This is a genomic window from Paenibacillus sp. MSJ-34 (assembly GCF_018918005.1).
Classification (GTDB): Bacteria; Bacillota; Bacilli; order Paenibacillales; family Paenibacillaceae; genus MSJ-34.
In genome coordinates this window covers 1-57,671 of sequence record NZ_JAHLPR010000047.1, presented here as the reverse complement: position 1 = coordinate 57,671, position 57,671 = coordinate 1, and the positions used below count along the sequence as shown (strand labels likewise).

At 53.0% G+C, this 57,671-nt stretch carries 37 protein-coding genes and 2 pseudogenes (1 of these 39 running past the window's edge); 34 read left to right on the top strand and 5 right to left on the bottom strand.

From position 1 onward, the window contains the following. The 25 genes and pseudogenes from KQI79_RS21790 to KQI79_RS21680 form a co-directional block, all read left to right on the top strand. A pseudogene (locus KQI79_RS21790) lies at positions 1 to 508 on the top strand (family 8 glycosyl hydrolase); its annotated part reaches 725 nt to the left of the window's first position; the annotation flags it as partial. A 33-nt stretch (positions 509 to 541) separates the two neighbouring features. After that, positions 542 to 1,105 carry a discoidin domain-containing protein gene (locus KQI79_RS27770; RefSeq protein WP_230191491.1) on the top strand — a complete coding sequence of 188 codons (564 nt, stop codon included), beginning with the start codon at positions 542 to 544 and terminating at the stop codon, positions 1,103 to 1,105. A 174-nt stretch (positions 1,106 to 1,279) separates the two neighbouring features. Further along, positions 1,280 to 3,592 (top strand): ATP-dependent DNA helicase, encoded by a 2,313-nt coding sequence (locus KQI79_RS21785; protein WP_253298325.1) that lies wholly within the window; start codon positions 1,280 to 1,282, stop codon positions 3,590 to 3,592. Then, a complete protein-coding gene (locus KQI79_RS21780; protein ID WP_216540412.1) occupies positions 3,589 to 4,566 on the top strand; it encodes a sugar ABC transporter substrate-binding protein in 978 nt (325 codons plus the stop codon). The genes KQI79_RS21785 and KQI79_RS21780 overlap by 4 nt, the downstream gene beginning before the upstream one ends. Beyond that, positions 4,563 to 6,008, top strand: a complete 1,446-nt coding sequence (locus tag KQI79_RS21775) for a sensor histidine kinase (protein ID WP_216540411.1) — start codon at positions 4,563 to 4,565, stop codon at positions 6,006 to 6,008. Before KQI79_RS21780 ends, KQI79_RS21775 begins: the two co-directional genes overlap by 4 nt. Next, positions 6,001 to 7,569 carry a response regulator gene (locus KQI79_RS21770; RefSeq protein WP_216540410.1) on the top strand — a complete coding sequence of 523 codons (1,569 nt, stop codon included), beginning with the start codon at positions 6,001 to 6,003 and terminating at the stop codon, positions 7,567 to 7,569. The genes KQI79_RS21775 and KQI79_RS21770 overlap by 8 nt, the downstream gene beginning before the upstream one ends. A gap of 112 nt (positions 7,570 to 7,681) precedes the next feature. Then, a complete protein-coding gene (xylF, locus tag KQI79_RS21765; protein WP_216540409.1) occupies positions 7,682 to 8,782 on the top strand; it encodes a D-xylose ABC transporter substrate-binding protein in 1,101 nt (366 codons plus the stop codon). Positions 8,783 to 8,804: 22 nt separating this feature from the next. Next, entirely contained in the window at positions 8,805 to 10,322 is a 1,518-nt protein-coding gene (locus tag KQI79_RS21760) for a xylose ABC transporter ATP-binding protein (protein ID WP_216540408.1), read from the top strand. A gap of 4 nt (positions 10,323 to 10,326) precedes the next feature. Then, on the top strand, positions 10,327 to 11,511 hold the full coding sequence (locus KQI79_RS21755; RefSeq protein ID WP_216540407.1) for a sugar ABC transporter permease: 1,185 nt from the start codon (positions 10,327 to 10,329) through the stop codon (positions 11,509 to 11,511). Between the two features lie 7 nt (positions 11,512 to 11,518). After that, complete coding sequence (locus KQI79_RS28360; RefSeq protein WP_216540406.1) at positions 11,519 to 12,883, top strand: M24 family metallopeptidase; 1,365 nt, start codon at positions 11,519 to 11,521, stop codon at positions 12,881 to 12,883. Between the two features lie 78 nt (positions 12,884 to 12,961). Beyond that, entirely contained in the window at positions 12,962 to 18,400 is a 5,439-nt protein-coding gene (locus tag KQI79_RS21745; RefSeq protein ID WP_216540405.1) for an S-layer homology domain-containing protein, read from the top strand. A 596-nt stretch (positions 18,401 to 18,996) separates the two neighbouring features. After that, positions 18,997 to 20,370 (top strand): MATE family efflux transporter, encoded by a 1,374-nt coding sequence (locus KQI79_RS21740; protein WP_216540418.1) that lies wholly within the window; start codon positions 18,997 to 18,999, stop codon positions 20,368 to 20,370. A gap of 144 nt (positions 20,371 to 20,514) precedes the next feature. Then, a complete protein-coding gene (locus KQI79_RS21735; protein WP_216540404.1) occupies positions 20,515 to 21,687 on the top strand; it encodes a cation:proton antiporter in 1,173 nt (390 codons plus the stop codon). 103 nt (positions 21,688 to 21,790) lie between these two features. Then, positions 21,791 to 22,543, top strand: a pseudogene (locus KQI79_RS21730) (glycerate kinase); the annotation flags it as partial. Continuing rightward, the gene (locus KQI79_RS28355; protein WP_367398226.1) at positions 22,533 to 22,886 is read left to right on the top strand and encodes a glycerate kinase; all 354 of its coding nucleotides are present in this window, start codon (positions 22,533 to 22,535) and stop codon (positions 22,884 to 22,886) included. The pseudogene KQI79_RS21730 and the gene KQI79_RS28355, both read left to right, overlap by 11 nt. A 261-nt stretch (positions 22,887 to 23,147) precedes the next feature. Next, positions 23,148 to 25,937 carry a TerB N- and C- terminal domain-containing protein gene (locus tag KQI79_RS21725; protein WP_216540403.1) on the top strand — a complete coding sequence of 930 codons (2,790 nt, stop codon included), beginning with the start codon at positions 23,148 to 23,150 and terminating at the stop codon, positions 25,935 to 25,937. 8 nt (positions 25,938 to 25,945) lie between these two features. After that, a complete protein-coding gene (locus KQI79_RS21720; RefSeq protein ID WP_216540417.1) occupies positions 25,946 to 27,295 on the top strand; it encodes an ATP-binding protein in 1,350 nt (449 codons plus the stop codon). Beyond that, positions 27,292 to 29,475, top strand: coding sequence for a DEAD/DEAH box helicase (locus KQI79_RS21715; protein ID WP_216540402.1), 2,184 nt, complete (start codon positions 27,292 to 27,294; stop codon positions 29,473 to 29,475). Before KQI79_RS21720 ends, KQI79_RS21715 begins: the two co-directional genes overlap by 4 nt. Positions 29,476 to 30,309: 834 nt before the next feature. Then, positions 30,310 to 31,722, top strand: coding sequence for an ABC transporter substrate-binding protein (locus tag KQI79_RS21710; protein ID WP_216540401.1), 1,413 nt, complete (start codon positions 30,310 to 30,312; stop codon positions 31,720 to 31,722). Positions 31,723 to 31,785: 63 nt separating this feature from the next. After that, positions 31,786 to 32,682, top strand: a complete 897-nt coding sequence (locus KQI79_RS21705; RefSeq protein ID WP_216540400.1) for a carbohydrate ABC transporter permease — start codon at positions 31,786 to 31,788, stop codon at positions 32,680 to 32,682. Then, a complete protein-coding gene (locus tag KQI79_RS21700; RefSeq protein WP_216540399.1) occupies positions 32,679 to 33,494 on the top strand; it encodes a carbohydrate ABC transporter permease in 816 nt (271 codons plus the stop codon). The genes KQI79_RS21705 and KQI79_RS21700 overlap by 4 nt, the downstream gene beginning before the upstream one ends. 32 nt (positions 33,495 to 33,526) lie before the next feature. After that, the gene (locus KQI79_RS21695) at positions 33,527 to 34,543 is read left to right on the top strand and encodes a zinc-dependent alcohol dehydrogenase family protein (RefSeq protein ID WP_253298323.1); all 1,017 of its coding nucleotides are present in this window, start codon (positions 33,527 to 33,529) and stop codon (positions 34,541 to 34,543) included. A gap of 86 nt (positions 34,544 to 34,629) precedes the next feature. After that, positions 34,630 to 36,723 carry a BglG family transcription antiterminator gene (locus KQI79_RS21690; protein ID WP_216540398.1) on the top strand — a complete coding sequence of 698 codons (2,094 nt, stop codon included), beginning with the start codon at positions 34,630 to 34,632 and terminating at the stop codon, positions 36,721 to 36,723. A 5-nt stretch (positions 36,724 to 36,728) separates the two neighbouring features. Beyond that, entirely contained in the window at positions 36,729 to 38,612 is a 1,884-nt protein-coding gene (locus KQI79_RS21685) for a PTS sugar transporter subunit IIA (protein WP_216540397.1), read from the top strand. A gap of 19 nt (positions 38,613 to 38,631) precedes the next feature. Then, positions 38,632 to 38,886, top strand: a complete 255-nt coding sequence (locus KQI79_RS21680; RefSeq protein ID WP_216540396.1) for an HPr family phosphocarrier protein — start codon at positions 38,632 to 38,634, stop codon at positions 38,884 to 38,886. 20 nt (positions 38,887 to 38,906) lie between these two features. Here the strand turns inward: KQI79_RS21680 and KQI79_RS21675 are convergent, their stop codons facing one another. Beyond that, positions 38,907 to 39,515 carry a TVP38/TMEM64 family protein gene (locus tag KQI79_RS21675; RefSeq protein WP_216540395.1) on the bottom strand — a complete coding sequence of 203 codons (609 nt, stop codon included), beginning with the start codon at positions 39,513 to 39,515 and terminating at the stop codon, positions 38,907 to 38,909. A gap of 233 nt (positions 39,516 to 39,748) precedes the next feature. On the opposite strand from KQI79_RS21675, the gene KQI79_RS21670 reads away from it, so the two are divergent. From KQI79_RS21670 to KQI79_RS21640, 7 genes are all read left to right on the top strand, one after another. Then, entirely contained in the window at positions 39,749 to 40,960 is a 1,212-nt protein-coding gene (locus KQI79_RS21670) for an MFS transporter (RefSeq protein ID WP_216540394.1), read from the top strand. An 88-nt stretch (positions 40,961 to 41,048) separates the two neighbouring features. Further along, a complete protein-coding gene (gene sleB / locus KQI79_RS21665) occupies positions 41,049 to 41,684 on the top strand; it encodes a spore cortex-lytic enzyme (protein ID WP_216540393.1) in 636 nt (211 codons plus the stop codon). 191 nt (positions 41,685 to 41,875) lie between these two features. After that, entirely contained in the window at positions 41,876 to 42,952 is a 1,077-nt protein-coding gene (locus KQI79_RS21660) for a hypothetical protein (protein ID WP_216540392.1), read from the top strand. Further along, entirely contained in the window at positions 42,945 to 43,559 is a 615-nt protein-coding gene (locus tag KQI79_RS21655; protein ID WP_216540391.1) for a DUF4129 domain-containing protein, read from the top strand. Before KQI79_RS21660 ends, KQI79_RS21655 begins: the two co-directional genes overlap by 8 nt. Positions 43,560 to 43,570: 11 nt before the next feature. After that, positions 43,571 to 44,698, top strand: a complete 1,128-nt coding sequence (locus KQI79_RS21650) for a DUF4350 domain-containing protein (RefSeq protein ID WP_216540390.1) — start codon at positions 43,571 to 43,573, stop codon at positions 44,696 to 44,698. 5 nt (positions 44,699 to 44,703) lie between these two features. Further along, a complete protein-coding gene (locus tag KQI79_RS21645; protein WP_216540389.1) occupies positions 44,704 to 45,624 on the top strand; it encodes an AAA family ATPase in 921 nt (306 codons plus the stop codon). Beyond that, the gene (locus tag KQI79_RS21640) at positions 45,575 to 46,948 is read left to right on the top strand and encodes a DUF58 domain-containing protein (protein ID WP_367398225.1); all 1,374 of its coding nucleotides are present in this window, start codon (positions 45,575 to 45,577) and stop codon (positions 46,946 to 46,948) included. Before KQI79_RS21645 ends, KQI79_RS21640 begins: the two co-directional genes overlap by 50 nt. On the opposite strand, the gene KQI79_RS21635 is transcribed toward KQI79_RS21640, so the two are convergent. Next, positions 46,943 to 47,929, bottom strand: a complete 987-nt coding sequence (locus KQI79_RS21635) for a stage II sporulation protein M (protein ID WP_216540388.1) — start codon at positions 47,927 to 47,929, stop codon at positions 46,943 to 46,945. The genes KQI79_RS21640 and KQI79_RS21635 overlap by 6 nt on opposite strands. A 68-nt stretch (positions 47,930 to 47,997) precedes the next feature. On the opposite strand from KQI79_RS21635, the gene KQI79_RS21630 reads away from it, so the two are divergent. Beyond that, positions 47,998 to 48,801, top strand: a complete 804-nt coding sequence (locus KQI79_RS21630) for an RDD family protein (protein ID WP_216540387.1) — start codon at positions 47,998 to 48,000, stop codon at positions 48,799 to 48,801. 74 nt (positions 48,802 to 48,875) lie between these two features. Here KQI79_RS21630 and KQI79_RS21625 read toward each other — a convergent pair whose 3' ends face one another. From KQI79_RS21625 to KQI79_RS21615, 3 genes are all read right to left on the bottom strand, one after another. Beyond that, positions 48,876 to 51,977, bottom strand: coding sequence for an efflux RND transporter permease subunit (locus tag KQI79_RS21625; protein ID WP_216540386.1), 3,102 nt, complete (start codon positions 51,975 to 51,977; stop codon positions 48,876 to 48,878). A 1-nt stretch (position 51,978) separates the two neighbouring features. After that, complete coding sequence (locus KQI79_RS21620) at positions 51,979 to 53,013, bottom strand: efflux RND transporter periplasmic adaptor subunit (RefSeq protein ID WP_216540385.1); 1,035 nt, start codon at positions 53,011 to 53,013, stop codon at positions 51,979 to 51,981. A gap of 390 nt (positions 53,014 to 53,403) precedes the next feature. After that, positions 53,404 to 54,312 carry a serine hydrolase domain-containing protein gene (locus KQI79_RS21615; RefSeq protein ID WP_253298322.1) on the bottom strand — a complete coding sequence of 303 codons (909 nt, stop codon included), beginning with the start codon at positions 54,310 to 54,312 and terminating at the stop codon, positions 53,404 to 53,406. Between the two features lie 584 nt (positions 54,313 to 54,896). Here KQI79_RS21615 and KQI79_RS21610 point away from each other — a divergent pair. Continuing rightward, a complete protein-coding gene (locus tag KQI79_RS21610; protein WP_216540384.1) occupies positions 54,897 to 55,562 on the top strand; it encodes a hypothetical protein in 666 nt (221 codons plus the stop codon). Positions 55,563 to 57,671 lie beyond the last annotated feature (2,109 nt).

Here is a 57,671-nt window from a genome sequence, read left to right as displayed (position 1 = left end):
AACCTGGCTCAATGTCATTAATAATCTCTATTCCGTCTACAATCAGTTCAGCGGCTCTTATTCCTCGACGACAGGTCTGATCTCGGACTTTGTCGTTGACAATCCGCCGAAGCCGGCGCCCGAATGGTATCTTAACGAATTTAAAGAAACGAACCAATACTATTACAACGCCAGCCGCGTTCCGCTTCGAATCGTGATGGATTATGCGATGTACGGGGATACGAGAGGCAAGACGATTTCCGATAAAATAGCGACATGGATTAAAGGGAAGACAGGCGGAACGCCAGCCAATATTAAAAACGGATATAAAATGGACGGCACCGCGATTGGAAATTACGCCACCGCCGTATTCGTTTCGCCGTTTATATCGGCAGGCACCGCCAGCAGCGGAAATCAGGCTTGGGTCAATGCCGGCTGGGACTGGATGAAGAATAAAAAAGAAGATTACTTCAGCGACAGCTACAATCTATTGAATATGTTATATCTTTCCGGCAACTGGTGGAAACCGGGCAGCGGCGGAGGAACGCCCGGCGGCGGAAATCTGGCGCTTGGCAAACCGGCCTATGCCAGTTCGATCGAAGGCACCGGATTTGAAGCGTCCAAAGCCGTCGACGGCAACGCCGCGACGAGATGGGCGAGCGCCGAAGGAAGCGACCCGCAATGGATCTATGTCGATCTCGGTTCGGTACGGAGCGTGAACAAGGTGAAACTGAACTGGGAAGCCGCTTACGCCAAAAATTACAAAATTCAAGTCTCGACGGACAGCGGCACGCCGGCGAATTGGACGGACGTCTATTCCACGACAAGCGGCGACGGAGGAATCGATGACATCAACTTTGCCGCCCGATCGGCCAGATACGTAAGAATGTACGGCACCGCCCGAGGAACGCCGTACGGCTATTCGCTCTATGAATTCGAAGTGTACGGTTCGGGCGGCGGCACGGCCGGGATGGATTCCGAACGGACGGAATTCCCGGATGTATCCGAATTCGTCGGAGAGCCCGGCGATATGACGGAAGAGGCGCCGGACAATAGTGCCGAGGATGCAACATCGGATTCCCAACCGGATGAACTTCCTATGGAAACTAACACAGGCGAAGAATAACATATTGATCGCTGCAAGCTCCGGTTTGCCGGGCGGCGTCTTCGTTCAAGAGAGTGTCCCGCTACGCATGGTCATGCGCGGGGCGCTCTCTTTACTAGCGAACATTCGTTTGGTATATTGGGGGATATGATCTCGACCATGTTATGCCGGTCGATGGCAGGAGGAGAACGGAGATTGGATACATGCAAAATACCTGTACGATCGCTGGTCGAATACGCGTACCGGAGCGGGGATATCGATTCGCGGTTTCGCACGGCCGGTTCGTTGACGGAGGGCACGAAGGCCCATCAGAAAATACAGGAGCAATACGGCGAACAAGACCGGAAAGAAGTATATCTTTCCGCGGAAATCCCTTATGGCGAGCATCTTCTGTTCGTTATCGACGGACGATGCGACGGGCTTCTTATCGAGGGCGACCGGATTGTCGTCGACGAAATCAAATCGACTTCCTCCGATATCCGTTCCATTAAGGAGGACTCCTATCCCGTCCACTGGGCGCAGGCCAATTGCTACGCCTACATGTACGCCAAGGAGCACCGTGCCGTAAGGATGACGGTCCAACTGACCTATGTACATATCGCGACGGAAGAAACGGTTCGATATTCGCGCGAAGCGGAATTTGCGGAACTGGAGCGGTTCGTGAGCGGTCTCGTTGCCCGCTATGCGCCCTATGCCGAGATGATGCAGCGCCACGAACGCGCCAAAATCGCCAGCATTGCGGAACTGGCTTTTCCGTTCGAATCGTATCGGAAAGGACAGCGCAAGCTTGCCGGGGCGGTATACACGGCGGTCGAACGCGGCTGCCAACTGTTCGCGAAAGCGCCGACCGGCATCGGCAAAACGATATCCACCCTGTTTCCCGCGGTCAAAGCGATCGGAAACGGGTTGCTGAATCGTCTGTTTTATTTGACGGCGAAGACGATGACGAGGACCGCCGCAGAAGAGGCGTTTTCCTTGATGCAGACGCAAGGGCTGCATATGCATGTTGTTACGATTACGGCCAAGGAGAAGATATGCTTCCAGGAGGAAATAAGATGCACGAAGGAAGATTGCGAGTATGCCGACGGCTATTACGACCGGATCAACGGCGCGTTATTGGATTTGCTGGCGCAAGAAACTTCCATCGGCCGGGAAACGATCGAACGTTACGCGCGCAAACATCGGGTTTGCCCGTTTGAATTTTCGCTGGATGCGGCCTATGCTTCTGATGCGGTCATCTGCGATTACAATTATATATTCGATCCGCGCGTATCCTTGAAGCGGTTGTTTGCGGAGCAGAAGAAACAGACGCTGCTTCTGATCGACGAAGCGCATAACTTGGTAGACCGGGCAAGAGACATGTTCTCCGCCCATTTGGACAAATCTGCGTTTCTATCGATTCAAAGGGAGTTTCAAACGGACAAAACGCCGCTCTATTACGCCGCCAAAGCGGTGAACGATCATTTTATCCTTTTGAGAAAACAAAGCGGCGGCGCATTTCAAACGGCGAAGGAAGCGCCGTCGGAGCTGCTCGCGCTGCTCGAGAACTTTGCCGTAGCAGCCGAAGGAGTGCTTATGTCCGCGTCCGCGCCGCCGAATCGGCAGTTGCTCGATCTATATTTTGCCGCCCAAGATTTTATAAGGATCGGGAAGCTGTACGAACAGTACAAGGAGCATTATATCACTTGGTTGTCATGCACAAGGAGCGAAGTATCGCTGCGGATGTATTGCCTGAATCCGGCCTTGCTGCTGCGGCAAACGGCCAAGAAATACCGCTCCGGCGTTTATTTCTCCGCGACGCTTGCGCCGCTGTCCTATTATATGGATATTCTCGGAGCCGCGCCGGACGATTACTCGATTTCCGTGCCTACGCCGTTCTCCCAAGAACAACTGGATGTCCGCATTATGCCGCTTTCTACGCGGTATCGCGACCGGGGGCGGTCGATCGGACCGCTTGTCCGGCTGCTGCAAGACTTGACATCGCGGCGTCCCGGCAATTACCTCGCGTTTTTCCCGTCTTATGCGTATATGAACGAAGTGTATGAAGCGTTTGCCGCACAGGGGAGCGAGGGAAGCGGTGTCCGTACGCTGCTGCAGCAAGACAAGATGGGGGAGGAGGAGCGGGAACGTTATTTATTTTCATTCAATGCGGAGAATGAAGATACGTTGATCGGGTTCGCCGTGATGGGCGGCATTTTTGCCGAAGGCGTCGATTTGGCCGGCGACCGTTTGAACGGAGTCGTTGTCGTCGGCGTCGGGCTGCCGCAGATCGGCCCGGAGCGGGATATCGTGATGGAATACAATAACGAAACGGGCCGGAACGGATACGATTACGCCTATGTCTATCCCGGCATGAATAAAGTGCTGCAAGCCGGCGGCAGATTGATCCGTTCCGAGCGCGACCGCGGCTTACTCGTCCTGGTTGACGACCGTTACTTGCAGCCGCGCTACCAGCGGCTGTTGCCGGAGGAGTGGAGGCATTACCGAATGATTGGGGGGAACGCATGAAAAAACTTTTTGTCGGTTCGCTGTATGCAGGCGGGTTGGCTGCCTTGCTCACGCTGGTCTATTTTACGATCAAAGTCGTGCAGAGCAGTCCCGAAATTTCTTTCGATTCCCGGCCGATCGATCCCGATATTTACCGAATCGTATTTATCTCGGGAGATTCGGGCAGCCCGTTTTGGAAAAGAGTAAAGGAAGGGGCGAGTTCCGCTGCGGACGAGAACGTTGCGGCGATCGAGTTTAAAGAAACATTCCAGGACGACGCAGGCGAATATTTGAAAAATATCGAAATGGCCATTTCTTCCCGAGTGGACGGCATTATCGTCCAAGGAACGGACGATCCGGAGTTTATTCGGATCGTGAATAAAGCGTTGCAGAAAGGGATCGCGGTCGTTACCGTCTTTACCGATGCTCCCGATAGTTTGCGCAAAACGTATGTCGGACCGAATCATTACGAGGAAGGTATCGTCATTGGGGAGCGTATAGCCTCCCGTATGGCGGGACAAGGGCAAATCGGGATCGTCTACGGCGTTGCCCCGACAAGCCATATTTCCTTGCGCAAAGATGGCCTCGAACAAGCGTTGGCCGGATACCCCGGCATTCGAATATTGGAAATTCCTCCTTCGGCTGCCGACAGCCGCCGCAGCTCCGCGGAGGAAACGAACGAACTGCTGAACCGATACCCGGAATGCAAAGTATTTATCGGATTGACCGCGGAGGCGGCAGGGGGAATCGTACAAGTGATCAAAGCAAGAGACAGAATCCGGAATTATTCGATTTATACCTTTGATGAAAATGCTGAAATTTTAGATTGGATCGACAAGGGAATCCTATCCGCCACGCTGCTCCAGCATCCCGAAGAAATCGGCTTCAAAAGCACGACGCTGATCCTTCGATGGTTGGAAGGCAAAGACAATCCGCTTGAGCGAAATTATTATACGCCCGTAGAAATGATAGAGCGAAAAGGTGCGGCTCCATGAAAACGATTCGCAAAAAGATCATGTTTTTGTCCGTTGTCATATGGCTCATCATTACCCTCGTGTGGCTGCTAATGATTTATTCCAACCAAAAGACAATCGAAAAATATAACGAAATATTGCAAAGATATATGTTGATTGAGCATGTCTCGCAATCGAGCCAAGCCTCCATCAATGCTCTCAACGAATACTTCGTCAACTCGGCCGAAGACTCCAAAAACCGTTATGCCGGCTTCAGCCGGGAATTGAAAGATGCGCAGAACAAACTGCTCGGATTAAGAAATCCGAATAACTACCTCTCCCTTATGAATTACGACCGCATGATCGCAAGCCAACTGGAATCGATGGATCTTGCCGTTTCTTTTTTTCATCACAAAACCGATGCAAAGGCTTCGTTCCACTTCGATGAGGCGGCGAAAACTTCCAAATATATATCGGAAACGACGCTTTCGTTAATCAGCGGGGAATTGACGACGTATGCCGATATTTACCCGCAAATGATTCAACAAAGCAATGATGTCAAAATGTTAAGTTTTGCGACGCTAGCGGCGACGACGTTTATCATTTTGTTGTTTTTTTATAAATTTTCCAACGATATCACGGAACCGATTCTAACGTTAACGGTGGCCGCCAGGGAGATTTCCCGCGGCAATTTCGAACGCAGCGTCGATATCCGCACCGACGACGAATTTCAGTTTCTTGCGAACACCTTTGACCGTATGAGGATCAATTTGAAAAATTTAATTGCTGAGATGCGGATTAAGGCGCAGGTGGAGCATGATTTGCAGGAACATAAATTGCTGCTGAAGGAAAGCGAACTGAGAAGCTTGCAAAGCCAAATCAATCCCCACTTTTTATTCAACACGCTAAACACGCTGGCGAAAAAGGCTTATTTGGAACAGGCGAGGGAAACGAGCGACTTGATCGTTTCGGTGTCGGACTTGCTTCGGTATCATTTGAAAAGTTTAGGTTCCCCGGCAACGCTCCGCCATGAGATCAAAGGGCTGGAAGATTATTTTGCCATTCAAAAAGCGCGGTTCGAAGAGAGGGTTCAATATTCGATCCAAGTCGATGAAGAATGCCTCTCTTTTCAAGTGCCGAGCCTTACGCTGCAGCCTTTTGTCGAAAATGCGTTCATTCATGCGATCGAGCCGTACGAAGAAGGAGGATCTATCGCCATTCGTATTCGAGACGAGGGGGCCAACATCCGCATTGAAATCGCCGATAACGGTCCGGGCATCCCCGACGATACCGTGCGATCGATCCTTGACGGCAACCGGCAAACGGAATATAAAGGGCATTCGACAGGCATCGGGATCGATAATGTCATCCGCCGTTTGCGATTATTTTACGGAATGAGCGACGTCATCCGAATCGGAAGCGATCACCGGGGGACGCGCATCCTATTGACATTGCCAAAAGAAGGGGGACATTCATTTGGTTAAAATTCTCATTGTCGACGACGAACGCGTGGAAAGAGAAGCGCTGAAAGATATATTGGAGCGGGGGATCGAAAATATCGACATCGTGGGAGAAGCGGATCATGGAAGGAAAGCCGTGCAATTGGCCGCAGAGCTTCAGCCGGACCTTATCTTAATGGATATTCAAATGCCGGGCACGGACGGATTGGCCGCCATCCGGGAGATTAGCGAGAACGATCCTTCCGTCCAGTTTATTATCGTCTCGGCTTACGATACGTTCGATTACGCCAGAACGGCTCTGCGAATGGGGGTCAAAGATTATTTGCTCAAGCCGAGCAAAACGGAAACGATTATCGAGACGGTCGGGCAAGCGATCGGGCGCATTAAGCGCGAAAAGGACGAGCAGCTCGCTCGGAGCAGGGAAAAGCTGCAATTGCAGAAGCTATTGCCTGTGGTTGAGGCGGATTTTGTCGCACAGGCGCTATTCGATCATGTCCACGAGGTTCATTTGGAAGAAATGATGCAATATTTCGGCATGCAAACTTTCCGGAAGATGTTCGTGATGGTATTGTTTCTAACCCCGCATCAACCGACGGAAGAAACGCGCCGCGAAAGCGAAAGGGCATATCGGCAGGTGAAGCTGTCCTTTCACCAATGCGCGAACGGTTGGATCGGGGCGATGTCGGGCCGACAAATTCCCATCATCGTCTGCTCTGATCAGAAACGGTCCTACCGGGCCCAAGCCGCATCGGTTGTTAGAAGCCTGCTCAATCTTTGTTCGCGCTTCGACCATGCCTTTGCCGCTTTTATCGGAGTCGGCGGCGAGTATTCTACTTTGCACGAACTCCCTCATTCGTATCGCGAGGCGATGCTTGCCTCCATTGATCTTGCGTTGCCTTCGCGGCACTGTTTCTATGAGCAACTGTCGCGTGACGGCTTCGCAGGGAGCGAAGCGCCGCTCGACACGGAGCAAACGATGCTGGAACAGTTGCAAGAGGGAAACGGGGAAGCGATTCAGCGAACCGTCGTCTCCTTCATCGACCGTTGCGAAGCTGCGGGCAAACCGATTGCCGAGACGCAGCAAAGGGCGCTCGGAATGCTGCTGTTCATTTCGCGGATGATGGTGGAGATGGGCGTTCCGGCCGCAACCCCTTTGTTTTCCTATCAGTCGGCCAATTACACGCAATTAAAAGCGGAAGCCCGTCTCGCCGCAGCCCAAATGCTCAAACCGTATATGGATATGAAAACGGACATGCCCCCCGATTTATTCCAAACGATCAAAGCGTATATCGTCGCAAATTCCCACAAACATATCACGCTGGAAGACGTCGCCGCGCATGTCCGTTTAAGCCCTTACTACGTAAGCAAATTATTCAAGGAGCAAAGCGGCGTCAATTACATCGATTTTATAACGGAATGCCGCATGAAGCATGCGAAACGGCTGATGGCCGATCCGGACAGAAACGTCAAAGAGATCGCCTTCGAGGTAGGGTATCACGACCCGAATTATTTCAGCAGAGTGTTTAAAAGAACGTTTCGGCTTTCTCCTACCGATTACAGAAAAAGTTTGTTTCCAAATCTCTAAAAAATGCTATTGATTGCAAAAAAGTGCTGCTCATTGTTTGTTGAAAGCGCTTAAATCTTTGCTACATTCATCTTGGAAGCAATGACTACCAAAAAGGAAGAGGGTTGAAAGCATGAAAAAAACTTGGAGACGGTTTGCGCCATTGTTTCTCGCGTTGGCGTTCGCGCTCGTCTTCTCCGCCTGCACGACCGGCACGAGCCAAACGAATGGCGGCAATGCCGAGGCGGGCGAAACGGTTGATCACAAGACGGAGAGCAGCGGCGGCAAAGACTCGAAAAAAATGAAAATCGGTTTTTCCATGGATACGCTGCAGGAGGAAAGATGGCAGCGCGACCGCGACTATTTAGTGGCGAAAGGGGAGGAGCTCGGGGCGGAAGTGCTGGTGCAGTCGGCCAACAGCGACGACGCCAAGCAGATCGCTCAAGCGGAAAACTTAATTAGCCAAGGCGTCGACATTTTGATTGTCGTTCCCCATAATGCGGACGCGGCGGCGGCGATCGTCGAGAAAGCGCATGCGGCCGGCATCAAGGTGATCGCATACGACCGCTTGATTACGAATTCCGATGTCGATCTGTATGTTTCGTTCGACAGCGTTCTGATTGGGGAACTGCAAGCGAAAACGGTGGTGGAGAAAGCTCCAAAAGGCAAATATGTCCTGATCGGAGGCGCGGACACCGATTATGCGGCCCATTTATACAAAAAGGGACAGATGAACATTCTGCAGCCGCTCGTCGATAAGGGAGATATTCAAATCGTATACGACCAATGGACGAAAGATTGGAATCCGGCCGTCGCTCTCGCCAATATGGAAAATGCGCTGACGGCTAACAACAATCAAATCGATGCGGTCATCGCCACCAACGACGGGACGGCGGGCGCCGTCATTCAGGCGCTGGCGGCGCAAAACCTTGCGGGCAAAATTCCGGTAAGCGGTCTGGACGCCGAACTGGCCGCCTGCCAAAGAGTCGTGGAAGGCACGCAATTGATGACCGTGTACACGTCGATTAAGGATATGGCGGAGACGGCTGCCGAAGTGGCGGTCAAGATGGCGCGCGGGGAACAAGTCGAAACCAATGCTACGGAAAACAACGGCAAAATCGACGTTCCTACCATCTTGCTCGAACCCGTTGCCGCGACCAAGGAAACGATGGACGCTACCGTGATCGCCGAAGGCTTTCATAAGCGGGAAGACGTATACAAGAACGTAAAATAAGTTCCCCGGGAGGTAGGGCGCGATGGCGATTGCCTTGGAGATGAAGCAAATTACGAAACAATTTCCCGGCGTGAAGGCGCTCAACCGCGTCTCGTTTCAGGTCGAGCAGGGCGAGATCCACGCTCTTGTCGGCGAGAACGGCGCGGGCAAGTCGACGCTGATGAAAGTGCTAAGCGGCTTGCACCCGGCCGGGACTTACGACGGGACGATCCGGATCCACGGCGAAGAGCGGCAGTTTCTTACCGTCAAAGACGCGGAGCAAGCGGGCATAGCGATTATATACCAGGAGCTTGCGCTCGCGAAGAACATGACCGTGGCGGAAAATATATTTCTCGGCAACGAACCGAAACGGTTCGGGATGGTGCATTGGGATCGCATCTATCAGGAGAGCGAACGCTGGCTGGAACAGGTCGGGCTTACGGGCGTAAAACCGGACGTCTTGACCGGCACGCTGGGGGTGGGCCAGCAGCAGCTTGTGGAAATCGCCAAAGCGCTGGCAAAGAAGGCGAATATTCTTATCCTGGACGAACCGACGGCCGCCTTAACCGAACATGAAGTGGACATTTTATTGAATATTTTGCGGGAGTTCAAAAAAAACGGCGTGACCTGCATCTACATATCCCACAAGTTGAACGAGGTATTCGGGATTGCCGACACGATCACCGTGCTGAGAGACGGGGAAACGGTGGCGACCCGTCCCGCCGGAGAACTGGACGAAAACAAGGTCATTTCGCTCATGGTCGGCAGGGAATTGAAGGAACGGTATGCATATGCCGCAACGGAGCCGGGCGAAACCGTATTATCCGTGCGCAATTACACCGTATGGAATCCGGAACAGCCCGGCAAGAAAGTGATCGATAACATCTCGTTCGATGTCAGGCGGGGAGAGATCGTCGGCATCGCCGGACTGATGGGGGCGGGCCGAACGGAGCTTGTCATGAGCTTGTTCGGCGCCTACGGCGCGAGAGCGGAAGGCACCGTGGAGATTGAGGGCAAGCAGGTCGATATTCGCGATACCGGGCAGGCGATCCGGGCGGGACTGTCGCTCGTTTCCGAAGACCGCAGAAAATACGGTTTGATCCTCGACATGGACATTCAGAACAATATCAGTCTGCCCAGTTTGCAGACGGTATCGTCGCTCGGCATCATCGATCACAACCGAGCGATCCGCAGCGCGGAGCATTACCGCCGTTCTTTGAAGATCAAAGCGGGTTCCGTTGAAACCGTTGTCGGCACGTTAAGCGGCGGCAACCAGCAGAAGGTGGTGCTCGGCAAATGGCTGATGACGAAGCCCAAACTGTTAATTCTGGACGAACCGACCCGGGGCATCGACGTCGGCGCGAAATATGAGATCTATCAGATTATGAACGAACTGGCGAGCGAAGGAGTGGGGATTTTGATGATTTCCTCCGAACTGCCGGAGGTGCTTGGCATGAGCCATCGCATCCTGGTGCTCTGCGAAGGGAAATGTACGGCCGAATTTACCCACGATCAAGCGACGCAGGAGAAAATCATGGAAGCCGCAACAGGAGGGAAGTGAGCAAATGAGTCTGCATGTGGAAACGGGAGAGCGGATCGGAACGGCGGAGAAACGCCGCTTGCAATGGTTCAAAATGGACGTCAGAGCGTATACGATGATCGGCGCATTGCTGGTGATTTGGATTTTGTTCACGCTTCTGAACGACAACTTTATTACGGCGCGCAATCTATCGAATTTATTTTTGCAGATGTCCGTGACATCGATTCTGGCGATCGGCATGGTACTGGTCATCGTATCGGGCAATATCGATCTGTCGGTCGGATCGATCGTCGGCTTTACCGGCGGCGTGGCGGCCATTCTCAATGTTTGGTACGGCTGGAATACGGTCCCCGTTCTTCTTGCCGTCATCGCGCTGGGAGCGGCGATCGGGTTGTTTCAAGGATGGTGGGTAGCTTTTCGCGGGGTTCCCGCCTTCATTGTCACGCTCGGGGGGATGCTGGTCTTTCGCGGGATGCTGCTCGGCATCAGCGGCAGCCAGACGGTCTCGCCTCTATCCCCCGGATTTAAAGCGATCGGCACGGCTTATGTCATGCCAGGCGTCGGCCTGGCGCTCGGCTTCATTGCGCTGGCGGTCGTCGTCTTCGCGATGCTTCGGCGCCGCAGTTCCCGGCAAAAGTACGGTTTTGAAGTAGAACCGGTGTCGTTGAACGCTGCCAAGATGTTGTTCTACGCTTTATTGATTCTCGGATTCGTTCTGCTGATGAATCGGTACCAAGGCATTCCGGTTCCTTTCGTGCTCGTCATATGCCTGGCGATCGTGTTTACGCTGATTACGAAAAATACGGTGTTCGGCAGACATGTATACGCGATCGGAGGCAATAAGGAAGCGGCCAGATTGTCGGGAATCAATATTAAAAGACGGGTGCTGCTTGTCTTTGTCCTGTGCAACACGCTTGCGGCGGTTTCCGGTTTGGTATTGACCGCGAGATTGAACGCGGCGACGATGAATGCCGGCACGATGTACGAATTGGACGCGATCGCCGCTTGCGTGATCGGCGGAACGAGCCTCGTTGGCGGAACGGGAACGATTGTAGGCGCCTTGATCGGCGCCTTGGTGATGGCGAGTCTGGACAACGGCATGAGCATTATGAATCTGGATTCCTATTGGCAGTTCATCGTGAAGGGCGGCATTCTGGTGCTTGCCGTATGGGTCGATTATTACAGCCGTCAACGCAAGAAGACGGAGTAGCGGAAGGGTGATTCGCACTATGTTCCAACTATCGAATTGGAAGAGAGAAGCGGAGATTGTGGCCGAGGTATTAAAAGAGGCGCCGAGTTTCGATAAAGAATACCGGATTCCCAGGGAGGAATTCCGGGCCCGTCAGCGGAAAGTCGCCGATGCGCTGGCGGAAGCGGGTTTGGATTGCGCGATTGTCTATTCCGATGAGCATTACAACGGCGACGTCCCCTATTTGGGAGGCAATACGAATATTTCGATCGAACCGGTAGCCGGCGTGATCGGACCGAACGGGTTTACTATTTTGGCGGGACTCGAGGGCGGATATGTCGCCGAACAGCTTGCGCCGAAATCGGGCAGCGAGGTGCATAAAGTCGAAATGTTGAAATTGGCGGACGAAGACTATCCGATTGACGCGGTGCGGGTGGAAGACGTGATCGAGATGGCGGCGGGACGCAAGCCGGATCGTATCGGCTTGCTCACGCCGCGGGCCGTCCTTCCGGCCAGCATGTTTGAGTTCCTGCGGGATTATGTCGGCGGGGAGGAACGTATCGTCGATGTGCAGGAATTGTATTACAAAATCAAATACGAAAAATCCGACAACGAAATGCGGTTGATTCGCGAAGCGAGCCGGATCGCCAGCGTCATGATCAAAGGCATGTTGTCCGTGCTTCGGCCGGGCATGTACGAGACGCAAGTCGCGCAGTGGGGTTATGCGATTGCCTGCGAACTGGGCGTCGAAGAGATGGGCTTCGACATTATGGTCACTTCGAACGAAGCCAACCGGACGTTGATCGGCAAGGCGCTCAACCGCAAAATAAGCGAAGGCGATATCGTGCATATCGGCGTTGCGCCGAAGCGGGACGGACTGGCGGCTTGCGAAAGGGTATCGGTCGTATGCGTGAAGGACGAAGCCGCGATTCCGGCGGAACAACGATATTGGTTCGATTTTGTGGAGGAAGCGTTCCAGGTGGGCTATGAAGCCTATCGGAAGGTCGCCCGGGAAGGCCTGCCCGCCAAACTGCAAGAACAGGCGCTGGTCGACTATTTCCGCTCGAGATCCGCCGAAGTATCAAGGAACATCGGCAGAACGATCGATCTCGCCAAGCAGAAGCCTTATACCGGGACGCATAATGCGGGGTATACGGAATGCCAGGAATTTTACGGGGCGATCACGCTCAATTCGCATGAACCGCTTGGCAATCAAATCGTGACAATGCTGGATGTGGCCGTACGCGGGGTGGGCAACCGGTGGGACGAGATCGTTATTCCCGGCCTCGATTTCCTGGTGGTCGAGAAGACGCTCGGCAAGTTCGGAGGGCATGTGGAAATTTTGAACGATTTGCCGATCCGGGTGCAGCATTTGGTCGGAAAAAATTTTTAAATCGGCAATTTGGAAGCGTTTCATTCTAGCGTCATAAGGTGATCTGGTTTTCCACAATCGGAAGGAGGGGGAAAAAGGGTGTTGGTGACAAACAGGACGTTCAAAAGAGTTTACTGTTTTGCGATGGCGCTATGGATTGCCGTGGCCGGCAGTTTATCTTTCGGAGCCGGCTCGCCGGCTCATGCCGATTCGGAAAGCGCCGGCAATATGGAAATAGAGGGCAGTCAAGCTTCGTCGTTATATTCATTGAGCGACAATTGGCGGATTCAATCGTCAGCCGTAGCGACGGAGGACGGATCGGCCGTTTCCGCGAGCGGGTATAACACGGACGGATGGTTTGCAACGAAGGTTCCCAATACGGTACTGGGAGCCTTGATCGAAGCGGGCGATATCGAGGATCCGTTCATCCGCGACCGGATCGCATATATTGACGAAGACAGATTTCGAGTTCCGTGGTGGTATCGTACCGAATTTACTTTGCCCGCATCGGAGCAGGGGAAGACGATTTTGCTTAATTTCGAGGGAATCGGCTATAAAGCCGACATTTGGGTGAACGGGCGCAAAATCGCGGATAAACAAGATATTGTCGGTTCCTTTCGAGCCTATGAGTTGGATATTACCGACGAAGTCGTTTGCGACGGGACAACCGTGAATACGATTGCCGTCGAAGTGACGAGATCCGATTACGGCAAAGATTTTTCGATTTATTGGGTGGATTGGGTGCCGAGACCGCCCGACAACAATATGGGATTATGGCGCGATGTGTTTATTAGAACGAACGGGCCGGTGACGACGCGCAATCCGTTTGTCACTTCCAAGGTGGACGCGGACCTGGCGGCCGCGCATTTGAACGCTTATGCGGAACTAAGCAATTACAGCGACGCTCCCGTCTCGGGAACGGTGACGGCAACGGTCATAGACCCTTCCGGCGCGGTAGCGGCAACGCTATCTCAGGCCGTTACCCTGGAAGCGGGGGTCAGGAACCAGGAGGTCGCTTTTCGGGCGGACGAATATCCCGAACTCCGTATGAATCATCCGCAATTGTGGTGGCCTAAGGAGATGGGCGGCCAGCCGATGTACACGATCGAATTCCGCTTCGCGGACGGAAACGATGCGGTGAGCGACAGCGTGACGCAAAGGTTCGGCATTCGCGAAGTAACGACCGAGATGAACGTATCGCCTTCGACGAAAACAAAACCGCCGCTGAAAGATATGGTACAGTTCTATGTGAACCATAAGCCGGTTCTGATCAAGGCGGGAGGCTATTCTCCCACGGATTTGTTCTTGCGCCGAAATATGGAGACGAACCGCGCGATTGTTCAATACCTCGAAGAAATGGGCTTGAACGCGATCCGGGATGAGGGCATTTTCTTCGACGACCGCTTGATCGATCTGCTGGACGAAGCCGGCGTGATGTATATGGGCGGATGGACTTGCTGCAGCAGATGGCAGCAGCCGGCCGCATACAGCGACGAGGAATTGCGCATCGCAAGCGATTCTTTGGATTCGCAGTTGCGCGCTTTGCGGGCTCATCCCAGCATCATCGCCTGGATGAACGGCAGCGACAATCCCCCGTCGTACAAAGACGATATGCCATCAGGGGGAACGTTGGAACGCGGCAAACTGGTGGAACAGACTTTCTTCGATCTGGAGCATCGCATGCATTGGGACGAATACGGCGCCATTATTTCCAGCGGTTCCGCCAAGGTGGCGGAATTGACCGGAACGGTCAGCGGCATGCATATGGACGCTTCTTACGATTATGCGCCTCCGGCCATGTTTTTTGAAGATATGGATTTGGGCGGCGCGTTCGGATTTACGTCCGAAGCGGGTCCCGGACCGAGCATCCCGATTGTGGAGACGATGAAGAAAATATTGCCCGAGAACGCGCTCTGGCCGTATAATGTCGGCGGCGACAATTACCAGCAATGGAATTATCATAATGCCAGAAGCAGCTTCCGCGATCTTTCGAAATTCAATTTGGCGCTGGATAACCATTACGGCGAATCGCATCATCTGGAAGAATACAATATTAAGGCTCAGGTGCAGCAGTACGATGCGCAACGCGCGCAGTTCGAAGCGGTAAGCGCGAACAAATATACGAAAGCGACCGGTTGGGTTCAGTGGATGCTGAATAACGCCTGGCCGAGCATGTTCTGGAATATGTTCGATTTCTATCTGAACCCGAACGGTTCGTATTTCGGCGCGAAGAAAGCGAACGAACCGCTTCATATTATGTTCGACTATGCGTCCAAGGAAGTCAAAATTATTAACGGCACGCAGCGCGATTATTCGGGCTTGCAAGCGAAAGTGCAAATATACAATCTCGACGGAAGCAACGTATATGACCGGGAATTCGACCATGTGGCCGTCTCCCCGGACGGAGCAAGCCCGACTGCGGGCGGGGAGCCGAGGACGATCGGTTACCAAACGATCCGTTTCAACGGCAAGATCGAAGACGCGTACGGGATTACGGTTCTCGACCGAATTCGGGAAGAGGAACTGGCGGTATCGCCCGTTTATTTCCTCCGGTTGGAATTAAGGGATGCGGACGGCGGTTTGGTCAGCATTAACTCTTATGCGCAATCGACGAAAAAGGATGTGATGCGATATCAAAATCACGGATGGAACTATACGCCGCAAGATCAGTTTGCCGACTTTACGCATTTGCAAGAACTCGATCCGGTCGAATTGCAAATCGTCGGCGCTCCCGCGGCGGTGACGGAGGGACAAGAGCAAGTCCTTACCTACACCGTGAAGAACAACGGCGCTTCCATCGCTTACGCCGTATTCGCGCGAATCAAGAAGGGAGAGGGCGGCGATCCGATCGCTCCGGTCAGAATGGAAGACAATTACTTTATGCTGCTGCCGGGAGAAGAGCGAACGCTTACGGCCAGATATAACGTATCGGATCTGGGGACAGCGGCGCCCGTTATTGAGGTGGATTGCTACAACAATCTGACGACTAAACAAAGGCCGACCCCGACGACCGCCAATCTTGCCCTAGGCAAGACGGCGACGGCATCGACGACGCAAGGCTCGAATTCGGCGGAGAAAGCATTGGACAGCTCCGTGTATACGAAATGGCAAAGCTCGACGAATGCCTCCGGCGGAGCCGACCCGCAATGGTTCAAGGTCGATCTTGGCGAACCGGCAAGCTTTGATACGGCAATCGTTAGATGGGATTATGCGAACTACGCTCGAGATTTGACCGTCGAAGTATCCGACAACGACGCCGATTGGGAAACGGTATATACAGGAACCAACAGCAACGGGTCCGCCGTCAGCGATATCCGGTTCGCGCCTGTTACGAAACGATATATCAAGCTGACGATGTCCGGCAAGCGCCCGGCAGGCCCGCAGATCGGTTCGGGAGGAACAGGCCAAGGGGTGACCGGATTGGGTGCGACTCCCGCGTCTACCAGCTTTAACATTGCCTCGTTTGAAGTATACGGCCCGGTACTTGGCAAAGACGCTTCGCTCAGCATGATTACCGTTAACGGAGAGCGGCTCGTCGGATTCGAACCGACTCGATTGCGGTACGGGTTGGCGCTTCCGGAGGATACGACGGAGGTGCCGATCGTGGATGCGACAGCTTCCGACCCGAAGGCGAAGGTTGAGATCGTACCGGCGGCAAGCGTGCCTGGCGTGACGTATATCGCGGTGACGGCGGAAGACGCGCTGACGATGCAAACGTACGAGCTTCATTTCACGTTCGATTCGGGGACGCCGGGCAACGATGACGCGACATTGAGCGGCATTCAAGTGAACGGCGCAGAACTCGCCGGGTTTGAGCCCGGGAAGCTTGAATACGAAGTGGAATTGCCGCCGGGAACAACGGATGTGCCTAGCGTCACCGCGACCGTCTACGATCCGAAGGCGTCCGCTCAAATCATCGACGCGACCGGGCTGCCGGGCATGACGCAGATCGTGGTGACGGCTGAGGATAACGAGACGGTACAAACGTATAAGATTCATTTTACGGTGAACTCGGACGTTCCGAAGAGCGACGACGCGACGCTGAGCGGGATTCTAGTAAACGGCGCGCCGCTTGCCGGCTTTCATCGCGACATACTGGATTATGCAGTAAAGCTCCCTGCGGGAACCAAGGACGCGCCGCTTGTCGCTGCGACAAGCACCGACCCGAAAGCGAAGGTTGAACTTACTCAAGCGGCGGGAGCGACGGGCAAAGCAGTCATTGCCGTTACGGCGGAAGATGGCGTAACCAAACGGACTTATACCGTCTCTTTTACCGTGAAAAGCGCCGATTCGGGACCGGGCGGCGGATCGAGTTCAGGAGGCGGTTCGGCAACGAAGCCGAATCCAAGTCCCGGACCTGCGCCGGATAAGGACATCGATCCCAAGGCGCCGGGAACAACGGCCAAATTAACGGAAGAGCAGTTGAAGCAAGGCAAGGGCGGGAAGGTGACCGTCGAAGTCGAACCAACCGTTAAGGAGGTTCAATTGCCGCCAAATGCCGGCGAACTGCTGGGGCGTAACGCGCTGGAAGTGAAGAAGGGCAGCCTGACCGTAGGGATTCCGGCCGACCTGTTCCAACAATTGGCCCGGGGGTTGTCCGCGGACGAACTGAAGGAAGCGGCGATCTCGTTGCAACTGATTGCGCTCGGCCAGGCTGAGGCGAGAAAGTTGATCTCCGCAAGCGGGCAAGCGGCCAACGCGGATATTCGCCTGGCGGGCGACGTGTATGAACTAGCGCTTACGATGAAACGGTCTTCCGGCCAAACATCCGAACTGTCCGCGTTCGCCAAACCGGTCTCCATTCGTATCAAAATCGAGACGGCGATCGATCCGAAGCGGGCCGGAATATTTCGCATCGATGAAGACGGAACGTTGGAATATGTCGGCGGCGAGTATGCCGACGGAACGATGGTTGCCGAGATCGGCCGCTTCGGCAAGTACGCCGTGCTGGAAGTGAATAAGCATTTCGCCGATGTCGCTTCCACCCACTGGGCCGGCGGCGCCATTAAGGAATTGGCGGCGAAGCAAATCCTTAACGGCACAAGCGCAGCGCTGTTCGAACCGAACCGTTCGATTACCCGGGCCGAATTCGCGTCGCTGTTGGTCAAGGCGCTCAAGCTTACGAAGAAAGGCGGCATCGCATTTGCGGACGTATCTGCGGAAGCTTGGTATGCCGATGCCGTATCCATTGCGAAGGAAGCGGGGATCGTCAAAGGCAGAGACGCGGAGCGGTTCGACCCGAACGGCCTGATCACGCGGGAGGAAATGACGGCGATGCTGACAAGAGCGTATGAGATACGGTACGGCAAGATCGGTTCCGGGCAGTCCGGGCAGTCTGGGCAGCCCGGGCAGTCCGGGGAGCCGTCGTCCGCAACGTTTGCCGACGATTCGCAAATCTCGCCGTGGGCCGCGGAGTATATTAGAGCGGCCGCAGCGCTTGGCCTGGTTCAAGGCCGCGCGGATCGGCAATTCGTGCCGCAGGGCGCTACGACCCGCGCCGAAGCCGCGCAAGTCGTCTATCATTTATTGAATCGATAATGTTGCGAGAATAGGGAAGAGGGCAGTCGTTATGCGGTTGCCCTCTTTCTTGTGCGAACTACGGATGCATGATGTACAAAATACAACATTTCATGCCCTCTCGATCCCGCGATGACGCCTATGCTGTATTCCGTACAACATACCGGGGTGCGGCCGGGCCATTTTGCCCTTACTTTTGCGAATATGATGTATATTGTACAACATTCTGCCCGAAATCCGCCTTTCATCGCCCCATATGTTGTATTCCGTACAACCTGGAGCCCGTTCGGCGCGTCTCAACCCGGGGCGCCGGCGACGAGTGCCTCGGATAGCGACGTCATGGCAATCAATCTTCCTTTCGATGCACGAAGCGCAGATAAGCTGGAAAAATAACTCTTGAACATTTATAAACAATTGATTAATATGTCTATATTAAAGCAAGCAGTTTGGAAACATGTTTGTTTTTTGCTGTATATCATTCATTGGATTTTGGTTGAACAAATGAGGTGAGAATTATGAACGCAACAACCGGATACCATACCGCTACCGTCTAATGCAAGCAAACGAAGAAAGGGGATTTACCGTTGGAGTCATCTCATGCTTTAGACAAAGAAAATATGAATGCGCAAAGTAAAGAGAGCAGCCGGCTTTTATGGAAGTCTATGATTATGTTCCTCATCCCGCTGCTTCTCAGCAACGTCCTGCAATCGATCGGCCAATTGGTCGGCAGCATCGTCGTCGGCCGTTACCTGGGCGTCGATGCGCTAGCGGCCATCTCGGCGTTCTTCCCGTTGTTTTTCCTGCTCGTCTCCTTCGCGATCGGCGTAGGGTCGGGCAGTTCCATCTTAATCGGCCAAGCCTACGGCGCGCGCAACGAGGAGCGTTTAAAGGCCATCCTCGGCACGACGCTCACGTTCACGTTCATTCTTGGCTTGGCGCTGGCGATCGTCGGCGGCATTTTCACTTGGGATATATTGCGGCTTGTCGGGACGCCGGACAATATTATCGAGGTTAGCGTCCATTACGCGCGAATTATGTTTTGGTCGTTGCCGGTGATGTTCTTATATTTTGTCTATACCACCTGTATGCGAGGTACGGGCGATTCCAAGACGCCGTTTTACTTCCTTATCGTCAGTACGGTATTGAACGTGGCGTTGCTGCCGCTGCTCATATTCGGATGGCTCGGATTGCCGAAGCTTGGCATCTATGGGGCTGCGTACGCTTCCGTCATCTCGACGGTACTGACGTTCGTCGTCATGCTGATCTATTTGCGCTACAAGAAGCATATGCTCCAGTTCGACGCTTCCGTGCGAAGCAAGCTCCGTTTGGACTGGGGATTGATGAAGCTGTTGCTGCGCATCGGCATCCCATCCAGCATCAGCATGATTCTGGTGTCGTTGTCGGAGATTGCCGTCATCGCCTTCGTCAATCGTTATGGATCCGACGCGACGGCGGCGTACGGGGCCGTCAATCAAGTGGCGAGCTACGTCCAAATGCCGGCGATCAGCCTTGGCATCACGGTCTCGATTTTCGCCGCGCAGTCCATCGGCGGGAACCAATTGGATCGGTTGAAGCAAGTGATACGGGCCGGCATCCTGCTGAACTATATTTTCGGCGGCGTGCTCATCTTGTTCGTCTATCTTTTTGCTCAAAACATCCTTTCCTTGTTCTTGACTAGCGAGTATACGGTCGAGATCGCTCATCGCCTGCTGATGATTACGCTATGGAGTTATTTGATTTTCGGGCATGCGCAAATTATTGCCGCGATTATGCGTGCCAGCGGCACCGTGTTATGGCCGACCGTATTCGGCATCGTCTCGATTTGGCTGGTGGAAGTGCCTGTGGCCTACTTCTTATCCTTCCACACCGACTTAGGCATTGACGGCATATGGATCGGGTATCCGGCCGCCTTCCTCGTCAGTCTCGTATTGCAGTACGCATATTATCGGTTGTCGTGGAAGAAGAAGAAGATTACGAGTTTGATTCGATGAGCCTTTACATCGAGATCAACATTTTATATAATATAAGTCTATAACAAAATAATAGTTACATTTGGAGGAGCCTGGCAACAAGGGCTCCTTTTTGTCTTTTTTACAAATGTAAATATTTAGAAAAATGCGGAGGGGGAGCAACTTATGGAATTCATTTTGTATCTTGTATTGATTTTGCTATGCACGAAGGTGGCGGGCGATTTGTCCGTCAGGCTGGGCCAGCCGGCCGTTCTGGGCAAACTGTTGGTCGGGATCGTGCTCGGTCCGGCCGTCCTGGGCTGGATTCATAACGGTGAATTTATTAGCGAAATTGCCGAGATCGGCGTATTGCTGCTTATGTTTATCGCCGGTTTGGAAACCGATCTGGATCAGCTGCGCAAAAATTGGAAGTCGGCTTTCGCCGTTGCGGTCGGCGGCATTATTTTGCCTTTAATAGGCGGATATTCCGCGGCGGTCGCGTTCGGGTTCACGCATAATTACGCCTTATTCTTCGGCGTGCTGTTCTGCGCGACATCCGTCAGCATTTCGGTACAGGTGCTGAAAGAATTGAACAAGCTGAATTCGCGGGAAGGCACGACCATATTGGGAGCGGCGGTCATCGACGACGTGCTCGTCGTTATTTTGCTCGCTTTCATCATGAGTATTGTCGGTCAAGGGTCCGACGTTTCCATAGGATTATTAATCGGGAAAAAATTGCTGTTCTTTATCGGCATTCTCGTTGCGGGCTGGCTAATCGTTCCTAGGGTGATGAAATGGCTGGCGCCGCTCAAAGTAACGGAGGCGGTCATCAGCGCTGCGCTCATCATTTGCTTCGGCTTCGCTTATTTCGCCGAATGGATGCAAATCGCCGGGATTATCGGCGCTTTCGCGGCGGGAATCGCGATTTCGCAGACGCCGTATAAACATGATGTGGAGCAGAAAGTGGAACCGATCGCGTATTCCATTTTCGTGCCTGTCTTCTTTGTCAGCATCGGATTGAATGTTTCGTTTGAAGGAATCGGAAACCAAATCGGCTTTCTCATTGTAATTACTCTGGTTGCAATCGTCACAAAGCTTGCAGGATGCTGGCTCGGCGCGCGCATGACGGGCTTCGACAACAAATCCGCGCTCGCGATCGGTTCCGGCATGGTGTCGAGAGGAGAAGTCGCGCTCATTATTGCGGCTACGGGGTTGACCTCCGGTTTGCTGCATCAGGAATATTTCACTTCCGTCGTTATTATGGTTATCGTGACAACGCTAGTCACGCCGCCTTTATTAAAGGTGTTGTTCAACCGCAGCGAAGAGGTTAAGGCAAGCGGGAAATCGGTCAATATGTAATTTTTCCGAAAAATTCCTTGTATCATGAGAGTGACATGAACGAAATAAGGTCGGGGTGGGAGTATTGAAAATTATCATTGCGCCTGATTCCTTTAAAGAGAGCATGACCGCCGCGGAGGCGGGGCAAGCAATGGAGTCCGCCGTGCTGCGGGTGTTTCCGGAAGCGGACGTCCAAACGATCCCGGTCGGCGACGGCGGCGAAGGCACGCTCGAGACGCTGCTAAGCGCCGCAGGAGGATTTCGCCGCGAAGCGACCGTAACCGGTCCGATGGGGGAACCCGTTCGGGCGTCGTACGGCATTCTTGGCGACGGGGAGACGGCCGTCGTCGAGATGGCGCAAGCGAGCGGGCTGCAGCGGGTTCTCCCGGGGAAGCGCGATCCGCTGATCGCTACGACATACGGAACGGGCGAATTGATTCGCGCGGCGTTGGCGCATGGCGTGAAACGGCTTGTCGTGACGATCGGTGGCAGCGCGACGAACGACGGCGGGGCGGGCATCCTGCAGGCGCTCGGCGCCGCGCTTACGGATGAGCGGGGGAATCCGATCGGCTTCGGAAGCGGAGCTTTGCATGCGCTGCATCGGGCAGATTTGTCCGCGCTGGACTCCAGATTGCAATCGGCTGTCATTCGAGTGGCTTGCGATGTGAGCAATCCCTTGCTTGGCGAGCGCGGCGCTAGCCGCGTCTTTGGCCCGCAAAAAGGGGCGGATGGCGAAACGATCGAACTGCTGGAGTCGAATATGCAGCATTATGCGGAAGTGATGCGCAAGGAAACGGGAATTGCCTTGGATGACGTTCCCGGCGCGGGGGCGGGCGGCGGCATCGGAGCTGCGCTTCTGCTGCTAGGTGGCGAATTCGTGTCTGGCATCGACCTTGTGCTGGATACGCTGTCATTTGACGAGAGAAAAGGCCGATGCGGATTTCGTGTTGACGGGGGAAGGCAGAATCGACGATCAAACGGCCGAAGGCAAAGCGATCGCCGGCATCGTGAGAAGAGCGGGCAATGCGGGCGTTCCGGTGCTGGCATTCGCGGGCTCCGTTCGTCCGGGCTACGAGCGGATGCAGGAATGGGGCCGTCTGTCCGTCCATAATATCACGCCTTCTTCTTGCACGTTCGAAGAGGCCCTTCGGGCAGGCAAGCTTAATTTGGCGAATAGCGTAGAAATAACGTTGCGTTCGCTTCATCCAAACATGAAATGATTTCTCGATCGCCGCTTCCTTCAACAAGAAAGTACGTTCGCATTTATGCATAAGATATAGTATACTAGAAGTGCGGTTGAAACGGCTCTTTGGAAGGCGCGGGAGGTCTGGCCTCCGCTTTCTTGGCCGGCCGCCCTTAGGGCGATCTATTGCGAAACCGTAGATGCAACCGCATCTGCGGTTTTTATTTTCATATATACTACAGCCTTTTCGGCTGTTTGATGATAGGAAAATCCAACCCGGGAGGATAGCGGGGCCGTTATGTCACAACATTTGCAATGGTTGAACCATCATGAGCCGCAAGCAAGCGGAGAACGCATCGTCGTCCGAAACGTTTGGAATGACGAAGTACATATTGCATGGGAGCGTACGGATGAAGCGCCGCAAACGAAAACCTTTGCGCTGAACGGCGAGGAAATCCCTACCTTCGCGGCGAAAGCGCAAGGGGATTGGAAACCGTTTGTCTTCGGAAATACGGGGGATTTGCTGCGCAAGCACCCGATATTCGAGGAAGCGGAACTGGTGCTGATCGGTTACGCGGAAGCGACGGGCGGCGTCGGGCAGTCCCTGGCGGTCCCTATGGTCCTGATCGGGGACAATCGCTTTCGCGCGGCCGATCTGTCGCGCGGGATCAAGCCGGATGCGAGCTATGTTAGAGCGGGCGACGGATGGCTGCCCGTCAAGCTGTTGAAACGGATCGGCATCGGCCCGATGGGCCGGACGACGAATGGAGCTCCGCTCGACAAGCCTTACCAACTAACCCCGTTCGAGACGCTTCGGCGCGGCGGCGACAGGTTGCAAGGCCCTTGGAAACGGGTGTTGTTTCCGGATTTGGATTGGCCGTACGGAGGGGAGAAGCCGGTGGCGGATCATTTGCGGTTTCTGGCCGCGTGGGGGATATGCGGCGGAGTAAAGGGCGGACTCGACAGGCATGCGGCCGAGTTGCTCGATTTTCTGGAATCGACGCTCCGCGATTGCCCCGAATGCCGCATTCTCGTCGTCGGCAAGAAATACGCGCTGCAGCGGCTGATCGAGAAGGGCCAAGCGGGCGAGACCAAGGCAACGGGAATGGAAGAACAATTAACGTTCGAACTGGATGACGCCTTTCTTGGCCGCAATGCCGCGGGCAAGCTGCAGGGCGTCGCCGCCGCCACGCCGCACGAGCTTGCATTGCGGCCGGAGTTGCGTTCGGCGGGCGTTGATATTTTGGTCATGCTGGAACCCGACGATTTGACGAAGTCGACGTCAACCCAAGCGTATCGCAACTTGAACGGAATTAAGGCAAGGCTGCGCCTGGCGGTATATTCGAAGGCGGGATACATCGACAAGCCGGCGGTAAAGGCAACCCATATGCGGCTGTTGAAACTGCACGAACCGCCTGCGAGGCGGTATGCAATTTACGACCCGGACAAGCCGGTTAAGAAATTGCCGCCGCCCTATCGCGCAACGGAATGGAATTCCGGCGCCTCTTCTTCGGCTTATCCCAAAGAAACCAAATTTGCCGAATTCGATACGGGGTTCGGAACGGCAAGCGGCGTACGGATCCCGCCGCGTCCCGCCGCCGGCGGATCGAGCGCGGCGCGGACGGCGCCTGAGCCGGCGGGATATGCGAATTACTCCAATGGCGGGCAATCATTCGTGCGGCAGGCGAAGGAACTGGTACATGCCGTAGGGCCGGAAGTTCCGTTCGTGCCGTTCATGAGCTATTGGCCGACATATGGGGCCATGACCAACGCGCAGAAGAAATGGTACTTGTATTGGCGGGGGGAAGTGCGCCGGCAGCGTTACCCCGAAACGGATCTCTCCTATATTTTTCTTTATGTTTATGAGCTGATCAACGGCATCGGCTGGGAGGATCCGATGCAAGGTTGCAAAGCGCTGCGGAATGTATGGGAAGCGTACCGCCGGCGTTACCTGAAGCTGGACGTGTACGTGGCCGTCTGGCTGGCCGATTTTATATTGGCGCATCGGTTGGATGTGCCGATTTACGATATATTGCGGCTGACGCCGCGCGGGCTCGCGGGCGAACTGCTCGACCTCGAATTGCAGGGCAGATTCGCCGCGGAACCGCTTGACTTGCCGTTCGAGCTGGCGCTGCAGCTATCGGATTACGATGTGCGGCGCAGCAAATTTTATATCGAAACGGGAAGAACGCTGATCGAGACGTATGTGCCGAAAGTTTTTGCGCTCGTGGACAGTTATTTGCGGAAACGGCACGGGATGCGCATGATCGAATTGTTTCATCCCGGACCGCAGCGGATTGTGGCAAGAACCCTCTTTCACAGCGCCGTGTACGACGTTTCCTTGTTCGGCCGCACGTTTCCGATTGCGGCTCCGCCGATTAGCGATCACGAGCCGCTGCGCGATTTTACGTCACAACTGATCCGGTTGACCGAGAACAAACTGCGCGAACTGCTCGGCTTCAAAGGGCGGCTGCGCGGCATTGCCATCGAGCCGGAAATCGAATTGCTCGTATCCCGCTATCTCGAACGGGAGCTGAATCGAGGCGCCGAACCGGAGAGCGCGGCAGCGGCCGTGCAGATCGATGCGGCGAAACTGGCGCAGCTGCAGCAAGACTCCGAGACCGTTCGGCAGCTTCTTACCGTTGAAACGGAAGAAGAGACAAGGGGTACGGAGCAAGCTGCCGGGAAAGAGAAGGAGCAGGCCGAAGGGGAACGTCTGCGGACGGCATCCCCGGCAACGGTTAAGGTTGTCTCCGCCGTTTCGGAGGCTTCGGACGATTCCGGTCCGTTAGCCGAAGCCGAAGCGGAACATGCGGGCGGCGTCGTATGGGATACGTCGGAGCTTGGCGAGGAATGGAAGGAACTTTCCGCCATGCTGACCCCCGCCCAACGCGAAGCGCTATATGCATTAAAGAGCGGGCTCGGCGAACGGGAAGTCGCGGTTGCGGCCGAGCGGGAGGGCACAATGGCGGAACTGCTGCTGGACGAGATCAATGCGGCGGCGATGGAAACGATCGGCGATCTGCTTATCGACGGCGGTATGATTGTGGAAGAATATTTGCCGATGCTGGCGAATTTGACGAGGTGATATAGATGATGAATCAGGTGAAAATTCCGAAACGAATGACGACCGCGCTCGTTCATTCGCTGACGGCGGGCGTCGTCCCCCGCATCGGATTGGAGCATATTGCGGTCGGCCGCAAAGACGAAATCGAGTCGATTCTTCGCGAGATGGACAATATCGCGGAAGGCGGAGCGGCATTTAAGCTGATTACCGGAAGGTACGGCAGCGGCAAAAGCTTCCTCCTCCAGGTGATCCGCAATTACGCGATGGATCGCGGGTTCGCCGTCGCCGATTGCGATCTTTCTCCGGAGCGGAGACTGGTCGGTACGAAGGGACAAGGACTTGCGACGTACCGCGAACTGATGTCGAACCTGTCGACGCGAACCCGTCCGGACGGCGGCGCTCTGGAAGTAATGCTGCAGAAATGGTTCTCGCATTTGCAGCAAAACGCCATGAAGGACTCGAATTTGCGTCCGGACGATCCGGCCCTTCAGCCGGAGGTGGAGCGGCGCATCTTCGAAGTGACGAACGAAATGGTAAGCATGGTGCATGGATTTGACTTTGCCAAAGTGCTTGCCGCCTATTGGAACGGGTATAAAATGGCGGACGACGAGCGGAAACAGGCGGCGATGCGCTGGCTGCGCGGCGAATTCGCAACGAAGACGGAGGCTCGCAAGGCGCTGGACGTCGGCGTTATGATCGATGACGACAATTGGTATGATTACATGAAGCTGTGGGCGGAATTCGCCGCCAAAATCGGGTACAAAGGCTTGCTGTTGTTTATCGACGAAGGGGTTAACCTGTACAAAATTTCCAACAGCGTCTCGCGCCAGAGCAACTACGAGAAGCTGCTTACCATGTTTAACGATACGATGCAGGGCAAGGCTTCCCATCTCGGCATCTGGATGGGCGGAACGCCGCAGTTTGTCGAGGATGAGCGGCGCGGGCTGTTCAGTTACGATGCGCTGCGCTCCCGCCTGATCGAAGGACGTTTCGGCAGCGGCGGATGGAGAAACTTTACGGGACCGCTGCTGCGGCTGGAAATGCTGTCGCATGAGGAAATTTTGGTGCTGCTGCAAAAATTGCGGGACATTCACGCCATGCATAACGACTATGTCCCGACGCTTGCGGACGGCCAACTCGTACGATTTATGGAGGCGGCAATCGGCAGGCTGGGGGCCGACAAGCTGCTTACGACGCGCGAAGTCGTGCGCGATTTCATGGATTTGCTTAATACGCTTCACCACAATCCGGAGAACGATTTTGAAGATTTAATCGGCAAGATGTCCTCGAGCGTCTCGTCCGCCGCTTCGAATCCGTCGGGCGCGAAGTCGGACGAGTCGGCGGCGGTGGACGACGTTTTGGCGGAATTTGATTTATGAGCGCCAATCCGTTCTACAGGCTGGCGCCGTTCATTCAGGAATTCATTTACCGCAAAGGATGGGAAGAACTGCGCGAAGCCCAGGTTGAAGCTTGCCGCGTTCTCTTCGACACGTCCAGTCATTTGCTGATCGCCTCGGGCACCGCTTCGGGCAAGACGGAGGCGGCCATGTTTCCCGCCTTGACCCGCCTGCACGAGCAACCGTCCCGATCGGTCGGCATTTTGTACGTTAGCCCGTTGAAGGCGCTCATCAACGATCAATTCGAGCGTCTGAACGATTTGCTCCGGGAAGGGCATATCCCCGTATGGCATTGGCATGGGGATGTGTCGCAATCGGAGAAAGCGCGCCTTATGCGCAAGCCTTCCGGCGTCTTGCAGATTACGCCCGAATCGCTGGAAGGGCTGCTGATGAATCGTCCGAATGCGATTCCCGTCCTGTTCGGCGATTTGCGTTTTGTCGTCATCGACGAGGTGCATGCCTTCATGGGCGCAGACAGAGGGACGCAACTGCTCTGCCAGCTGGCGCGCATCGAGCGGATGGCGGGCTGTTCGCCGCGCCGAATCGGCTTGTCCGCCACCTTAAGCGATTACGATACGGCGACCGGCTGGCTAGGCGCAGGCACCGCCCATGGGGTGGAAGTCGTCGCTCCGCCGGGCGGACGCAAGCTGCGGCTTTCAATCGAGCATTTCTCCTTCCCCGATGCGCGGGACGAGGAGCAGGCGATGGCGCTCGAGAATGCGCGCCGGTCGTATTATAACTATATCTACGATCAGACGCGGTCGAAGAAAGCGATCATCTTCAACAACAGCCGTTCGGACGCGGAACTGACGACGCTCGAACTGCGCCGCGTCGCCGCAAAGCGCGAAGAGCCGGATGTGTTCTACGTGCATCACGGCAGCATCTCGGCGATGCTGCGCGAGGAAGCGGAAGCGGCGCTGCGCGAAGGCGGCGGACCGGCGGTCGCTGCGGCTACGCTGACGCTTGAGCTAGGCATCGATCTCGGGCAGCTTGAACGCGTCGTTCAACTCGGCGCCCCTTACAGCTGCTCCAGCTTTGTGCAGCGGCTGGGCCGGTCGGGCCGGCGCGGAGGCGCGCCGTCGGAAATGCTCTTCGTCTGTCCGGAGGAGGAAGACGAAGAGGCGCAACTGCCCGCGCGCATGCCTTGGACGCTGCTGCGGGCGATCGCGGTCATCGAGCTGTACGTCAAAGAGAAGTGGATCGAGCCTTTGGGCATGCGGGAGATGCCTGTAGGGCTGCTCTATCACCAGACGATGAGCGTGCTCAAGAGCATCGGCGAGGCCGTTCCGGCCGAGCTTGCGAGAATGGTATTGACGCTGCCTCCGTTCCAAACGATTCATCCCGACGATTACAGGACGTTTTTGCATTATTTGCTGGAAACGGATCATATTCAGCGCACGGAAGAAGGCACGCTCATTATCGGGCTCGCGGGAGAGCGCATCGTGAACAACTTTCGATTTTACGCGGTGTTTCAAGATGATGAGGAGCATTCGGTATACAACGAATCGGAGGAGATCGGCTCGATTACGACCGTGCCGCCGCCGGGGTATTGCTTCTCGCTCGCCGGGATGCTGTGGAAGGTCGAGGAGATCGATACGAAGCATAAAGCGGTTTATGTCAAGCCGGCCAGAGGCAAGGTCGACACGCTCTGGCTCGGCTCGGGCGGCGATATTCACGGCCGCGTCATGCGCAAAATGCGCGAGGTATTGGCGGAATCGACGCTATATCCATATTTGGCGCCGGGCGCGGTACAACGGCTGGAACGCGCGCGCCGTCTCGCCCGCGAGAGCGGACTGCTGGAGAGCGCCGTCATTTCGGCGGGAGGCGATTCGCTATTCGTGTTGCCCTGGGTCGGGAGCAAGCAATTCCGCACGCTGGAACGGCTCGTCAAGTACCATCTGTCGGACCGGCTGGCGCTGCGTTCCATCGTTCCGATGGAGCCGTATTACATGGTCGTAGCCGGCAGGACGGACGCCGGCACGCTGCTGCAAGAAATCGTTGCCGCCTGCGCCGATCCGTCCGGACCGCTCTCCCTGCTGAAAGAAGACGAAGCCCCATATTTGGGCAAATACGACGAATTCGTCGCGCCGAAATTGGTGCGCAAAGCGTTCGAGACGGACGGTTTGGACGTCGAGGGATTGGCGGAAGGATTGAAAGGCTAGTGTAATCGACGCAATCGAATGGAACTCCGATCCCCCCTACATTGGGAACGAAAGTATCTTATTTGCGAATCTCAATTCGTTAATAAGGCAATTTCGTTCCCAATTTTCGTTCTCGAGGCGAAATCAGGGATGAATAAGCAATAGCTTTGCATTGATTTTTAAAACGGGATAGGATGACAAAGCAGTGTGGCCATCTTTTCAAACCGCCCGCCCCAGTGGGAAAGAATAACCAGGCAATGAAGGACCTTTCATTCAGAAACCTGCAATTGAGGTCAATTTCATCATTCGCCACCGTTGATGTAACTGGCTTTATTGCGCATATCGAAGGGGATCGCTCCTTGTTTCGAAGGCGATCCGCGCGGACCTAGGCGCTAACGAAACTGTCAATCCTTATTGGGCTCAAAATGAAGACGTTCCCATATTAACGAAAGTACATATCGTTATTCATTGGAAATCGGCCGTTTTACCGCCTTTTTCCCCTCATTAGCGTGTTCCAGTTTCGTTACATCAGCAACAGGGTCATTTACCGGCTATTAGCGTGTTCTAGTTTCGTTAGCCCGCCTGACGGGGTGTCAGCCGCTGCGATTTTCCGGTCCAAGTGCCCGGAGGGTGAACGTTTAGTATGAAACGGAATCGTAGAACGGAACGGGAAACGCAATTCCGAAGCCGCTCTTAAGAAATGTCCACAACTTCTGCCGACAAAACTGTAGATCTATCGATTTCCCTTGCGGCGAACTGTACGTATAATCAACTGTGACGGAAGTCACACTGCTTCCGGTTTGATGTGGCCGCATCAATACGTATGAAAGCGAAAACAATGTAGGGGGAAATCAAATGAAGCGTAGCAGGTTTCAGAGTATAGGCCTTATCCTTATCGCGTTCGTTTTGGTGTTGGGAGGTTGCTCCCCAAGCGGAGGGAGCCCCGTCAAACCGGAGAATGGGGCGGAAGCGCCGGCCGGAGACGAGCGATCTGCCGGTTCGACGGATGTGAAATTGACGGTTGCCACCGTGAATAATCCGGATATGGTCGTCATGCAGAAGATGACGAAGGAATTTGAACGGGAAACGGGCATTAAAGTGGAGTTTGTCGTACTCCCTGAAAACGATTTGCGCAAAAAAGTAACGGAGGACGTCGCTCTGGGAGCAGGGATGTTCGATATTGTCACCATCAGCAACTACGATACTCCGATCTGGGCGCAAAACGGCTGGATCGAGCCGTTGTCCCCGTATTTGGACAAGATGAGCGCCGAACAACGGGAACAATACGACATCGAGGATGTTTTTGAAATGATTCGTAAAGCGCTTTCGCATAATGACCAGCTCTATTCGCTGCCTTTCTATGCGGAGAGCAGCATGTTGTACTACAATACCGAAATGCTCGAAAAAGCCGGAGTAACAATGCCGGAAAACCCGACCTGGGACGAGGTGGCGGACATTGCCAAACAGGTCAAAGCGGCGAATAACGTTCCGGGAATCGTGCTGCGAGGCTTGCCGGGATGGGGAGAAATGATGGCTCCGCTCAATACGGTCATTAACGCCTTTGGCGGACGTTGGTACGATATGGAATGGAATGCGCAGTTGAATAGTCCCGAAACGACGGAAGCCGTCGAGTTCTATACGAATTTGATCAAGGAAGCGGGACAGCCGGGAGCGTTCTCCACCGGGTTCACCGAAGCCTTGACGCTCATGTCTACCGGCAAGGCCGCGATGTGGTACGATGCGACGGTGGCCGCCGGATTTCTAAACGATGAGAAATCGTCGCAGGTTGCCGGCAACATCGGCTACGCGCTGGCGCCAAGCCGGAAGAAGGATAATACCGGCTGGCTGTACGCATGGTGTTTGGCAATCGAATCGGCAAGCAAGCATAAAGAAGAAGCGATGAAATTCGTTGCTTGGGCGACAAGCAAGCAATATATCGAAAAGGTCGGCGAATCGGAAGGATGGGGAGTGGTACCGCCCGGAACGCGCCATTCGACCTATGACAATCCGAAATACAAGGAAGCGGCCCCTTTCTCCGAGATCGTATTGAAGTCGCTGGAATCGGCCGATTATGACCAACCGACCGTCGACCCTGTTCCATACAAAGGAATCCAGTTTGTCGCTATTCCGGAATTCCAGCAGCTCGGAACCGAAGTCAGCCAAGAGATCGCCGCGGCGCTGTCGGGACAGAAAACGGTGGAAGAAGCGTTGAAGCTTGCCCAGCAAAAAGCGGAACAAGTGGCAAAGGACGGCGGATACAAAAAGTAACGAAGGTCGCAAGGGGGGAGGCTCCCCCCCTTAATTTGTACGGATAGGTGGTAACGTTAAAATATGGGAAATGTAAAAACGACGGCGCGATCGGTGCAACCATCGAGAAGACTCCTTTTGCCCGCCGTCCTGTTCGTCGCCGTCGCGACTCAAATTCCATTTCTCATTACTATTTTCTATAGTTTGCACAAATGGAATTTGATGCGGCCCGACCTGGGAAGGAAATTTGCGGGGTTCGCCAATTTCAAACAAATTGTAAGCTCGCCGAATCTATGGACGGTCATTCTCAATACGTTTGTGTTGACGGCGGGAGCGTTACTCATTTGTTTGGCGTTAGGGATGCTGCTTGCTTTATTGTTGAATCGTTCGTTTTTCGGCAAGGGACTGGTGCGGACTTTATTGATCACGCCGTTCTTTATTATGCCGACGGTTACGGGAATCATTTGGAAAAACATGCTGTTGGATCCGAATTTCGGGGTGCTGGCATACGTATCGGGCTTGCTCGGAGCGCAGCCTGTCGAATGGCTGACGCATTATCCGTTGTTGACGCTTATGGCGATGATCGCATGGCAATGGACGCCGTTCTTTTTGCTGGTACTGCTGGCGGGACTCCAATCCGTCCCGGAAGACGCGCTGGAGGCCTCGCTTCTGGACGGGGCGGGAAGAGTCGGCCAATTTTTCCACGTAACGTTGCCGCATCTTCTGCGTTATATCGAAGTGGCCTTATTGCTTGGGATCGTCTTTATTCTTCAGGAATTCGGTCTCATTTACGTGACGACCTCCGGCGGACCGGGGTATGCGTCCACGAATTTGTCGTTCCTGGTATACCGCAGCGGGTTTCAAGGCTGGGAGGTCGGCGAAGCGTCCGCCGTCGGCGTCATGATCGTGATCGTCACCGTCTTGCTGATGACGCTGCTGTTTAAATTGTTGCGGAGAACGTTTCGGGGGGAATTAACATGAAGAGACTGGCATCCGTCGGATTGACGTTCGCAACGTATCTGATCGCAATCGTATATTTCTTCCCGGTTCTGCTTATGTTCATCACCGGGTTTAAGCAAGAATCGCAGGCGACCGTGATGCCTCCGGCGCTCATTTTCACGCCGACGCTCGAAAATTTCAAGTTAGTATGGAGTTCCGGGGCGGCCCATTTCTTCCAAAACTCGCTGCTTGTATCGGCAGTGTCCACGGCTGCGGCGTTGTTGCTGGGCGTGCCGGCCGCCTACGCGCTCGCGATGTACCGCATCAAGCGCGGCGACGATATTTTATTTTGGTTCATTTCCACCAAGATGCTTCCGGTGGTCGGGGCCATCGTCCCGGTGTATCTCGTCTTTAAAAACATCAATCTGCTGGATACGCAATTGGCCTTGATTGTGATGTGCGTGGCGATGAACGTTCCGCTCGTCGTATGGATGATGCGTTCCTTCTTCAAGGACATCCCTTACGATCTCATTGAAGCGTCGCAAGTCGACGGGGCCTCCGGAATTCAAGGGTTTCTCAAAATTACGGTCCCTATCGTCCGGCCCGGCATCGTTTCGACGGGAATGCTGTGCGCGATTTTCGCTTGGAACGAATTTTTGCTGGGCGTCAGTTTGACTTATACGAATGCGGCGACCATGCCTGTCTACATGGCCACTTTTATGACCCAAGAAGGCCTGTTCTGGGCGAAAATGTCCGCCGTTGCAACGATTTCCGCATTGCCGCCGATGATTTTGGGATGGTTTACGCAAAAACAATTGGTAAGAGGAATGACTATGGGTGCGGTAAAAGGATAATGTGACTTAACGAACCGGGAGGAGTAAATACAATGACAACGATGAAGGCATTAGTGTTTGAAGCGCCTAAGCAAGCAAAAGTGAAAGAGGTTCCTTACCCGAAGCCTAAAGCGGGGGAGATCACCATTAAGGTTGAAAATGTAGGCATTTGCGGTACGGATATTCATATTTTCGAAGGAGAATTCATTTCCCCGTATCCGATTATTCCGGGGCATGAATTTGCGGGCACGGTGTATGAAGTTGGAGAAGGGGTCTCCGGATTTCAGGTCGGGGAGAGGGTTAGCGCGGATCCTACGCTGTATTGCGGAGAATGCCCTTTTTGCTTGACCAAGCGGACGAATCAATGCGCCAATTGGGGGGCGCTCGGCAATACCGTCAACGGCAGCATGGCCGAATTTGTCGCCGTTCCCGCGCGCAATGCGGTGAAACTGCCCGACGACATGACCTTCGCCGAAGGCGCCTTTATCGAGCCGATGGCATGTGTCGTTCACGCAATGAACCGGCTCTCGTTGCAAGTGGGGGATCGGGTAATCCTGTTCGGCGCGGGAGCGATGGGACAGCAACTGGTTCAAGCGCTTGTGCAGGCAGGGGCTTCCGAATTGGTCGTTGTCGACGTATCGGAGAAGAAGCTTGAGACGGCCGTTGCCCGCGGGGCGACGAAAGGAGTGCTGAGCCGGGATATCGAACAAGTTTTGCATGCCGGCGAGTATCCCCACGGTTTTGATGTTGTTGTCGACGCTACCGGCATACCGGCGGTCATCGAACAAGCGCTCAACTATATGGGACCGGCGTCCAAATACTTGCAATTCGGCGTTACGGCAACGGATTCGTTCATTCGATTATCGCCTTTCCAGTTGTATAATAAAGATTGGACGATGATCGGTTCGATGGCGATCAATCAAACGTTTCTGCCGGCGTTTCATTGGCTCAAGGAGAAACGCATCGAAGTGGCTTCGTTAATATCGAGACAGATTTCGTTGGAGGAAGCGGCGGACTTTTTCGAACAGCCCAAAGATCCGCATTGGTTTAAAGTCCAACTTAAATTATAATAGTTCCTGTAAAATGCCTCCTGAGCCGCAAGGCTCAGGGTTGTTGTTTTCATGCTCATATTCGAAGGGAGAGGTAAGGTGGGAGGATGCAACCGAACGCGCGGCAAAAACTTATTTTCCAATGGCTGCTTGCCTCGGCCAAGCCTTTAACGCTGAAGGAAATATCGGATCGCCTCCAGGTCAGTTCGCGTACGGTCCAAAGAGAAATCGGGGGAATTCGCAAATTGCTGAGACGGTTTCGTCTCGAGCTCGAAGCAAGGCCGGGCGTAGGTTTATCCATTGCCGGAACGGAAGAGGATAAGCAGCAGGCAAGCGAAGCTCTCCGTCCCGCCTATTCGGAGCGGCCCCTGACGGCGGAAGAACGGCAGTATGAGTTGAAACAAACGCTGTTGTCTTTGAATGAACCGGTGAAATTATTTTATTTAGGCAGAAAATTAAACGTTTCCGAGGCAACCGTCAGCTATGACTTGGATAAATTAGAGGGATGGTTTGCGAAGCGCAGGATTCGAATCTTGCGCAAGCCCGGTTTCGGTGTTTTTTTGCAGGGAGAAGAAAAAGATTTCCGGCAAGCGATACTGGAATTGTTGTATGAACAATGCTCGAAGGAACAACTGGTGGAAGCCTTCCATTCGTTTGCAACTCCCGCTCCGCCCAAGGCGCAATTGGAAACGTCGGTTCGAAGCCATTTGCTCAATTTTATCGAAGAACATTATATCGATGCCATTGAACGCAAAGTCCGCGAATTGGAGCAAGACCGCCGCTTTTATATGCCCGACAGCGCTTTTGTCGGCCTCGTCGTCCATATTGCGCTTGCCTTGCAGCGGCTTGTGGCGGGCGAGAAGATCGAAATGAGTGAAAGCGTTTTATCCGAGCTGAAGCGTTGCGAAGAGTACGAATGGTCGGAAACGCTGACCGGCCGTCTGTCCGAAGCGTTGGGCATCGCCGTGCCCGAAAGCGAAATCGGTTATATTACGATGCACTTGCTCGGAGCCGGGTCCCGCAAAACGGTTCGTAAGTCTAAAGTTCATCCCGTATCCGAATATGTGAACGATCTGATTTATATCGTAAGCGACGAGTTGAACATACCGCTATCCAATGACGAAGACTTGGCCGTTCATTTGGCGCAGCATCTGGAATCGGTTTTCTTTCGCATTTCGATGTCGATGCAGATCAGGAATCCGTTATTGGAGCAGGTGAAGAACAATTATCCCCATGTGTACGAGGCTTGCAAAAAAGCGGCGGCATACTTGGAAAAACGGATCGGTTTCCCCGTACCCGACGAAGAAACGGGATACTTAGCCATGCATTTCGGAGCCGCGGTACTGCGCCGCAACATGGAGAAACCGAGAAATTATAAAGTTTTGGTCGTCTGCACAAGCGGATTCGGCGCTTCCAAGCTGTTGGCGGCACAAATTCGCAAAGAGCTTTCGCATATCGAAGTTGCGGATACGGTGCCTTTATCGCATTTATCTCATTGGAGCGGAAATTGGAACGAGATCGACTTGTTGGTTTCTACCGTAACGCTCGAGTTCGACCACAAGCCTGTCGTCATGGTAAGCCCGTTTCTGACCGCGGAGGATAGGGCGAAGCTTGGAACGAGACTGTCCGCGCTTCGTCAACCGCCGTTGCAGGAAGGGAAGGAGGTGCCGATCGATATGACGATTCAACAAGTAAATCGATATGGGGATGCCGTTTCCGAATTGATTCGCAATTTTCAATTCGTCGAATCGGAATGCCGGTCGCAAGGGGAAGTCATCCGCGAGGCTGCGCGCTCGGCGCTTCTGACCGACGCTCATGCGAATGTTCCTCTCATCGAACGGGATTTGCTTCACCGGGAGCGGATGGGAACTTGGACGGCAGAAGCTTACGGGCTTGCTTTACTCCATTATCGAACGAAAGGAATTCATGCGATGCATGTCTCCGCAATCAGATTAAAACGGCCGGTAGCATGGGGAGAGGACGGCAGGCAGGGGAACGTCCGTACCGTGCTGATCTTGCTCGCGCCGGATACGGCGGGACAAGAACAAATGGAGATGATCGGCGAGATCGGCGCATCCTTGATTGAAGAAGAGCATTTGGCCATTCTGGCCGGAGGATCGGGAGAGGATATCCGGGCTTACATCGATCGTGTGCTCAGCGACGCGTACACCGTTAAGATGAAACAATTAATTGGGGGATAAAACGAATGAAGATACTGGACCGCTGCGGCCGATTTCTTAGCGGGATCGTCTATCAAAATATTGCCGTCTTGATCGCAGTGGGATTTCTCCGGATTCTGTTCAGTCCCGCCGGCTGGATTCCGAATCCGGAGCTGTACGATATCGTCAATCCGATGATGACTTATTTGGTGCCCATCTTGTTTGCATACACCGGAGGGAGAATGTTGGGCGATACGAGAGGCGGAGTGATCGCCGCCTTCGTAACGATCATGGCAGTGATCGGAAGCGATCGGGAATATCCCCTTATTTTGCCTGCGCTGCTGATCGGACCGTTCGTCGGTTGGTTCATTAAGAAGGTGGATACGTGGATGGAGGACCGCATTCCGGTCGGATTCGAACTGCTGTTTCATAATGCGGTTTCGGGGGCGATCGGTGTCATCTTCGGCTTGTTCTCTTATCTTTGCCTGGTCCCGATGATGACGATCTTCATCCATGCCGCGCTTCACGGCACGGAGGTCTTGATTCGGTCAGGCATGCTGCCTATATTGGCGTTCGTGATCGAACCGGCCAAAGTGTTGTTTTTCAACAATGTGATGAATCACGGCATTTTGGAACCGCTCGGCATGAATCAATTAAAAAGCGCGCATACCTCGATTTTTTTTATTTTGGAAGCCAATCCCGGGCCCGGATTCGGGATGTTGTTAGCGACTTATTTATGGAGCCGGGATAAGAAGCGCGGGGAGTTAAAGACGGCCATCACGATTCAATTGCTTGGGGGAATCCATGAGGTTTATTTTCCTTATGTCTTAATGAAGCCTATGTTAATCTTCCCTTTGATTATGGGGGGATTAACGGGCAATCTCATTTTTTATTTGCTTGATACCGGCCTCGTGGCGACGCCTTCTCCGGGAAGCTTGCTGGTTATTATGGCCATGACCCCCAAGAGCGGTTATGCGGGTGTGCTGTGCGGGATCGCCGCCGCTGCAGCCGTTTCCTTCTCCATATCATACATCATGTTGCGATTATTGAAAAAGGGCGACGTGAAGGACGAGCCGGGACGGGAGCGGACACGACCGGACGAGGGAGGCGGAGAAACGGATGAACGAAGCGGCAATGGGATCGATAAGGAACGGACGATTGCCAAGATCGTGTTCGCTTGCGACGGAGGAATGGCGTCAAGCGCGATGGGAGCCGCAAAATTAAAGAAGGCGTTGAAAGCGAAGAAGATCGAACATATACAAGTGATCTATACGGGCATCGACCGGATTCCCAAGGATGCCGATCTGGTTGTCGTCCACCAACAATTAAAAAAGCGAATGAAACAATCTCTCGCGGAAGCCAATTATTTATTCGTGCCGTCTCTAATCGATTCGGAACTATATCAACACATCTTGAAGCTAATCGAATCGAGCCGTCCCGTTCCTCGGGCGAAAGAACCGGAAACGGGGGCGAAGCTTCAGCAAGCGGACCGGCTTCCCTTGCGGAAAGAGCAGTTTCTGCTTGACTTGCGCGTTAAAGATAAATGGGAAGCGATTGAAATTGCCGGGAGGCGAATGATCGATTTAGGGATGGCGAAGGACGAGGAATATATTCAGGAGATGAAGAACAGGGAGTCGATGCATTCGACGTGGATCGGAAGCGGCATCGCAGTGCCGCATGGATTGGACCCGGACAGCGACTCCATTGTGCAGCCGGGATGGGTCATGATACGCTTTGCAGAGGAGACGATGTTCGGCGAAGACGAACGCGTCCGCTTGATGTTCGCCATTTGCGGGAAAGGGAACGAACAATTGGATCTTATCTCCAAATTGGCGTTTCTCGTAGAGCGGCCGGAAATTCGAAAAGCGCTGCTGACGATGCGTACGCAAGAGCAATTCGTCTTATTATTCAACGCTTTGCGAAGCGAATAAGTAGGAGAGAAACATACCGATGCTGGAGACAATATACAGAATTCATTTCGAACAAGGTTTGCATTTAAGGCCTTCCCATTTGATCGCAACGGAAGCGGGCAAGTTCCAATCGGATATTCGGGTGGAATACGACGGGAAATTCGCCGACGGCAAAAGCGTGCTTTCGTTATTGAAATTAGGAGCGCCATACGGAGGAGGAATTACGATTTCCGTTAATGGTACCGATGAGAGAGAGGCGTTGTTGGCTATATTGCAATTACTGAGCCATATCTAGAATCCAACCCCTCTTTCGCGTTACGAAATTTGATACCGCTTCTCCACCCGCTTGCCGACATACCATAGCAGAACCAGGCCTGCGGCGACGAAGGCGATTCGCCAAGGATTGGAGACGAATCCTTGCCAATCATGCCCGATAAAGGACATCATGAACACCATGACGGCCTTGCCCAGCACGACGGCGGAGAAGAAGATCCGCTTCGGGACGGTGCTGACGCCGGAAGCGATGCTGACGAAGAACGAGGGCGTAAACGGAAGACAATACAATACAAATAAAGGCGTAAACCCTCTTCGTTCGATCCAAGAGAAAAAACGTTGAGCCTTCGGATATTTATTCGACAAATACCGGCTAAAACGGCCGCCAAACCGGCGCGCCAACAAAAAGACGAGACTTGATCCGAGCGCCGATCCGATCCAGGAATAGAAAAATCCGAGCCAAAGGCCGTACGCCGACGCATTGCCCGCAACGATAATGAATAACGGCAAAAACGGCAGAAACGCCTCCACCGCCGGAAGCGCGATGCCGGGAATCGGACCGAGCGCAGAATATTTCTCCAAAAGCAGTTCGATTTGTTCCATATTCAGGTGTGTAAGAAAACGGTACGCTTGTTCAAACCAGTTTGCCATAAATGCTCCAAATGCTCCTTGTCGTCATAATACATCCACTACTATTTATTATAGCGGATCGATGTCCAATTCACATCATCCGGCGCCGGGTATCCGATTCGGACTATCGTCGGGTTGAAAACCGGACTATCGTCGGGAACGGCGCGAAACAAGATCGTTCATGTTTGCTTGAATTGTTCATGTCCAGAAATGCCGTTTCATTGTACAATGGATGCGAAAGAGGGGATTTTGACGTGAAACCGTTCGCTTTTGCATCTTATGCGCTATATTTTCTTGCAGGCCTTGTCATGACGACGGTCGGGTCTGTCATGCCGCAATTGTTGAAACATTATGAACTCTCTTATACGGACGGAGGGCAGCTCGTTTTTTTAAGCTCGGTCGGTTTTTTGCTTGGCGTGCCCTTTTCCGCCTTGATCATGAGCCGCTTGAGCGTCCAAAATGCGCTGGCGCTGGCCTGTTTGACCGTTACGGTGTCGCAGCTTGGCATTGCGGCGCTCCCGCCTTTCGGTGTGGTGTTGTTGTTGAACTTTATCAACAGCTTCGGCGCCGCGACGGTTGAGGTGACGGTCGCCGCCCTCATGATGGAAGTGTTCGTCGGGCGGCGCGCGGTCGTCATGAGCTATTTGGAAGTTTCTTTCGGGCTCGGCGCATTGCTTATGCCGATCATTGCAAGCATTCTAATAGGAAACGGCGTATGGTCTTATTCTTTTATCATTACCGGGACGCTGGCGCTCCTGTTGGCCGTCGTCTGGAAGAAAATCGTGTATTCCCAGGAAGGGGCGGACGTTACGGAGGCGGCGGACGCGGCGGAGGCGGCTCCGCCGCAGCATTTGTCGCGCGTTGGCAAAGGGCTGCTGCTATCCTTGTTTCTGCTCATGATCTTTATGTATAGCGGCATCGAAGGCAGCTTAAACAATTTTCTGTCTTCCATTTTCATTGATTATGTCGGAACGGCGCAGAATTACGCGGCGCTTAGCATCGGCGTATTCTGGGCCGCCATGGTACTTGGCCGGCTTGCTACCGGCTGGATTATCCGCAAGGTCAATTACAGCCGGTTTTTGCTCGCCAGCATGCTGGGCAGTTTGGTGATTTGGACCGTGTTTATCGTTTCGCATAGCGCGATTGCGAGTTTCCTGCTCATTCCGGCTCTCGGCTTGACGTTATCCGGCATTTATTCCATTACGATGGTATACGCCAATCATACGTTTCCGGGAAAGGCGAGAGTCGTCACCAGTTTGGTTACGGGATTTGCGGGCATTGGCGGAGCGGTCTTTCCCGCGCTTGTCGGCTATACGATGGACCGCGCCGCGCCGGCGGCGGCCCTTTGGCTCGTTGCAGCGTATATTGCGGCTTATCTTCTTCTCTTGTCCACGGTTATCATGTCCTATCGAAAAAGGGCGTCGGTTGCGCTGGAGCAGGGAATAGATTCGAAAATATGGAAATAAAATGGCATATTTCTGTTTTATTTCCAATATGATTGCATTGAGATGCCTGTCCTCCGTCTATATAATGACAAGGGAAAGGAGGACAAGCATGAAAAAAATTGTATTGCCTTTCCTAGCAGCCATCATTTGTTTGTCGACCATCGTGCCGGCGGCAGCGGCGGCTCCCACCATTCAGCACGGAAGCTATAGCGGCGATGTGTGGGACTTGCAATTTCGACTGCAAATACTGGACTACTACCGTCAACCGTTGGACGGAGTGTTCGGTTCCAATACAACGCAAGCCGTCAAGCGGTTTCAGCAAGATTACGGTTTGCAGGTGGACGGCATTGTAGGTTCGCAAACATGGCAAGCCTTGAAACGAGTGTCGGTCAACGCCGACGAATTGACGATGCTGGCGCGAACCGTGTACAGCGAGGCGCGCGGCGAGCCTTACACCGGACAAGTGGCGGTGGCGGCCGTGGTGATGAATCGCCTGAAATCGCCGGAATTCCCCAATACGGTGGCCGGCGTCATATTCCAACCGCTCGCATTTACGGCGGTCGACGACGGCCAATATTGGCTGGAGCCGGATAGCACGGCCTATGCCGCGGCATGGGAGGCTGTGCGCGGATGGGATCCGACAGGCGGGGCGCTTTATTACTTCAATCCTGTCACAGCGACATCCAAATGGATTTGGTCGCGGCAGCAAACCGGCAAAATCGGCAGTCATATTTTTGCTATATAATTCGGATATGGAACAGTCGGGGCCTCTTCGGAGGTCCCTTTTATCGTCTGTACTACCGTTCGAATTTTATTCGGAGACCGCACGCATTGGATGAGCCGGGAATTACTTTCGTCCTAAATTCGCATATTATGGATGCCCTTCCGGTCAACATCGTGTATAATTATGGCGATATATGGGCAGGAGGATCATGCATGGAATTGTTTACGAAGCCGATGGGTGTCGGCGCCATTTTAGACCGGAGTTTTCAGTTGTACCGCAATCATTTTACGGTCATTTTTTTGCTTATGCTTTTGTTTTTCGGACCGATCTATTTGCTGCAAAATGTGTTGATGTACGATATGGGCGGAGCGTCGTTCCTGCCGCAACACGGGGATACGGCGGCGGACTCTTTCGATTATTTCCTGAGCGGGAGCGGCGTTGACGACGACTCGGCTATCGGGTCCGTCGTATTTATTTTGCTGCTGATGCCGCTTTATATGGTCGCCGTCTTTCCGGCTGCGATCGCTTCGCAGCTGCATTTGGTCCGCGCGGCCGCGGACGGTTCGAGCGTTCGTTTCGGCGAGTTGCTCCGCAAATCGTTCTCTCCGTATTGGCGGATGGTCGGCAACACGTTTTTGTACGGATTGATTATGTTCGGCATTTACATCCTGTTTACGTTCGCCGTTCTCATCGCCGTCGGCTTCGTGGGAACGATGATCGCTTTGCTTGGAGCGGGGTTGTTTCAGTTAGGTTCATCCTACGGGGGCGGTATTGCAACCGTCGCCCTGGTGATCGTCCTTTACTTGTCGATGGTGTTTGCGCTCGCCGCCGGATACGGTTTTTTCGTCGTCCGTTTCGGTTTTTATTTGCCTGTGGCGGCGCTGGATAACGGCAGACAAACGCTGCGCCGCAGTTGGAGATTAACGAAAGGGAATTTTTGGCGCATTTTTTGCGTTTATTTTGTCGTGGCCGCGATCGGTACGGTATTGATGATAGGGATCTATGCGCTGCTCATTGCCGTATTCAAAATGTCGCTGCTCGGACAGTTGATTTACATCGTGTGCAGTCTTTTGATCGTACCGATTTATTTGATTCCGTACGGGGTGATCTATCTCGATTTGCGGGTGCGCAACGAGGGGGCGGACATCGAGCGGATGCTGGACGCGGAAGAAGGCGCATATCGTCCTTTCGATCGTTTCGCATTTGCCGGCAACCCGCCGGCATTCGGGGGAAGCGGATTGGCAAATCCGTCTGCAACATTCGTCGAACCGGGGCAAAAAAATGAGTAACGCGGGTTGGCAGAAAGATAAAGAAAAGCTGGAGCAAATATTGGGGCGCGACGAATTTACGGCATATGCGCGCGGCGAGAATCGAAACGTTGTGCTTGAATGGCTGGAGAAGATGTGGAACAAACTGTTCGAATTGTTCCCGGATATATCCGTACCGCCGGGTACGCCGAAGGTGCTTGCTTATACGTTGGTTGCCGCTTTGCTTCTTCTCGTTGCCGGCGCCATCGTGTGGCTTGTCAGGAACATCGTCGTCATGCGCCGCGCCGGACGGCGCCATTCGTTCTTGGGCTCCGAAGAACTGGGGAACTCTTCCGCCATGCTGATGCGGAAAGCGCGGGATTGCGCGGCGGACGGCGATTACCGGGAAGCGGTTCGTCATGCGTTTCTGGCGCAATTGCTGCTTATGCATGAGCGGGATTGGATTCGTGCGGAGAAATGGAAGACGAATCTGGAATACGTTGACGAACTAAGCGAGCGCAAACCGGCAGCCGTGGCCGCGTTTACCCGAGCCGCGCGCTTGTTCGAAGGGGTCTATTACGGCGGCGACGAGGCGGGAGAACGGGAATATGTACATATGACGGAGCTTCTCGCTCCATACTGGACTTAAGGAGGCTGCCGATGACTAGAGAAAATAAGCAACGTATCGCGTTAGCGGTAAGCGTCGTCGCCTTCGTCTTGATCGGACTCGTTCTCACGAAGCCCGACATGCCCGATCTGCCGCCTTATTTGTCTTCTTCGGCCGACCGTGACGGGGTGAAGGGATTGTACACCCTTCTGAAAGAGCGGGACGCCCCCGTGAAAGAGTGGAAGCGGGCGTGGAATGGATTGCCCGCTGCGGAACATCATACGCTTGTTTCGATTCAACCGTACGGCATCGGACCGGAAGAAATCGAGGAAATCGAGCGTTGGGTCGGCAGGGGCAACCATTTGCTGTTGTTTGACAGCGCACCCGAGCAATGGGAAAGGTTCCCGTTAACGGAGCTTGATCGTTCCTTGCATTCCGTCGTTCCCATCATGGACGCGAATCGGCCTTCCGGCCATCGGTTGTCGGGCGAAGTCGCTTCCATATACCGGCTTGAAGAAGCGGACGGCATGGAGCCGCTGCTGCTGGACGAGAGCGGAGTGATTGCCGGGCGGATCCCGATCGGCGAGGGAAGCGTCACGCTGTTTCTCGTCCCGGAGTGGACGAGAAACGACAGCATTTTGAAATATTCGCATTTTGAACTTATCTGGCCGTATTTGCTCGCGGACAGCGATGCGATTTGGTTTGACGAATACTATCACGGCATTCGGGAGCAACCGGGCCTGTTGGCCGTTTATCCGAACTGGCTGCTCGCGGTGTTGCTGCAGCTCGCAATCGGCGCACTGCTATGGCTCTGGCTGAAAGCCGTCCGCTTCGGTCCGGCCTATACGCCGCGCGCCTGGACGGTGCGGCGCGGGGACGAGACGCTGATTGCCGCCGCCGGGTGGTATGAGCGAAGGAAGCTGGCGCGCGAAGCGCTGCGGCATCAAGCGAATTATGTGCGCAGCTTGCTAGGCAGGCGCTTTGGCGTTCGCGCCGATGCGAACGATAACCAGGTGATGGCGGCGGCCAGACTTCATATGAACAAAGAGGATGCGGACCGGCTCGAGCAGGTGCTGCAAAGCTGGCAGAATGCGGAGCAGGGGGCTTCCTACACAGTCAAACAATTTGTTAAGGACAGCCGCAGAGCGGATCATATTATAGAAACACTGGAGAGGGAGTGAACCGATTGCAGCATTTATTGGAGCAGATGGAGCGGATTGTGATCGGGCAGCGGAAAAATATTCGGCTGCTGGCGACCGCATTTTTGGCCGGGGGACATGTATTGCTCGAAGGCGTCCCGGGGCTTGGAAAAACGAAAATGGTGCGCACGCTTGCCGAATTGAGCGACGGCTCGTTCAGCAGGGTGCAATTTACGCCGGATATGATGCCGAGCGATATTACCGGCAGCGTTATTTTCAATATGAAGGAGAATGAATTTCAGACCGTTCGGGGACCGGTATTTACGAATTTGCTGCTTGCCGACGAAATTAACCGCACCCCGCCCAAGACGCAGTCGGCTTTGTTGGAAGCGATGGAGGAACGGCAAGTGACGATTCAAGGAACGACGTATCGGCTGCCCGACCCGTTCTTCGTCGTCGCCACGCAAAACCCGGTGGAATACGAAGGGACGTATCCGCTGCCGGAGGCGCAGCTCGACCGGTTTTTATTCAAATTAACGGTATCGTATCCATCGTTGGAAGCGGAAACCGATATATTGAAACATCATGTTCCGTTCTATGCTGAAGAGCGGCGGCCGGCGGAACCGGCTCTGACGCTCGAACGGTTGAAGGAGCTGCGCGCGGGCCTGGGGCAGGTAGTCGTGCAGGACTCGCTGGTGGAGTATATCGCCGCGCTGATTCGCAAAACCCGCGAGGACAAACGGCTGTCGCTCGGAGCAAGCCCGCGGGCGGGGATCGCCTTAATGACGGCCGGCCGCGCGTGGGCGCTCCTCGACGGACGGAACTTCGTTACGCCGGACGATATTAAGACGGTGGCCGTGCCGGCGCTGCGCCATCGCCTCATGTTGACGCCGCAAGCCGAACTGGAGGGGGAGACGAGTGACCACTTCATCCAAGAAACGTTGGCAACGGTTCCGGTTCCTCGCTGACGCGTTCGAACGCCGCCTGATCGTTCCGACGACCCGAATGGCATGGCTCGCGGGTGCCGGGGCGGCGCTGGTGGCCGCCGGATACGCTGCGGGTTACGGAACGGCCGCATTGCTGCTCGTCAACGGTGCGCTGCTCGGAGCAAGCGTGCTCGACGTGTCGCTGCTTCCGCGGCGTAGAAGCGTTAGCGTCAGCCGCTCCGTGCCGGAGCAGGCGGATATCGGCCTGCCTTTCGAGGTGACGGTGCACGCGGAAGCGGCGCACCCGGTCGACTTGATCTTGGAGCTTGCCGACGATTTGCCGCAGCAATTTACCGCTCCGGCCGAGCCGCTGAAAGTAGCTTGGCGGGGGAAAGCGGCGGCGATCCGCTATACGACGGCCGGGCACGAGCGAGGGGAGTACCGGCTGCGCTTTCTGCGTCTTCGATTTCGCGGGAAAATGGGGCTGTGGATGAAGCAGATGCGGGTTGCGCTGGAGCAGGATGTGAAAATATATCCGGATTTATCCGGCGTTCGGGGCATACTCGCTTCCATGCAAAATCATTTGGTGTTGGAAGGAAAGCGAATATACCGCAAGGAACGCGCAGGTTCGGAATTCCACTCGATTCGGGAGTACGTGCCGGACGACGATCCGAGGTTTGTCAATTGGAGGGCTTCGGCCAGAACCGGGACGTTGATGGCCAATGTGTTCCGGCCGGAGCGGGGCAAGGTGATTACGATATTGATCGATTGCGGCCGGATGATGGGCATTGAACTTGACGGCCGCACCAAGCTCGACGTATCGCTCGAGGCCGCTTTGTCGCTCGCGGCTGTCGCCTTGAAGCAGGGGGATAAGGTTGGATTGCTTGCCTTCTCGAGCCGGGTGAAAGCGTATGTGCCGCCGGGAGCCGGTTTGCTCCATTTGCAGGCGATGACGGAAGCCGTATATAACTTGAAGAGCGATTTTGTGGAATCAAGCTACGGCACCGCTCTGCAGTATTTGATGCTTGTGCAGAAAAAGCGGAGTTTAACCGTGCTCTTCTCCGATATGGACAACTATATGTTCGAGGAAGGGTTGAAACCGCTCTTGATGCGGTTGAAGCGGCAGCATCATCTGCTGCTGCTCGGGCTGCGCGACGAAACGCTGCACCGGTGGACGCTTGCCGAAACGAAGAGCGCAACCGACGCTTACGTCAAGAGCATGTCGCATAAATTCGCGCTTGATCGGCAAGCGTATACGGCCGAGATGGCGGCCGGCGGTATTGAAGTGATTGACGTTCCCGTAGGAGAACTCGCATGGACCGCCGTCAACCGGTATTTGGACGTCAAAGAGAAAGACGTGCTATAGCCCGGCGGCCCCGGATTCCGCCTGCGGCGTCCGCTTCTCGTTCAGTTTGCCGTAGAAGATGTAGAGCGCCAAGGCGACGAGCGTTGCGGCGGCGACGCCGTACTTCGCTTCCAGCGAGAGCGCGGAAGGCGTAATATATCCTTCAATAATGCCGGCAATAACGAACAGCGGGATCGTTCCGACCAACAGCAGCGCGGATTCTTTAACGGAACGCAGGAACATGTATTTGCGCGTGTAAGGACCGGGATTGATCATCCGGTAGCCCATATAGAGACCGGCGCCGCCGGCGATGAAGATCGCCGTCAATTCGATGATGCCATGCGGCAATATATACGCCCAGAATACGTAGCTTTGGCCGGATTGCCAGAATACCGCGGCTAACGCGCCGAGCAGAAGGCCGTTATACACGAGCACATATACGGTCAGCGCGCCGAAGGTAATGCCGCTGGCGAACGCAAGAATGGCGACTCGAATATTGTTCGTCATAATCGACGAGGAGACGATCGCGCTTTGCAAATCTTCGTGGCCTTCCCCCACGCGATGCGGGTCGATCCGATCGGCGATTTCAGCCGGAATAACGGCATGCAAATGGGACGGATCCTGCCATACGGCGATAAAGCCGGACAGCGCTCCGACGCCGAACAGGAGCAGCGCCAGCAAGACGAACCATCTTCGCTCCAGAATATAGCCGGTGAATCGCCGTTTGAAAAAATCGCCCAGCCGGTTGGACGTCTTCCATTGTTCGGCATGCAGCGCGTGATGGGCGCGGGAAACAAGCTGGTTCAAGTATAGTCCGATTTCATCGTTCGGATAATACGTCTGCGCATAAGCCAAATGAGCGGAGGCTGTCTTGTACAGCTGTGTAAGGCGGTCAATTTGGGCCGCCTGCACCGAACGCTTCCGTCGTTCGAACCGGCTAAGCAATCCGTCGAGCTCGGACCAAAGCCGCTTATGTTCGCGAATAAATCGTTGAATATCCATGGATCGCTTGGTCTCCTTCCATTATTAAATAAATAGTACCATAAATTCGGGAAGAAGGAGAGAAATGAATGAACGAAAGCTATAACCGAGAAGCGACCGTCGTTACGCCCGAGCATGTCAGGCTCCATCTGCAGACGGCCGGGCTTGGCAGCAGGGCGGCCGCGCTGATCGCCGACATGCTCCTGTTGCTGGCGGCGTTCGGCATCGTCAGCCTGCTGACAGGTTTGATTCTCATTCCGTTTGATTTGGCCGTCGCGGATCTATTCGGAGAATACGCCATCGCGTTCCTGATCGTCTTCGCCGCGCTGTTGACCGGCGCTTATTACGCACTGGCGGAATATTACATGGCGGGGCAAACGTTCGGCAAAAGATGGCTCGGCTTGCGCGTTGTCCAAGAGAACGGGCAGCCGGTGACGTTGCTGTCGGCTTTAATTCGCAATTTTTTCCGTTTGATCGATTTTTTGCCGTCGTTCTATATTGCCGGCGCGTTATGGATGTTCTTTCATCCGCTGGACAAAAGGCTCGGCGATCTCGCTGCGGGGACGATCGTTGTTCGCGATTTGGAACATGAGCGGAGAACGATCCGCAATCGAACGCAGAAATGGCTTGACAAGTGGAGAATGCAGCATCGCTTCTCCTTAACGATTCCGGACGCCGCCCGCGGCAAGGTAGAGCGGGACGACTGGCTGCTCCTGGCCGCCTATGTGGAACGGATGCCGTCGCTTGACAGTCAGAAGAGGGACGAACTTGCCTGGAGGATTACGCAACGGTTGCTGCGCAAGCTTGAGCTGGACTTGAATCCGTATCATTTGTATCCGGCCGCATTTCTCGTCGAACTGTACATCCTGCTGTCCGATGAGTGGTCCTTGTGAACAAGCCCTCGGTCACGACGAAAAACCTCCGTCACTGCCTAATCTCGCAGTTCGGAGGTTTTTGCATTTGTTCTTTATACGGTTGCTTCGACGGCCGTTTCCGCTTGATTTTTTCTTCTGAACAGCCTCTTCAACCAATTCGAGAAATCGTCAAGGTACGTATACATGACCGGAACGAGCAGCAAGGTGAATATCGTCGAGCAGGACAGTCCGAAAATAACGACGATCGCAAGCGGGGCTTGCATCTCCGCGCCTTCCCCGATGCCCAGCGCGAGCGGCACCAAGCCGAGCACCGTCGTTAAGGTGGTCATGAAGATCGGGCGGATCCGGCTCGGAGCCCCTTGCATGATCGCCTCTTTGCGATCCAATCCTCTTCTTCGCAATATGTTAATATAATCGACGAGAATGATCGCGTTGTTCACGACGATCCCCGCGAGCATAATGACGCCGATCAAGGCGGTTACGCTAAGCGCCGTTCCCGTAATAAACAGTCCCAGCAGCACGCCGACGAAGGATGTCGGCATGGAGAACATAATAATAAACGGATACAGCAGCGATTCGAACTGGACGGCCATGACGACGTAAACGAGAAAGATCGAGAAGATGAGAGCGATCCCCAGATCGATGAACGATTCCATCATATCCTCCGTTTGTCCGCCCATGGAGTAGGTATAGCCGTCCGGGAAGTTCATCTTCTGCAGCGTTTGCCCGATCTCGGTCGAGATGCTGCCCAAATCTCTGCCGGCAATGTCGGCGGTAACGTTGATTTGGCGCTGCTGGTTTTCGCGTTGAATCATGACCGGGCCTTGAACCTGCTTGAACTCGGCCACGGCCGACAATGGAATCAATTGGCCGCTTTGCGATTGAATCGTCAACGTTTGCAGCGATGCGATGCTTGATCTGCTCTCTTCGGGCATAATGACTCTGACGTCGTATTCGTTTCCGCCCTCGCGGTATTGCGTCGCCAATTGCCCGTTAACAGCAAGCGAAATTTCATTCATAATCTGCTGATACGTTAAACCGTATTGAGCCGCCAGGCTGCGGTCGACCGAAATGTTCATTTCCGCATTTCCTTCCGCCGCCGACGATTCCGCGTTATATACGCCCTCGATGCCGGAAATCATCCAGACGACTTGATTCGCGACTTCTTCCAGCATTTCCTGTTCCTGCCCGTTCAAGCGGATTTGGATCGGAGCGCCTGCGCCGAAGCCGGATTCCATCGCCGACACGGTAATTTCCGCTCCCGCGATATCTTTGGTCTTGTCGGTTAATTGCTGCATCATTTCTTTTGTCGTAATATCCCGTTCTGTCGCGCGTATTAATTGAATGGTAAAAGAAGCCGAATTGGCGCTTCCGCCGAACGGACCCCCTCCTCCGATCGACTCGGACGCGGTTTCAATGACATCGCCGTAAGGAGCAAGCAAGGAGGATACTTCGTCGACGACCTTCTTCGTCTCTTCCAGCTTCGTGCCGGTCGGCGTTTGCACCGAAATTTGAATCTGTCCCTGGTCGCCGCCCGGCATAAACTCCATGCCGATCCCCGGCACCAGGAAAAAGCTTCCGAGCAGCAGGACGATCGTGCCGAATACCGTTGTTTTGCGGTGACCGAGCGCCCAATTCAATATCTTTTTATAGAAGGCAATGAAGTGGTTGAAAAGACCGAACAGTCTTGCCATCCGTCCTTGCTTCTTTTCCTTCAGCAGTCTCTTCTCGGATACGAGCTTCGAAGACAGCATCGGTATGAGCGTAATCGCTACGACAAGCGATGCGACGAGCGAGAAGCAAACCGTCAGGGCGAGCGGGCGGAAGATGTCCGCAGTCAGCCCTTGAACGAACACGATCGGCAAGAATACGACCAATGTTGTCGTCGTCGACGCAATGACGGCCGAAGCCAGTTCCGAAGCGCCTTTGACGGCGGCTTCTTTCATCGGCATTCCTTTTTGCCTGTACGTAAAAATATTTTCCAAAATAACGATCGAGTTGTCCACCATCATGCCGATGCCGAGCGCAAGCCCGCCCATGGAAATAATATTGAGCGTTTGGCCGGTAAAATACATGAGCGTAAACGTCGAAATGACGGAGATCGGCATCGATATGCCGATAACGATCGTCGAGCGGACGCTGCGCAAAAATATAATGAGAATGAGCATGGCAAGCGCTGCGCCGCTAATCATATTGTTGACGACACTGTCGATCGATTGCCGAATAAAGATTGAAGTATCGGCAACCATCGATAATTCGATTCCTTCCGGCAGGTCGTCATGCAGCCGATTCATCGCTTTATGCACTTGATTCGCTACTTCGACCGTATTTGCATCGGATTGTTTCTGAATCGATAGCACAAGTGCAGGCCCGCCGTTCACGAGCGTTAGCGAGCTTTGCTTCTTGAACGTATCGCTGATCGTGGCCACATCGCTAACTTGAATTTGGCCGCCGGCAGGCAGATGAATCAACGTTTGCTTAATGTCCTCCACCGAGGTGAATTCGCCTTTCACGCGAATTTGCAGCTCCAGCACTCCTTTGGAAACGGCGCCGGCGGACGACGATTTATTCTCCATATTTAACGCTTGTACGACTTGCGAAGGGGTTAAGCCGTACCGGGCCAAATTGGCGCGGTCCAGTTCCACGAGTATTTCCCGCGTTTTCCCGCCTTGGACGGATACGGACGCAACGCCGTTTTGCCTTTCCAGGTAAGGCACGATGTTGTTATCCGCGATCTCCTGCAAGTTCTCGGGTTCGGCGCCGGTCAAGCCGAGCGTAATGATCGGCATTTGGTTCGGGTCGAACCGGAGTACGGACGGATCGTTCGCATCATCGGGCAGCATCCCTTTGATCTGGTCCACCTTCTCCCGAACGTCAAGCAGCACGTTATCCATGTTGGTTCCGTTTTTAAACTGCAGCATGACAAGCGAGGAATTGGCTTGCGATTGGGATGAAACCGTATCGATCCCTTGTATGGTGCTTAACGAAGATTCCAGCGGCCGCGTAATCAATTTCTCGATTTCTTCGGGCGCGGCTCCCTGATAGGAAGTCGCGACGACGGCGATCGGCAAATCGATTTTCGGGAACAGGTCGATCGCCAAATTGCGCAAACTGACGAAGCCAAGTGCGATAATCGCCAGAACGATCATCAACACGCCGACCGGACGCTTAACGGAGACGTCAATCAATTTCACGTTATCGCGCCCCCTCGATTATTTTCACCTTATTGCCGTCGGCAAGCGTAATTTGGCCTTTCACGACAACTTGATCGTTTTCGTTAAATTCGCCCTTCACGGCAGACGTTTCCGTTTGCGATTCCAATACTTCGACGGTTTTCTCCACCGCGCGCCCGTCTTTCACGATAAAGATATACGACTCCCCGCCTTTCTCCACGATCGATTCGGTCGGAACGATCAGAGCGTCCTTCATTAACTCTTGTTCGACAATGAATTTGGCGATCATGCCGGGCTTGATCTTCTCTTCCGCGTTATCCAGTTCCGCTTCCAATCGGTAGAAACCCGAGTCGTTCGCAACGGGCGCCAAATAGGTGATGCGCGCGGTCAACGTTTGCCCGAGATCCGGCACGGTCACTTGCGCCTCGGCGCGATCCTGCAGCATAAGCATTTGATTGGTGCTTACGTTCGCGGTCAGCGTCACCGGATTGGTAGATACGATCGTGAACAGCGGGCCGCTTGCGGTAACGAATCCGCCTTCTTCGGCGGTAACCCGAATGACCCTTCCGCTAATCGGCGCCGTCAATTGTGCGTCGTTCAGCCGGTTCTGGGCTTGCTTCACCCGCAGTTTGGCCTGCTCGACGCCTCTTTCGGCCTGGTCGAGCTCCGGGCCCGATTGCGTTTGGGCGTAGACGCTTTTATATTGGTCTTGCGCTTGTTCGAGTCCGAATTGCTCCAATTGAAGCTGAATTTCCAAATCTTCGGCGTCGATCTTGCCGAGCGGAGCGCCTTTTTTGACGAAATCCCCTTTTTTGACGTTCAGTTTCACGAGTTCACCGTTTAATTTCGGTATGACGTCAACGGATTTGCTAGGTTCGGCCGTGCCGATCATTTCGTTCTGTTGACTAATCGTCCCCTTTTCGATGTTGGCAATTTGAACGGGGGTTTCCTTTTCCTCCGGTGCTTGCGACGTTTGCTGCGGTTCAGGGCTGCAACCTGTTAACGCTGTAGCGATCGCAATCGCAAATATGCCGGCTGCGAACCATTTTTTTCTCACGATTTGTCCCACTCCCTCTAATATAAGGCTTGTCTCTCTTCATCCGAAATATAGCTCTAGTTGCTTCGCATATCTTCCGATTCCTTTCGAATGAAAATCCTGATCAGTAGTTATACGAATGAAACGGGCTGCCGTTTCATGAAATCGTGGGGAGCGTGGTTCGTTTTTCCTGGCAAATGCCTGAAGCATTTACTGTACTTCAAACTGGGAAACAAAAAAGCATCGCGAGGGCGCCTGCTTATGCATGCTTGCCCCCGCCATGTAACTGCGAAATCCATTTACAATAGTCAAGTGAGGCGAATTTCGCCTAAGCCTTGGGAGCGTGGAAGTTGAATGATGTGCCAGGCCTTGACAGAAGATGCTAATTAGTGAGATATGCAATTACTATCTTTAAAACTGCAGGGAAGGCACAATATATTCGCGGAAATAATCGACCGGCCGGCTCGATCGCTTGAAGTTGTCGCTTGCGATCGCCACGACCATATGGCGCGAAGGGACGACAATAATATATTGTCCTCCGTATCCGAGCGCGAAGAAATAGCGTTCTTCCCGGGTTTCTTTCCCGTTGCCGGCGCGGAAGGAAGACGTCCACCAATGCCGGCCGTAATGGCCGACTTGTTCATAGGAGAGATGCAGGGGGACCGTGGTCTGCTTCACCCAATCTTCACCGATCAGACGCTTCCCTTTCCATTGCCCGTTATTGGCGTACAAGAGGCCGAATTTGACCATATCCCGGATGGATAGATGGAGGCCGAAACCGCCGATGCTCATGCCTTGCGGATCTTCCTCCCAATCATATTCGTCGATGCCCAGCGGGGCGAACAGGTGCGTGCGCGCGTAATCGCTCACATTCATTCCGGACGTTTGCCGCAAAATGGCTGCGAGCAGATGGGAGCAGCCAGAGTTATAGACCATGCTTTCTCCGGGGTTTGCGATCAGCGGCTGTTTCAATGTATATTGCACCCAGTCTTTGCTGCGGATCATGGCGGGATAAGAAACCCGCTTGCGGTATTCCTCCCATTTGAATCCTGCGGTCATCGTTAGGAGATGATCGATCGTTATTTCTCTTTTCCGGGGGTCTTTATCTTTGTCCAGCACCGGAAAGTAACGGGAAATGGGGGTATGCAGCCCGGGGATAATCCCTTGTTCCACGGCAATGCCGACAAGTGCGGACAAGACGCTTTTCGTGCATGAATTGATTTTATGCAAGCGATTCGCCGAATGAGGGTCGCGATCGTACCGGAACGCGACGGTTTCGTTTATTGCAATGCAGCAACTCAGCAGTTTTTTGGATTTCATCTTTCTCTCCATTTCTTGTAAATAGAGAGGATTCATACTTTGACGTTCCGAATCGGAAATTTCTGCAAATTCCTTTTTCATACTCTCTCTGCTCCTTGCCAGCTTGATGTCCGAAGTATCGTTTTGTCGTACGCTTGTTTATTTCATAACAATTTCCTCATACTTTACAACATTGTTCCCCTTTACGCAAAACGGTAGTACTTTTCGACAAATGAGTATTCTCTAAAATCTTTTAAATTTATCCTTATCTCCCACAAATAACGAATTAGATATTTATACCTTGGGGTTTTTGGTCAATTTAAATGTTTATGAACTACTGTTACTTTCGTCTTATCATAAATAATTTTATTAGTTTAGCATTGAAAATTTGTAATTTATTCGGTTGGAGGAATATTTCAAAACAATATTGATAATAATTGACTAAATTTGCATTTTTACAAATTACATCTTCGAATTTTAGGATGTTATTAATTATATTAATATGAATCTCTATATTGAAATGATATATTTATTAAAAATTAAATCAAAAGCCTTCATTTTCATTGGAATATTAGTTATAATATGGAAAAAAAGGAGGTAATAAAATGTATAGGAAAATTTTACTGTTGACACTCGTATTTGTTCTTATTTTTACATTAACTGCACATGCTCAAGATCGTAATAATCTGCACTCTGATTCAGCAGATTTACAGGCCTGGAAAAACTATATGTTACAATTTAATGTTGATGAAGAAACTCAAGCGGCATTACTGCAAAAAATTAATAGCGGTGAACTCTTAGATTCTCAGAAACCGGAAATGTTATCGCAAATTCCGAAAGATTATTTCGCTATGGACGTATCAAAAGAAACATCAAAAGTAAAAATATACTATTTTCCAGACGGTTCTTTTGTCTACCAAAAGTTTAGTCCCTTAAATGATGACTTTTCAATTCAGTATGAAACGAAGAAGAAGTATAAAGTTGAGGGAGGAAACGCTGTTACCAAAGCAAGTTTCTATGCAGATTTAACACTTGCAACTCATCATTTAGAGATATCCTCTATTGATAGAGTTTATGATTATTCTATTACGATGCTTTTATATGATTATGAGGATGAAGATTTGCAAGTAATTGATAAATACCAGACAGTTACTGAACCTGCTTATGCGCGTTTGAGATTTAAAATTATATATCCTATTAAGAAAAGTACTGCTTTTCTCAAACTTTATGTAAGATCTACTATAATATCGTCTGAATTTGAAATTGACTAATAGATGGTTTTGATATTGACACAAGGTTGGCGCTGTTGCGAGATTTTAGTCTCCATAACAGTGCCAATTCTTTATATGAAAAGAAAAAGTCGATTAGGGTTAAAAATAATAATACGAGGGTATCCAAACTCGGTTAGGGGACATTTTTTAAGACAAAAATTGAATTATTGGCTTTAGATCAAGTTCATTAATTTAAAGGGAGTGATCTTGCTCTCCGTCACTAGCGTTGCATTAACTTCGACAAAATTCGATTATTTCCTATGAATAAAAATACTGGGTTAAATTTCTGGACAAAAAAAATCTTCTACCAGAACTTCAACAATAAACGCTTCAACAAAGGAGATTTCTATGGATAACCTTACAAATTTAGTTGTCAAATGTCTACAGTTGTTAAAATCAGTCCTTCCCGAGACAGTGATCTGGATTATTGGGCTTTAAGCTATTCGTGGGTTCTTCCACGTTGTTGTTTATGGAGACTTATGGAGGCTCAGTTGCAGCAAAGCGAATCCTAACTGAAATGTCAGATCACGGCTAATGAAAGCTTTCAGCAGTTGCTCGGCGGGCTGACCAGCATAAATACTCCATAACTTTTGCGAAAATGAAGCAACTTCCCCTTGCGAACCTTGATCTACTTTCATGTAGATGACAGCAATTAACGAAGGATAAGCGAGGAATCACATCAAAGAATGGAAAACTAAAGCTTACTAGATTCTACTCAGGTTACTCTGTCGTGATCCTCTCCAATGAGCCTGCTGTACTGACATAGTGAAGAGAAATATGTCTCCTGTCGATACGGAGACAATGTATTCGGATAAAATTAATGCTCTGATCAGGGATTTACGGACCATGAGGCCGTGCAAAGTCGTTCGTATAGCCTTGTTCATGATCCTCTGGGATCTAACCGCCCTTCAAATCGCGGACATGACCGTCATATCAAGCAGCATATTCGTTTGGTGAAAACACAAGAATACATTGCGAAAAAGTCTGGAACTAGATGTACTTCGCGCTCATCGTATACACCTTATACCTATAGAATTTATAGTTGAATCACAAGTAAACGGTCTAGTAGTTACTTCGGCTGATCGTCTCTATGCAGACAAGGCATTGGTCATGTTGCTAGAGACCTTATATCGAAAACCTATACAAAGCTCAAAGATTGACCCAAGCGAAATGGTCGGCTACCTATATTAGCAATAAGAGGACGCCTGACGAACTTACAACGAGATCCCTCAGCCACTGAACGCACATCTGAAAAGATAGAGCACAAAATCAAGTTATTACTTAGACGCGACCTTTAGCGAAGCATTTTCGGAGCATCAAGGGCAATGCACAATCTTCATTTTTCCACAATCCTTGCGATGGAAGACACCTTTGCACTTATGCACACGGTCGATAGTTGCTTCGCCGTGCTGACTTGTATTAGGTATACATACATACATAACTACCTCTTCGAGCTACTTTCAGTGCTATTTATGCATATCAAGTGTATATCCGGTAAGTATAAGGGACAGGTCAACCTCTCAAAAAAGGAAACAGCGGATTACGAAAATACCTTTTCCAAGTACTGGCACTCGGTCAGTTTCCGTATTTGAAAAAGTGGCATAAGCAGAACGTGAAGAGAGGCATGAAAAAGTACGAATGGATATTCAAATTGATCGGCAAACTCGCACGTATTATCGTTGGAATGGTTCAGCACGGTGAGAAGTATTAAACCGATCTTATCCGTAATAGTAGTATAAACACGAAAGTAGCACAAATAGAAGGATGGAGCGGCTCCAGAAACCCTGTGGCTTGACATGGAGCCTCTAACGGGCATGATTTTTCATGATTGGGTGATAGTGATAAATCGTCAAATCATGTAGTGATGTTTCCCTAAAATACTATGGAGGTCTTTGTAACGCTAATGGCTTTCCATACCCCTTTATTCACCGAATGGTATTAAAGTTTTATCTTAATTCATCAACATTTTTTATTCAAACTATATGAACCAAGAGTTGAGTCCGTATAATTGTGTAAAATGCTAAGGCTTCAAAAATAAAGGGAGCCATAGTCAAAATCCTCGTTTAGAATGAGATTGTTGAGAAAACATTCTTTGGAGGGGATTTTGTT

What these genes read in the sequence shown, in the direction of transcription:
- KQI79_RS21660 (WP_216540392.1), top strand. Translation starts at nt 41,876, where the DNA reads ATGGAATTGTTTACGAAGCCGATGGGTGTCGGCGCCATTTTAGACCGG.
- KQI79_RS21755 (WP_216540407.1), top strand. Translation starts at nt 10,327, where the DNA reads ATGAGTCTGCATGTGGAAACGGGAGAGCGGATCGGAACGGCGGAGAAA.
- KQI79_RS21705 (WP_216540400.1), top strand. Translation starts at nt 31,786, where the DNA reads ATGGGAAATGTAAAAACGACGGCGCGATCGGTGCAACCATCGAGAAGA.
- KQI79_RS21725 (WP_216540403.1), top strand. Translation starts at nt 23,148, where the DNA reads ATGTCACAACATTTGCAATGGTTGAACCATCATGAGCCGCAAGCAAGC.
- KQI79_RS21760 (WP_216540408.1), top strand. Translation starts at nt 8,805, where the DNA reads ATGGCGATTGCCTTGGAGATGAAGCAAATTACGAAACAATTTCCCGGC.
- KQI79_RS21680 (WP_216540396.1), top strand. Translation starts at nt 38,632, where the DNA reads ATGCTGGAGACAATATACAGAATTCATTTCGAACAAGGTTTGCATTTA.
- KQI79_RS21775 (WP_216540411.1), top strand. Translation starts at nt 4,563, where the DNA reads ATGAAAACGATTCGCAAAAAGATCATGTTTTTGTCCGTTGTCATATGG.
- xylF (WP_216540409.1), top strand. Translation starts at nt 7,682, where the DNA reads ATGAAAAAAACTTGGAGACGGTTTGCGCCATTGTTTCTCGCGTTGGCG.
- KQI79_RS21690 (WP_216540398.1), top strand. Translation starts at nt 34,630, where the DNA reads ATGCAACCGAACGCGCGGCAAAAACTTATTTTCCAATGGCTGCTTGCC.
- sleB (WP_216540393.1), top strand. Translation starts at nt 41,049, where the DNA reads ATGAAAAAAATTGTATTGCCTTTCCTAGCAGCCATCATTTGTTTGTCG.
- KQI79_RS21630 (WP_216540387.1), top strand. Translation starts at nt 47,998, where the DNA reads ATGAACGAAAGCTATAACCGAGAAGCGACCGTCGTTACGCCCGAGCAT.
- KQI79_RS21610 (WP_216540384.1), top strand. Translation starts at nt 54,897, where the DNA reads ATGTATAGGAAAATTTTACTGTTGACACTCGTATTTGTTCTTATTTTT.
- KQI79_RS21675 (WP_216540395.1), bottom strand. Translation starts at nt 39,515, where the DNA reads ATGGCAAACTGGTTTGAACAAGCGTACCGTTTTCTTACACACCTGAAT.
- KQI79_RS21710 (WP_216540401.1), top strand. Translation starts at nt 30,310, where the DNA reads ATGAAGCGTAGCAGGTTTCAGAGTATAGGCCTTATCCTTATCGCGTTC.
- KQI79_RS21655 (WP_216540391.1), top strand. Translation starts at nt 42,945, where the DNA reads ATGAGTAACGCGGGTTGGCAGAAAGATAAAGAAAAGCTGGAGCAAATA.
- KQI79_RS21700 (WP_216540399.1), top strand. Translation starts at nt 32,679, where the DNA reads ATGAAGAGACTGGCATCCGTCGGATTGACGTTCGCAACGTATCTGATC.
- KQI79_RS21715 (WP_216540402.1), top strand. Translation starts at nt 27,292, where the DNA reads ATGAGCGCCAATCCGTTCTACAGGCTGGCGCCGTTCATTCAGGAATTC.
- KQI79_RS21650 (WP_216540390.1), top strand. Translation starts at nt 43,571, where the DNA reads ATGACTAGAGAAAATAAGCAACGTATCGCGTTAGCGGTAAGCGTCGTC.
- KQI79_RS21740 (WP_216540418.1), top strand. Translation starts at nt 18,997, where the DNA reads ATGAATGCGCAAAGTAAAGAGAGCAGCCGGCTTTTATGGAAGTCTATG.
- KQI79_RS21735 (WP_216540404.1), top strand. Translation starts at nt 20,515, where the DNA reads ATGGAATTCATTTTGTATCTTGTATTGATTTTGCTATGCACGAAGGTG.
- KQI79_RS21695 (WP_253298323.1), top strand. Translation starts at nt 33,527, where the DNA reads ATGACAACGATGAAGGCATTAGTGTTTGAAGCGCCTAAGCAAGCAAAA.
- KQI79_RS21635 (WP_216540388.1), bottom strand. Translation starts at nt 47,929, where the DNA reads ATGGATATTCAACGATTTATTCGCGAACATAAGCGGCTTTGGTCCGAG.
- KQI79_RS21720 (WP_216540417.1), top strand. Translation starts at nt 25,946, where the DNA reads ATGAATCAGGTGAAAATTCCGAAACGAATGACGACCGCGCTCGTTCAT.
- KQI79_RS21615 (WP_253298322.1), bottom strand. Translation starts at nt 54,312, where the DNA reads ATGAAATCCAAAAAACTGCTGAGTTGCTGCATTGCAATAAACGAAACC.
- KQI79_RS21780 (WP_216540412.1), top strand. Translation starts at nt 3,589, where the DNA reads ATGAAAAAACTTTTTGTCGGTTCGCTGTATGCAGGCGGGTTGGCTGCC.
- KQI79_RS21685 (WP_216540397.1), top strand. Translation starts at nt 36,729, where the DNA reads ATGAAGATACTGGACCGCTGCGGCCGATTTCTTAGCGGGATCGTCTAT.